Below are 57671 nucleotides of genomic sequence, written 5' to 3'. Positions count from 1 at the left end.
CTCCGATCTGTCTCAGGATCTTCTCTTCTCCACAGATCAGTTCGATCTCCATCTCCTGGATGATCGCCTGGTTCACGCCTTCGATGGTCTCCTCGCTGAAGCCCGGGATGGTGGACTTGTTGGCACCCACGATGATCTCCCCCAGGTCAGCAGACAGCATACAGCGGGTCTCTCCTTCCCGCAGCTCTACTTCCAAGCGCATGAAATCCATGGTCATCAAAGGGATCAGCGCATGCTCCTCCACAATCGGGCCAATCATCTCCCAGATATCATCTCCCTTCAGGAGGGCCATGTCCGGCGTGCTCCCATCGGCCGGCATGGGGATGTTCTTCTCCCCTCTGCGGTGCATCCCATGCTCACTGCCGCCACCCCACTTGACAGTGGCTACCTGCTGATCACCTTCCTTGCGCACACGGAAGGCGATGTGTTGCTTGGTCAACGCGTGCTCCCTGGTATCGTAATACACTGCGTGCATGGGGATCTTTCGCACCTCACGCCCCTCTGCGCGCGTGACTACCGCCTGTTCCCGAAAGATCTCCGGCACCTTCCTCCGGTCATCGATCAGGTATTTCAGTTCAACTTCCATGCTCTACTCCCTTCCGTCACTGTCGCCCGAACGTTCCCGGTGCTTCTGTATGGCCTCAAGATCCTTGAACATCACCTCGTTCAGAAGTTCTCTGCGCGCCGGGATCTCTTCCTTTCCGGAAACAGCCGTCAGCTGCAGGACCCAGACACGGCTGCTCAGTCCCCGCTGACTCAATTCCGCGCCGATGATCCGTTTCATCCCTTCCAGGATAGGGTTCAGTCGCTCCTCGTCGCCGAACACGTAGACACGGGCCACTGCGCCGCTTCGGATCCGCTTGACCTCTACGGCATTGCCCAGGTGGTAATTGCCGCTGACCGCCTCCAGGATCACATCAGCGATGCTCTTCTCCATCTGTCTGGTCTCTTCTCTTCGGACGATCATCCAGAAAGACACAGTAGCCGCCGTGGCCAGTGCGATCTGGAGCGTCTCGCCCAGGACCCCTTCGGTGGCCATATACATGATCCAACCCAGCGGGAAACAGGCCCATTTCAGTATTCTGAGAACCTTGTATGCGTTGTTCACTCTTGCTCCTTTCCTCTATGCTTTCCCTCCGCTGCGGGGGCGATCCTGTCCAGCTCCCGTGCGGCGTGCGTCAGACAATCCACCAGATACTGGTTTTCCTCCCGGCTGCGAACCCCCACTCTATAGAAATAACCTGACAGAGCAGAAAGTCCGGGGATCCCGGTGACCTCCTTCAGACGGATCCCAAATCCATCCAGATAGAGCCTCAGATCCCATGGACTTCGCAGCATCAGGAACGAAGCCCGGGAAGGATATACACGCAGCCCTGCCGCCAGCAGACCAGCGGTGATCCGCTCCCTCTCCATGGCGATATAGACCCGCGTGCTGTCGGAGATCTCCGTGCTTCCAAGCGCGGCGATTCCCGCGCAGAAGGCAGGTACCGAAAGACTGCGGTCTCCCGTTCTATCCCGCAGGCAAAAAGCATCCTCTGTGTTTCCACAGATGGCATAGCCCAGCCTGATCCCTGCCATAGCATAAGAAGCACTGAATGACTTGAGAACGAATACATCGTTCATCCCGACCGCCGAAGGGAGCAGCGAGAACTTCTCCTGGTCCATGACCATGTCCATAAGACACTCATCGAGCACCACTCGGGTCCCGGTCTTCTGACAGGTGTAGAGAAGATCCGCCAGCAACTCTCTGGTCATCAAAGTCCCGGTCGGATCCGACGGATTGGCCAGAAAAATCATGTCATACGAATGCTCCCATATCATGCTCCGCAGAGAGTCGTCCGGTTGGAACCCGCCAGATTCCGAAAGCACATACTCTGTTACTTCACACCCATATTGTTTCAGCGCCTTCTCATAGAGCGTCCATGTGGGTACGACCACCAGCGCACGCCGGGGACGAAAAGCGAAGATGATCCTGTACACCATGCTCGCCGTCCCCCCACTTACACAGATGTGCTCCGCAGGAATATGGAGAGACCGGGAGAGTGCCTCTCCCAGTCTTTCTTCCAAATCCTCCGGGAGCATATCGCTGTGATCCGCAGCCTCCCGAATCGCGCATCGAACCTCCGGGGGCATTCCCTCTGGGCTCACGCCTGTGAAATCGTAAATCTTTCCTGCTCCCATGATTCCAGTCTACTTGATCTCGTGGATCCAGCCTTCCGGAGCTTCCACGGTTCCCATCTGAATCCCTGTGAGCGTCTCGTAGAGCTTGCGGATGGTGGGCCCCATCTCCTCCATGCCTGTCGGGAACTCGATCACACCACCGTCGTAGGTGATCTTCCCCACCGGGGAGATCACGGCAGCGGTCCCGCACAGACCACACTCTGCAAACTCGGAGACCTCTTCGAAAGGTACGGTCCTGTGTTCCACTTCCATGCCCAGATACTTCTCAGCGACCACCATCAGCGAACGCCGGGTAACGGAAGGCAGGATGGTATCAGACTTTGGTGTAACGAACTTGCCATCCTTGGTGATGAATATGATGTTGGCTCCGCTGGCCTCCTCTACGTTGGTCCTGGTGGCAGGATCCAGATAGAGGTTGTCCGCATAGCCAGCTGCATGGGCATCCTGTCCTTCGCGAATACTCATGGCGTAGTTCAGGCCGGCCTTGATGTCACCGGTACCTCTCGGAGCAGTTCTGTCACGCTCGGAGATACGGATGTTGATGGGCTTGGCCCCTTCCTTGAAATACGGTCCTACCGGCATAGCGATCAGGCGGAACTCGTACTCCGGTGCAGGAGCGACACCGATCTGCGGGCCACTTCCATATATAAACGGACGGAGGTAGAGTGTCGCACCGGACCCAAAGGGAGGCACATACTCCTTGTTGGCTGCGACCACCTTGTCCACAGCGTCCATAAACATCTCCACCGGCACCTCCGGAATCACCAGACGGCGGGCGGAATCGATGAGTCTCTGAGCGTTCAACTCCGGGCGAAAGGTGACGATCCTGCCGTCCTCGGTGGTGTATGCTTTCAGACCTTCGAATACGGTCTGCGCGTACTGCAACACGCCGGCACACTCGGTAATGTGAACGACAGGATCTGTGATCAGTTGTCCCTCGCTCCACTTTCCATCCTTGTAGGTTGCAACGTAACGATAGTCTGTCGGTGTGTATCCAAATCCCAAACTACCCCAATCGATATCTTTTGCCATATCAGCTTCTCCTTTCCTGTAATAGTTATGTTATAACACAAAAAACGTAATTTGTATATGGTTTTCTCCCACAATCCTAAGGCCACAGAGGACGATCCCCCTTGGCGGCTTTGTGCACGTTCACGAAGGCGATGATATCCACGACGATGATATACCCCAGGAAGATCATCGACCACATCTCGCTGTTCATAGTCGCGGCGAAATCGTAAAACCCGTGCATTACCATAGGGCTCAGGATGCTCAGACGGTTGTAGTACTTGGCGCGGCGACGGTCACCGATGCGGGCGTAGTGCCCGGCCGTCCCGTAGTAATACCCCATCGAGATCCCGAAGATGCAGTGCGCCGGGATGGCTGTGATGGCTCTCCCCGCCGCCACCTCAAGACCATATGAGAACACGTATCCGATATTCTCTGCCGCGGCAAACCCCAGTGCGGCGGCCACGCAGTAGACGATTCCATCAAACCTGTAGTCAAAGGCGGGGTTGGTCCAGGTGGGTTTCCTGGCTGCCCAGTGCTTGAGGCCCTCCTCGGTCAGCGCAACGATCAGGAAGTTCTCGATGATCAGATACGCCAGGGATTTTGGACCAAGGGCACCCGCCACCAGTCCGCCAAGGAAAGATTCGATTGCTCCTGCGAGTATCGTGACCAGCGCGCCATAAACGAACACCCTGATCACCAGTCCGGCAGGTTCTTTCTCGATCCTGTCCAGTTTGTAGATCCTAATCATCAGGATCAGCGGCGGAATGATCGCCGCCAGTATCATAATTGTCATAGTTACCTCTTTGAAAACAGACTGTCACCCTCCCCGGGCAACAGCCTGTAGTGTCTGTTATTTCAGATCAGCGCGGAGCAGGTTGATCCTGTTCTGGCTGTCGATCTCGTACACCTTGACCTTGACCTTGTCGCCGATGTTCATAACATCCTCGACCTTGTTGACGCGGCCCTTGGCCATCTTGGAGATGTGCAGCAAGCCTTCCTTACCTGGCAGGATCTCGATAAACGCACCGAAATTCATGATCCTCATGACGGTACCCTCGTAGACCTCGCCAACCTCGGCGTCCTTGGTCAGCAGTTCGATCTCCTTTCTGGCGGCATCGGCACTCTCCATATCGCTGGAGTAGATGGTGACCAGCCCCAGATCGTCCTCGGAGATGTCGATCTTGACTCCTGTCTCCTCCACGATGCGGTTGATGGTCTTGCCTCCCGGCCCGATGACGATGCGGATCTTGTCCGGATCGATGCGCATGGAGATACAGCGCGGAGCCCACTTGGACAGCTCTGCACGCGGCTCTGCGATCTCTTCCTTCATGATGTCCATGATGTGCATACGGCCCTCACGTGCCTGCTTCAGCGCCTGCTCCAGGATCTCTCTGGAGAGGCCGTGGACCTTGATGTCCATCTGCATAGCGGTGACGCCCTTCTCGGTACCTGTTACCTTGAAGTCCATGTCTCCCATGAAATCTTCCATGCCCTGGATGTCACTGAGGATGGCCATCTTGCTGGAGCCGTCCTCCTCAACACGCTCGATCAGCCCCATGGCGATTCCGGCAACCGGTGCCTTGATGGGAACACCGGCATCCATCAGCGCCAGGCAGGAACCGCATGTGGAAGCCATGGAAGTGGATCCATTGGAGGACAGGATGTCCGAGACCACACGGATGGCGTACGGGAATTCCTCCTTGCTTGGGAGCACCGGGAGCAGTGCTCTCTCCGCCAGTGCTCCGTGGCCGATCTCACGACGTCCGGGGCTGCGGGGCGGCTTGGGCTCTCCGGTAGAATATCCCGGGAAGTTGTAGTGATGCATATAGCGTTTCTCGGTCTGCTCGGTCAGTCCGTCGATCCTCTGCACCTCGCTCAGCGGAGCCAGGGTGCAGGCGGACAAAGCCTGTGTCTGTCCTCTCTTGAAAAGGCCTGTACCGTGCACACGCGGGAGCACGCCGCACTCTGCCCATACCGGGCGGATCTCATCCAGCTTACGATCATCCACACGGACGCCCTCATCCAGCACCATGGCACGCATAACTTCCTTGGTGATGGTGAACAGCAGAGAGGAAATATCCTTCTCGCTCTCCGGGAAAATCTCTGCAAAATGCTCCTGAGTCTCTACCTCTACGGCATCCATGTTGTCCAGACGTTCCATCTTGTCGACGGTGTGGATGGCTTCTCTCATCTTGTCGGTAGCGAACGCTCTGACGGCCTCCTCGATCTCTGCGGGAACGGTCTGCAGTTCCACGTCCATCTTGGGCTTGCCTACCTCAGCGATCACGTCGTCAATGAAGGCGACCAGTTTCTTGATCTCCTCATGGGCGAAGAAGATGGCGTCCAGCATCACGTCCTCCGGAACCTCCTCTGCACCAGCCTCTACCATCATGATAGCTTCCTTGGTGCCGGCCACAGTCAGGTTGATGTCGGAAACCTCTCTCTGTTCCAGTGTCGGGTTGATGACAAAATGGTCATCTACTCTGCCGACACGGACGGAACCGGTGGGTCCATCCCAAGGGATGTCGGAGATCGCCAGCGCCACGGAGGAACCAATCATCGCCATGATGTCAGTCTCGCAGTCCGGATCCACGGACATGACGGTGGCTACCACGCTTACGTCGTTATAGAAGCCCTTCGGGAACAACGGACGAAGCGGTCTGTCCATCAGTCTGCAGCTGAGGATAGCCTTCTCGGACGGTCTTCCCTCTCTTCTGATGAAGCCGCCGGGAATCTTGCCGGCAGCGTACATTCTCTCTTCATAGTCACAGGTCAGGGGGAAGAACTCAGCTCCTTCCTTCGGCTGCTTGGACGCGCACACAGTCACGTTCACCACAGAATCTCCGTATTTCACCCATACCTGTCCGTTTGCCTGTTCACAGACGCGGCCGATCTCCAGCTCCAGAAGCCTTCCACCCAGCGCGGTCTTGAACGTCCTGTAATCAGTATACCTTGCCATTACTAATAAACAACTCCTTCCTGTTTATTAACCTCTTAAAAATACGACATGTATCACATGTTCTAAAAAAATTGACGGGATGGATAGTCCCGTCAAAATCTTCCGTAGATTACTTTCTCAGGCCTAAACGAGCGATGAGGCTTCTGTATCTTTCGATGTCGTTCTTCTTCAGATAGCCCAGCAGGTTTCTTCTCTTACCTACCATCTTCAGCAGACCTCTTCTGGAATGGTGATCATGCTTGTGCTCTTTCAGATGCTCGTTCAACTCGTTGATCCGTGCTGTCAGGATGGCGACCTGTACTTCCGGGGAACCGGTGTCGCCTGCCTTGGTAGCATACTCTTCGATGATTGCCTGTTTCTTGTCCTTAGTGATCATGATAAAATCTCCTTTACTTTCAAATACGCTCCCACTGAGTCATCGCCGGAGTAGCCAATAACCAAGTGAGAGTAAATTACCGACTTCTTATTCTAACACACACCGTATGTGGGCGCAAGAGAAAAATCAGTTGTTTTCGGTTTTTTTCAGGGCTTCGATGATCTCGTCCAGATCCTCTCTGCACCCCCCGCATTTATCTCCCACCGGCATCTCCTGACACAATGTCTTCAGGTCACGGATCCCGGTCTCTTTCAGAAAGTCCTCCACATCCCCTCTGGTGATGTGATAGCAAAGACAGACCTCATATTCTCTGGAATTCTTATCCATGTCCCACCTCCCGCATGTACGTCTCATTATACCACGAAAACGCGATCCTAACCGCAACTTTTTCCAATAACCACAAAATAGTACTTGCAAAACTACGATTCCGTGTTATAATAGAAAAGTCGTCGGGGTGTGGCGCAGTTGGTAGCGCGCTGTGTTCGGGACGCAGAAGCCGTGAGTTCGAGTCTCACCACTCCGACCAGGGAAGGTCGCTTGCATAGGCAGGCGGCCTTTTTCGTTTGGTCCTCCCGGCAATGCCTCCTATAGCACGCCTTCCTCCTCGCACCGGGCAAGCCATTCCTGTCTAAATACATACTGGTCCACCAGCACTGGTTCCGAAAACCCCCAATCCTCATAGATATTCGGATACTCGCACACAAAACCGACTTTCCTCGCCGCCTTCGCCGAGGATGTGTTCGCCTGCATGATGTGGGCGGTAATGGTCTTAAGTCCGATTTCCTTCACCAGATAGTCCCGAAGCAATCGGGCAACCCGGGTGGCGATCCCCTGCCCCCAGACATTTTCGCGGAGACGACATCCGATGGATGCCTTTGTCTCTCCGGGTTCGTAATGGTAGATCTCTGCGATCCCCACCAAGGGCGTCTTCTCCTCCTGCAGACAGACCGCCAGGAGAATCGCTTTTCCCGGCACAAAGCATTCCTCGTCCACCCGGGCGATAACCTCTTCCGCATCCGTGTAGTTTCTCTCATAAAGATATTTGGGGAGATAAGGGTAGACAGTTTCTTCCTCCATAAAACTCTGCAGTGCTTCTGCATCCTCCGCCCTCAGTTTCCTTAGCAGCACTCTGTCGCTCTCCAGCACCGGATATTCTGCAAATAGTTCTTTCATTCTTAAATCCTTCTTGAGAATCGTGGATGTTGCGCAGGGTTAGGTCGAATCGTCGAACAGGCAAATATCAGTGCGATCAATATATCCAACCCCTTCTTTTCTGGACCAGTTGTTTTTCAAGGTCTTACGGACATAAAATAAGGCCTTATCCGTAGCATCTTTGAACTTATGTGAATCCGACTTCACTTTCACGCCGAAGACCGGCGGCCTGTGTGACCAGCGAAACATCCCCCGTGCCTGCAGAAGGTATTATGAACGGATCGGGATCGAACCCCAAGGGCTTCCATACCTGTCGTCATACCTTCGGCACCACTCTCTGTCGTAAAATCGGGCAAAAAAATTCCAACGATCGCTTTCAGCTACCGTTGGAATTTCAATGATTCTTGGTTGCGGAGGGGGGACTTGAACCCCCGACCTCCGGGTTATGAGCCCGACGAGCTACCAACTGCTCTACCCCGCGATAATGTGGACTGTTGTCCTGTGCGATAGCGATGGTGCCGGCGACCGGGGTCGAACCGGTACGGGTATCGCTACCCACTGGATTTTAAGTCCAGGGCGTCTGCCAATTCCGCCACGCCGGCAGAATAAAAATTGGCTCCGAGGGTGGGGCTCGAACCCACAGCCTACCGGTTAACAGCCGGTTGCTCCACCATTGAGCTACCTCGGATCGTCTGTCTTAGCCGACAACATTAAGAATTATATAGCAGAACCATGATTTTGTCAACATCATTTTTCAAAATTTCTTATTTAATTTTTAACACATTTCCTTGAGATCTTCTGCGATTCACATTCCGAAGGAATTGGTTTCCGTTAATTATCGATCCGATGTATTTTGACGGAATTCAATGTGAGAAATCGGACGCTCAAAGCAATGAATACGTCTGGTGTACTACGTAATTTGCCAATGGATGGATCCATAGATGGTACAAGATGTCCGTTTTTCCTTGCAATGCCCGCGTGTTGTGCATTCCTGAGGAATATATTTACCAAAACATGGTAAATGGTAGCTTTCCAGTTCCGTCATTATTTCAAAACATGCTAAGTGACGGAAAGGTGTTTGAGGGAATCCTTCAGATCAATGACCGCACGGGTTTCCAAGGATTCCCGATGGAGAGCAGTACGGAGCGCCTCCCTGTGCCCCAAGAGTCCACAGCTCTGGCGGCAGAAGGCAGCCCCACCCTGTCTCCAAAGAAACAGGGCCGCGACATTGCGGCCCCACGGTAACCCTTTGGAATGATTTCTACCCTTCGATAGCGATGTACTTCGGCTCCTCCACCGCCGGCTTCTCTGGTTCCTTCGGCACGCTGATCATCAGCACGCCGTTGTCGAATCTGGCCTTGATGTCCTCCTGACGGATGTCTTCGCCAACATAGAAGCTTCTGGTGCAGGTTCCCTGGAACCGCTCTCTCCGCAGATAGGTGCCATCCTCAGCCTTCTCATCGTTGTTGGTTGCGGTGGTCGCCTCGATGGTGAGGTTCCCCTCCTTCAGCTGGATCTTGACCTGGTCCTTGTCAAAGCCCGGAAGATCCATATGCAGTTCAAAATGGTCGCCCTTGTCCTTCACATCGCACTTCATCAGTGTGTTCTCGATCCGGTTGCCTCTGTAAGCTGGGAAATCCATGAAGTCATCATCAAAGAAACTGTTTCTGAATACGCTTGGGAATAACATTGTAACTACCTCCTTGTAGAATCCTCGCCCGGCCCTCTGAGCCGGTGCTTATTATGTTGGCCGGCGCATTGCACAAAGCCCTGCTGACCGGTCGTTTTCTCTTTACAAGTATGTTATAGCACTTTTTGTTAGCACTGTCAATAGGTGAGTGCTAAATATTTTTAAAAAACTTAGCGCCAGCGTCTTCATGCGCCGGCGCGTCATATTTTGTGCCTCAGAATCCAAGTTTCTCCGCCAGTTCTCGAAGGGAGTCTTCTCTGGCGCGAGAGTCCATCTTCACCAGATCGTAGATCAGAGGATCGCGAATCAGATGACTCCAGGCCGTGTAGGTTGCCTGGACGAACCGCTCAGTCAGAGGTATCTCCTCCTCGATCAGCGGACAGGCGTAGGGAAGCTCCATGTCATTGTAGACCAGGGTCAGTTCGTCATCCTCGCCCAGGTGTGGCACCAGTGGAAACGTCCGACACTGGATAGGCCTCTTCTCCCGTGGGCAGTGCGGCGGCTCCTTACATCGAACAAAATGAACCACTCCCTTCCAGGATTCCGGAAACTCGTAGTCCTCCGCCCGCTCATCTGTCCAGGTCAGCCAGTCGTCATGACGGCTGTGGAGCTTGTCTTCTCCCGGCAGAAGGTAAATGCCCATCTCCTCTTCTCCCTCGGTGACGCAACAGGCGCAGCCACAAAGCATTCCACAATCGCCCTCAATAGGACTCACCCTGTCCAGCAAGCGGTAGATCGCCTGGTATTCCCGTTTTCTGATGGTGGATTTCAGCATAGTCTCCCCTCCTTGCAGATACTATGATACCATATCTCACCATCCTCTGCACCCAAAAACTACCTAAAGAGAATTGTACAATAGCCCCCTCTCTCCGTAAACCCCTTCTGGAAAACAATACAAAGAATCGGATAATTGTTCCCCCGGAAGAAACTACTCCCAGTGACTGGCCTCCCCAGTGAGTTCATCTGCGTGCTCATGGAGCAGCTTATGTGACTCATCCGTCAACATCAGATGAGGAAACTCATCCGGGGATTCTGCCAGGAGCCCCTCTTCGATCAGTTCCTGGATCAAAGCGTCCAACTCCTCCGTGCTCCGTCCATGCATGCTGCTGTAGGAGGAGATCAGGTTCAGCCTCTTGTTATACACTCGTACGCTGTGTGCTCCCTGCAGGATCTCGATCACCAGCCCCTTGCTGACTCTTTCTTTGCAACGCGCCACACAAAACAGTATTTTCTTCTTGTCTAAACTATTCATTCTCTGCCTCTTTCATGTCCTTTGCCTGTAACGAAACCTTGATCTCACCGCCGCGGATCACCTGCTGGCCTACTTCCCGAAAACCCATGGCCTCATGGAATCCAAGGCTTTGGGCGTTGTAGGGAATGATGTCCACCTCCAGTGTCACCACCGGCACGCCGGTCTCCACCGCCCGCCGGAACACATCCTCATAGAGCATACTCCCGATGCCCAGTCTGCGATATCCCTCTGCGATGACGATACGGTCCACGTACAGAAACTCATCATATTCCCTGGAAAACCAGATATAGTTCTCGCTGTCATACTCCGGACAGCCCTCCCGGAGCGCGATGAGGAAAGCGGCGGGAGCACCATCCACCTCTACCACCCGGAGCATATCGCTGACCTCCATGAAATAACGAAGTCTTGCCTCGTCCATGGGTGACAGCACCTCCACATTGGTCTCGTTCACTTCCAGCACGAAAGGAACGTCCCTCTCCTCTATATCTCGAATGAGGATCTTTCTTTCTTCCATATTCTCCTCCCATTCAGTCGCTACAGAGATTATACAGTCAAATCCGTTTGATGGCAAGGTGAATGTGTGCCAAAACACTCCCTTGCCACCTTCTGCTTGTCGTGATATACTGAAGTTCCGTGAGTTCGAAACCATCCTCACGTAAATCAAAACTAAGGAGACAAGTATAATGAACAAAAAAAAACTACATCTAATGACGCAGGCAGCGCTGATCGCTGCCGTCTACGTGGTGCTGACCATGGTGTTTGCCCCCTTCTCCTTCAGCGAGATCCAGGTGCGCATTGCCGAGGCACTGACGATCCTCCCGCTGTTCACACCAGCGGCGATCCCAGGGCTTTTCATCGGCTGCCTGCTGGGGAACATCCTGGGCGGAGCCGCCCTTCCTGACATCATCTTCGGAAGTCTGGCTACCCTGATCGGTGCCTACGGCACATGGATGCTCAGAAATGCCAAACCTTTTCTGGCGCCCCTTCCACCGATCCTGTCCAATGTGGCCATCATTCCATTCGTTCTCCGCTTTGCCTATGGCATCAACCTGCCCATCCCCTTTATGATGCTCACGGTGGGGATCGGTGAGGTTCTGTCATGCGGTGTACTTGGACTGCTCCTGTACTACGCGCTTCAGAAATACAAGAACATCATCTTCCGGCAGGACAGCCTCTGATACGGAAAGACCAAAACGCCCGGTGACTGGAATCCGATCCAGTCCCGGGCGTTTATTGATCACAGTTGTTTCTTCAGCGTGAGGATGTTCTGACCGTCTCTATACTCGTAGTCGATCGAATCCATGAGTTTCTTCGTCATGAAGATCCCCAGTCCTCCAATCTGCCGCTTCTCCGCAGATTCAGTAATATCCGGATCTTCTTTCGCAAGGGGGTCATAAGGAACCCCATGATCCAGGAAGGTGATCACCACCCCCACCGGGTCATCGCATGACTCCACTCGCACCGTTGCCATACCCCCTCCGGGAGCGTAGGCATAGCTGGCGATGTTGACAAAGATCTCCTCCACCGCCACATCGATGCTCATCTTGTCTTTTGGGGCGCATCCGTACTCCTTCAGGAACCTGTCCACAAACACCAGCACCTTACACAGATTTTCCACCCTCGCCTCAATTGTCAATTCTTTGCTACGCATTACTCTTTCCTCTATATTCCAGGCAAAGCATCGTCAGATCATCGAATTGTTCTTCCTCTCCAACATACTGATCCACAGCGCTTTTCATGGCTGCGATCACCATTTCCGGCGTCTCTTGCGGATTCTGATTCAGCACTTCCAGCATTTTGTCCGTCCCGAACATTTCTCCATCTCCGATGGTCGCTTCCGCCAGCCCATCTGTGTAGACGAAAAGCTTTGTGCCGGGTTCCAGCATGAGCTCATAATCCTTGTAACGGATCCCATCCATAGCCCCCACGACCAGACCGTGCTTGTCGTGTACCAGTTCGAACGCCTCTCCCGGACGTTTCAGCACAGGATACTCGTGACCTGCGTTGGCAGCCTGTAGTTTCCCGGTGGATAACTCCAGCACGCCCAGCCATACAGAGACGAACATCTCCATAGGATTGTTCGAACAAATGGCCTTGTTGGAAAGACTTAGGATCTCCGAGGGAGACATCCCCGGTCTGCTATTGTTCTCCAGGATAATCTTGGATTCCATCATAAAGAGCGCCGCAGGCACACCTTTTCCGGATACATCCGCGATGAGGAGCGCCAGATGATCCTCGTCGATCAGGAAGAAATCATAGAAGTCGCCCCCCACCTCTCGAGCGGGATCCATGCTGGCAAACAGATCGATTTCCTCTCTCTCCGGAAATGGCGGGAATATGTGCGGCAACATAGCAGCCTGGATACCCTTTGCCAGCCGCAGTTCGGTGGCGATGCGCTCTTTTTCTGCTGTGATACGGCGGTTCCGCGCCAGCAGTGGCTGCAGGACATAGAACCAGGTCGCTGCCAGACAGAGTATGGCCAACAGAAGTTGATACATCATGGCGGACACTGTCCCTCCGAAAGTCTCGCCCATCACCTGCTCCATCAACGCGGAAAGGTCATAGGTCAGACCGATGAGCAGGACGTGATCGCCTACTTTCGTCAGTCGCGAATAGTAATCCACATAGGATCTCTCCATGGCAAAATATGTCCCGGTCTCTGCCGCCATCTTCATGGCTTTTTGTTGGACCTCTGCCACCTCAACATCCACACCCATGGTATACACCTGACCGAAGTCTGTACCTCGTGGAACGCCCTTCTCACCTGCACTGAACAGGAAGAACTGCCGGTCATAGGGCGCCTGTTCAAAACACCCGTACAGGAATTCCATCTGATAGGTCTTCTTGATCTGATCCAGATGGGTGATGAGCCAGGAGTAAGTGATCTCCGCATAAAGTTTCTGATCCTTTGGGGGAAGCTTTTCCAGTTCCTCGGCAGTCGCATACCGAAGCTGCAGAGCTGGCTGATCGGCTGCCAGTTTCCTGCATTTCTTCTCCGTACGGGTGCCTTTCCCGAAGTCCACATCATATTCCACATCCATGTCTCCGGCATGCTCATACCAATACTCGATCAGCCAGTCATGGGCTGGGTATTCCATCACGGCCTCTTTGACTTCTTCGGCGATCTTACCGGCCCTCTCCCGGGCGTCCCTCTCCACCTTCTCGTCAGAAGAACGGTACTGGGAGACAAAGGCGACAAGTCCCGTTACCATCATAGCGATCGTAAAGATGGTCACCACCCGAAGAAAGGCGCTGTGTCTGCTCTTGATCTCGTTATTCATGCTTACTGCTCGATGGTCAGAATCTCGGAAAACCCTGTGACTTCAAAGATCTCCATGATTGTCTCGTTGACGTGGAGGATCTTCATGCTCCCCTGTTTCGCCATTTTCTTCTGTGCGGACAGAAGAACCCGGAGTCCTGCGGATGAGATGTACTGCAATTCCGTGAAATCAAACACGAGCTCAGTCACACCATCCAGTGCCTCTTTCACTACCTCATCCAGTTCCGGCGAGGTGACCGTGTCCAGTCTTCCCTCCAGCGCCAGTGTCAGTGTACTGTCCTTCTGTGTCTTGTTGATGTTCAGCATGTTTTCCTCCTTAATGCTCTATTGGGGCTTCTATCTGTTCACTTGTCTTCACCATTTTTCCGGCGTCATCATAGTAGTCGAACACGAACTGGATGGAATCGCCGGCCTTCAGCTCCTGCAGGCCCTTCGGCTGCAGGTTATCCCCCCCCATCTTCCCTCTCGATCATCTTTGAAGTTAGTTTAACACTTCTATAATTGTCAGTCAATAATCCTTTATTTAGCACAAAATACGTCTATTACTCATGTGTATTCATTCATCTCTTATGTTCCGCAATCCTCTCTCCTCCAGGAATCGATCGATCTCTGCCCGCAGGGCTCTGGTCGCCGGTGAGGGCTGTACGATCTTCGGTGTTATGATACCCACCGTCCTCCGGAAAGGAGGCTCCAGAGGATATACGTCCACCTCATAGTCGCCCCGCTCTGTTGTAAGCTTCGGCAAAAAGAAGATCCCCAGTCCCTTCTCCACAAAGGACAGCACCGGCGCATCATCCGTAAACGAAAAGTGTGCGTTCATCCGGATCCCGTTCTCGTGAAAATATCGCTCCTGATCCGCACGATATCCGCGGGTAGTGGTAATCACCGGTAGCGACTCCAGTTCCTCTGCCGTAAAAAACCGACCATTTCTGGGGGCCACTCCTTTGGGCGTGATGCAGGAGAAGGTGTCCAAGTGTACCGGTGTTTCCATCACATCCCGACTCCCCCTCAGCGACACAAAGCCTATATCCGCCTGCCCTGTGATGACCCAGTCGTAGATCTCGTCATAGTCCCCCTGGAGGACCCGGATGTCGATCCCCGGGTACTGTTCCCGGAACTCCAAAATGATATCCGGAAGCCAGGCACCGCAGAAGCTGCTGAACCCGGCAATGGTTACAGATCCTCTGGCAAGCCCTGCGATCTCCGCCGCCTCCTCTCGCATCAACCGCTCACTCCGCAGGATCTCCTCCACCCGCACCAGCATTTCCTTCCCCGCTTCTGTAATGACCACGCCCTTCTTGTTTCTGGTGAAGAGAGGGAATCCAAACTCATGTTCCAATCCGGCGATGGAGTGACTGATGGCAGAGGGCGTGAGCAGAAGCGCTTCTGCCGCCCGGACAAAGCTCTTCTGTCTGGCCACCTCGTGAAATATCTCATATGCGTAATTCGCCATACTATCCCCTTTATACATGAATATTATTCACTATGCTCGTTAAAATAATGAATTTTACTTATTATACTTCCTGTGCTAAAGTTTAGTCAAGAGATAAGAAAAACACAGAAAACCATCAAGGAGGTTCATCATGAGAAATACAAAGAAAGACATCCGTTTCACCGCAAAGGATATGGCCGTGGATTTCAGTTCCCTGCTTCGCTTCTTCGGAAAGCTGGGAAGCGATCCCTTCACCGCCAAAGATCTGGCAGTAGACTACCGTTCCCTGGCTCACCTTTTCCAGAAGCCGGCATCGGGCAGGACCCAGGCCTTCCGCAAACAGGTCAATCACGCATAACGCGTCTGACACATAATAAAACTACTTCAGGCAGTTCCCTCACGAGGGAGCTGTTTGTTTTGTGCTACAGGCCTGATTATGGTATAATCCATACATAGATAAACCAAGGAGGGACCTCATGAAATTACTACATCTGGCAGACCTTCATCTGGGCAGATCTCTGGGTGACTACAGCCTCTTCCAGGACCAGAAGTATATCCTCGACCAGATCCTCGCCATCGCAGTACGTGAGGCGGTGGATGGTGTGCTCATCGCCGGCGATGTGTACGACAAGTCCATCCCCAGTGAAGCAGCCACCAGGTTGCTGGATGGGTTCCTGCGCATTCTGGCCGAGAGTGGGATATGCACCTACATGATCAGCGGCAATCACGACTCCGATGATCGGCTTCAGTACGGCAGCACCCTCTTCGCCTCCAGCCGGATCTACATCTCCGCCGTGTTCGACGGCCATATGATCAGACATACACTGGAAGATGGACAGACCGCTGCGAACATCTACCTTCTGCCCTTCATCAAGGCCTCCCAGGTGAGACATTACTACCCGGAGGTCAGAATCGAGACCTACGAGGATGCCGTACGCACCGTTCTTGAAAACGCAGACATCAAGGATGACCAGATCAACATTATGGTCGCCCACCAATTTGTTACGGGAAGCAGTGATGATCCTGCCCTGGGCGGCTCAGAAGGCGCGGGGGCCAAGAGTGTTGGCACGGTCGAGAAGATCGGATATGACTGTTTCCATCGGTTCGATTATGTCGCACTGGGCCACATCCACTCCCCCCAACAGGTGGGCAGGCCAGAGATTCGCTACGCAGGCTCTCCTCTGAAATACTCGCTGAGCGAAGCGGAGAACCACAAGTCTGTTCCCCTCATCACCATCGAAGGGAAAGGCAACATCACCATAGACCTGCTGCCGCTATCCCCCCTGCGGGATCTTCGCCACGTAAGAGGCAAATTGGCCGACCTTCTACAGGGTACTGAAGGCTCCGAGGATTTCCTCTATGCGACGCTCACCGATGAGGATTTTGTGGATGAGGCCATGACCATCTTCCGGCAGGTATACCCTAACACGGTCAAGATCGACTACGACAACACCCGTACCCGTGAAGTGGAACAGGTAGATATCTCACAGATCGCCGGCAACCGATCCTTCGACGAGCTGATCGGGGACTTTTACCGGCAGATCTACCAGTGCGACATTAGCGAGGAAGAGATGGCCATCATGCGTATGGCCGCCAGAGAGGCAGGTGTGATCGATGCGACCGACTAAACTGGTGATTAGCGCCTTCGGCCCCTATGCAGGGGAGACCGAGGCAATCTGTTTTGATGATTTCTCCCAGAAGGGCCTTTTCCTGATCTCCGGAGACACTGGCGCCGGGAAGACCACCCTGTTCGATGCCATCTGTTTCGCTCTGTATGGCACCACCAGCGGATCCTACCGGGATCTCCGCAACCTCCGAAGTGAATATGCAGACCCGGAGACCGAGAGTTTTGTAGACTTCTCCTTCACCCATCAGGGTCGTTCCTATCGCGTAAGGCGAACCCCCTCCTACCAACGTCGTAAACTGCGGGGCGAAGGTCTGGTGACCGAAAAGGAGAAAGCCATTCTCTATCAGGACGAGGAAGCCCCCATCGAGGGACAGACCCAGGTCAACAACCGGATTCGGGAACTGCTGGGCATCGATGATAAGCAGTTCAAGCAGATCGCCATGATCGCCCAGGGAGAATTCTGGAACCTGCTGAATGCCAGAACCGATCAGCGTACCGAGATCCTTCGGACCATATTCCGCACCGATGGTTACAAATCCATGGAATATAAGCTGAAGGATAAGATGAACGCCAGCCTCGCCCGTAAGACCCGGATCGAGGAGAGCATCCTCCAGTATTTCCGGGATGTGTACGCCGACGAGGCAAACCCTCTGTCCCCTGCCCTTGCGGATTTGCAGAAGCAGGCCTCAGAGACCCACAGCACATGGAACCTTACAGAGATACTGACACTCCTCGACTCTGTGCGTGCCTCGGATGAGGTGCGTCTTGCGGACATCAGGACCTCTCTCCGGAAGGCTGAGAAAGCACTGAGCCAGAGCCGGGAATCTCTTGCTACAGCAGAGACGAACAACCACCTCCTGGACAGGTTGGAGCATCTCCGAGAAGAGCATCAGACGCTCAACTCCCAGAAGGCCGAGATCCATACGCTGGAGGCAGTCCTTACCAGACAGAAAGTGGCTACCCATGAACTGCACCCGGCGGACGAGGCTTATCTGCGAAAGCAGGACGAAGCAGCCTCTACGACAGGCCAGCTCAAGTCAAAGGAGGAGGCAAGACAGGCCGCCCTCGACCGAGCTGAAAAGGCCGCTCAGACACTGACCCAGTCACTGACCAGAGAGCCGGATGCCGAAAACCTGCAGAGAACGATCCAGAAAATCGAAGAAGACGCGGACAGGTACAGAGAACGTGCCCGTCTGACAGAGACCCTTCAGCAACTGGAACAGGATCTGACGTCTATGGAGGAGGAAGCGACGCAGCTGGCGCAGGAAGGTCGCCTCCTTAAGGAGCGTATCGACAAGCTGAAGACCATGCGAGAGGAATGGAAGACCCGGCCACAGGAGCTGGCGCGGGCAGAGGCGGAAGGAAAGGTATTTCAGGATACCTTCGCGGGCATTCTGCGGATCCTGGACGAACAGGTTCCCCAGTGGGAGGCACGGCAGGAAGACCTGCACCGCAAGCAGGAACAGTATCTGAAAGTCGCCGGGCAATTCCGACAGGCTCAGGGTGCGCGCATAGAAGCAGAACAGATCCTGGAATACAACCGGGCCGGGCTTCTGGCTCAACACCTGCAGGAAGGACAGCCATGCCCTGTCTGCGGTTCCCGGACGCATCCTGCTCCAGCGTCACTTCCTGTAACCGCCATGACCGAGGAAGACTGCGCCCGTCTACAGGAAGCCGAACAGACACTCCAGGAGGAGAACACCCGCGCCAATGCGGAAGCCGAAAAGGCGAAGACCGCCCTGGAACTTTCCTCGACACAGCTTCGCAATGCGCTCCTGGACGCCCTGGCCACGCCGCCTCTATCCATTGAAACAGAGGGACTGTCCCTGGATGACCTTCTCCTTGACGCGGCGGGGGCATGTACGACATTGGAAGAAATGATCTCACATAACGAGGCCCTTCGAAAATCCCTTCGAAGAGACTGCTCTGCTCTGGAACACACGGAAGTTGATCTGGCCAGGGCTGAGAACGAGGACAGCCAGGCGCTTACCTCGCATCAGGAGGATCTCCAGACCAGAAAGAGCCGGGCCACCAGAGCCCAAACCGAGACAGCTGCCAAACTGGAGACGTTGCAGGCTTTGCCCTTCGAGGACTGGCATGCAGCCGAGTCTGCCAAGGAGACTGCCACTGCAGCTGTCCGGGAGATCCGTACAGCCATCCGTACTGCAGAGAGAGAACAAAAGGCTGCAGAGAACGCATTGACTGCCCTGGTGGCGGAATGCACCACTCTGGAGAAGGCCCTGAAGACGCAGCAGGAGGCGGCCGACGATCTTAAATCTGCCCTGGACACCAGGCTTGCTGCCAGTATCTTCTCCTCCGCAGAGGAGATGAGGGAATACGTCGTCGCAGAAGAGTCCATATCTGAATCGGAACGGAAGATCCAAGCTTTCCAGCAGGCTTTGACCACCAACGAGTCACAGCTTGCGCAGGCAGAGGTCGATGCCGCAGGACGGACCATGGTGGATGTTGGGGAGCTGCAGGCTTTGTGCGAGGAGCAGGAGACGCATGTAGACACGGTCCGCACCGCCATGAACGAGCTCGATGCGCGGATGCACAGCAACCAGGAGAAACGCCAGAACATGGAAGCACAGCAGGCATCGCTTGACGCTGCCCGGAAGGAGTACAGCCTCTGCAAGCGTCTCTACGAACTGGTTCGGGGCACCACCGGCAAAGGAAAGATCACTCTGGAGCAGTACATACAGGCGGCCGGGTTCGATGGGATCATCCAGGCGGCCAATCGTCGGCTTCGGCCCATGAGTGACGGTCAATTTGAGTTATATCGGCAGGAAGATGCCCCTGGCAAACGGAGCAACACCTTCCTTGATCTGATGGTACAGGACAATTACACCGGCCATCGCCGACCAGTGGGAAACCTGTCAGGCGGGGAGAGCTTCAAGGCCTCCCTGAGTCTGGCACTGGGCTTATCTGATACGGTCTCCTCCAACCTGGGAGGTATCCAGATGGACGCGCTTTTTATCGACGAAGGGTTTGGTACATTGGACCGTCACTCCATCGATAACGCCATGGAGATCCTGCTCCAGTTATCCGGCACCAGTAAACTGGTTGGGGTCATCAGTCACAGGGAAGAACTGATCGAGAACATTCCCCAGCAGATCCGTGTCCGAAAGACCCGAGAAGGCAGTTCTCTGGAGATCGACACCGGGGTTTAGTCCACATTGACATCAGGAGAAAGCAACTATGTTAACCTATTCCTCTGACTACACAAACATTCTCCCCTACATCGTCCTGTGCATTCTTGCGGCCAGAATGGTATGCTGGTGGATCATATTTCGGAAGATGCACATCCGCCCCTGGCTGTGCCTGGTTCCAATCATCGGCGACTACCAGATCTTCCGACGCTGCTGGAGGGGATGGCCCTACGTTGTCCTGACCAGTCTGACGATCGTTCTGTCCATCATCGTTCCGTTGACGGGCTATATGGATATGAACCTGCCCTTCCCCGGCTACATCAAGACCAGGCTCCTGTCCCTGGCGCTGATCTGTTACCTGCTTCTGCAGATCCTGAAGTACAAGCATCTGGCCTTCGCCTTCGGTCACGACATCCTGTTCCTGATGGGGCTGTTGTTCCTGAATCCCATCTTTCTGGGGATCCTGGCCCTTCCCGGCAGCAGGTTCAGCATATACCGCGCCAAACTCCGGGGCGAAGCGCTGAAAAGACACAATCTGGCCTACCGCACCAAGGCCGAAGGGATCTTGAGTCTGGTCTGCGCCCTCCTTCTTCTGGGGGCCGCTGCAGCGCACGTGGCCGATTTTGTCCTGACGGAACACCAGCCGGCCTATTTCATCCTGAAAAACAACGAGAAACTCTATGCCGCCACCGCAGGCAAAGTATCCGGCAGGGGTCCGGTCATCTCACCCCGCTTTCAGGACGGCAATCTCAACAAAGAGGGGGTGCGTAACCTCTACTTCCCGCACAAAGCCGGATTCACCGAGACTACCGTCTACCTGTATATGATCGGCTCTGACCTGGAAGAAGCCAAGGGCTCTGCTTCCGTCAATCTGGCCCAGATCAAGGATGCCACTGCCGCCAGCGACAACCTGAGGTTTATCGTCCAGGCTGGAGGATCCGGACGCTGGTTCACCAAGGGCATCAAAAACCTGAAAGCAGGTCGGTACATGATCCAGGGCGGCAAGGTGACCTTGCTGGAAGATCTGGGACGAAACGTATGTATGTCCAAACCCGAGGCCTTGCGCTCCTTCTTGCAGTGGGCCAACAGGCATTATCCATCCCAGCGCCGCATGTTGTTTTTCTGGGATCACGGCGGCGCCCTCGCTGGATACGGGATGGATCAGTTGAATCCACGGGTAGGCAGGGATATGCTGTCCATGAAAGAGATCCGGGACAGTCTGAAAGCCTCGGGTGTCCGCTACGATCTAATCGGGTTTGACGCATGTCTGATGCAGTCCCTGGAGGTAGGGCTTTGTCTGGAGCCTTATGCCGACTACCTGCTGGCCTCGGAGGAAGGCGAACCCAGCACAGGCATGTACTATACTGCCGCCTTCCAAGCCCTGGCCAAGAACCCGGGCATGAGCACCGTGGAGTTCGGCTCCATGATGTGCGCCTCCTTCGACCAGTCGCTGGTGCTGTACAAGGGAACGGAGCAGGCGGGCAGTACCCTGTCACTGGTGGACCTCCGATTCCTTCCGGTTGTACGGGACACCTTCTTCGGTTACCTGAAGGAGTTACAGCGCTCTTTCCGGCATGACAAGGACAGTTTCCTTTCGATGTCTACCACCCGCTCCAAAACATACGAGTTCCTCATGGACGACCAGATCGACCTCATCGACTATCTGAAACAAAGCGACCTGCCCTCCTCACGGAAATCCCAGATGATCGATCGGATCAAGGATGCGGTGGTGGTCCGGAACAAGGCAAGTGCCAACCATATCAATGGCCTATCGGTGTATATGCCTTTTGAAAACCTTCCAGGCTACGGTACGGCTCGCAAAGCGCTAAGGGAACTGGGCATGAAAAGAGAGGCGAAGATCTACGATGACTTCGCCAGCATCCTGGCCAGCCAGAAGACCACCAAAAGAGGCAAGGTTACCACTCAATTAAAAGTCCGTCACGAGGACTGGTTCAACAAAGATTTCGCCAACTACGATCTTTCTTTGTACAGGCAGAACATCCCTTTGAAGAAATACACGGGGAAACCACTCCGCTACGAGAATCACGTCATCGACCTGTCGGAAAAAGACTGGGCGTTAATCACTAACTACGAGCTCGGTATGCATCTGAAGGTGGGTACTCGCTACGCTGATCTGGGCAGCGACAACATCTACGACCGTGATGAAAACGGCCATTACATGGTCGGCAACGACAAGAAGTGGGTGGCCATCAACGATGTGCTGGTGGCGCTTCACCCCGGGCCTCCCATCGAGGTGGACGAGAACACCATCGTCTATACTGGCACGGTAGACGCCACACTGAACTATAACACCCCTATCACCATTTACCTGCAATGGGTAAACGAGGGGGACAACGAAGGCGATGGCGAGGTGTTGGGCTACCTGCCGGCGGACGCTGACACAGACAACTTCGACAAGGAAGGCATGCCCCGGGGCTACAGGAAATTCAAGCCCAACAATGTTCTGACCTTCCTGTACGACTGGTACGACAAGGACGGCAATTACCTGAAGACCGCCATGGGGCACCGCCCCATCCTTCTGGGTGTCCGTGGCCTCACGGTTACCCAGAAGGACATCTCCACAGAGGAATACGAATATTTCGGCATCCTCTATGATGTAATGAATCGTACAATGGAAACCAGACATCTGACCCATAAGGCAGAGAAATAACAGGAACACCATAATGACAGAGGGAAGCGATCACTTGATCGCTTCCCTCTGATTATCTTCTGTTAACTCATCGTGCACTTGTGCTAAACCTTGCGGCGTTTCCGTACGATGATGATAGCGGCGATGGCGGCAACGATGATAACGCCGACGATCCATGCGACGGGACTGGTACCGGATCCGGCCTCATCCGGAGCCTTGGCACCGTCAGCCAGATAAACGCGAGTCGCCTTATCGGTCCCCTCGGTGTACTCGACCTTCACCTTCTGTCCGATGGCATCATCTGCCGGAGAAATCTCGAACTTGGCGTCCTTGATCTTATACTTGTTACCGTTGTCCAGCTTGATGGTCTTCTCGTCCAAATCCTCGCAGACACCCTTGTCTGTGAGAGTCTTAGGCTCCGCCTCTTCTTCAGGCTCAGCCTGCGCCTCCTCGGTGGGCTTTTCCTCTTCTGCAGCAGGCTTTTCCTCCTCAGCAGGCGGTTCTTCTTCCGCAGCAGGTTTCTCCTCCTCGGTGGTCTGATCCCCTTCCTCAACGGCGGATTTCTTGGACTCTTCAGCCACAGCCTCCTCGGCTTTTCCGGTTGAGCTATCGGTCTTGACCTTCTGCTCTTCCTGGGCCTTCTCTTCTGTCACAGCCTCTTCTATCTTCTTGTCCTTCTTGGCCTTGGGTTTCTTGGTGGACAGGGTCTTGGTCTTGACAAAAGCATCCTTGTCCTTGTAGACTACACGGCTCCAACCGTTCTCCAGGACACCGGTCCTCTTGAGCTTGGTTCCCTTCTTGACCTTTCCCAGCTTCTTGGCGTCTTTGCTGGCATCATCCATGATCTTGACTTTCTTGGTGGTCCAGACCTTCTCGTCTACCGCCTTGACCTTGACGGTGTCGACGATTCTCTTCTTCTCAGGTGCCTTGGTGACCTTCAGCGTTTTCATGTAAGCGTGAGTCGTATCGGTATTCTCCAACAGTCCCGTGTACTTGAGCTCTACGGTCGCGCCAACAGCTGCTTTGGCAGCCTCTTCTCTCGCATCCGAAACATCGAAGAGATAGTCCTTGTTGTCGCTGGTAATCATGATCGATCCGCTAGCCTGGCTAATCTCCTTGACCTTACCTTCCAGTTTCGACTCTGTTCCCTTCTCGTTTGTGACCTTGCTTACCTCGCAATCCTCCGTATGACCATCAGAGATCTTGCCGGTGTACTCCACTGTAGCTGTATCCCCGCTCTCGATGCTGTCCTCTGTGTCGATCTCGGCGTTCTCGATATTGAAAGTCAGACTCTCCTTCGCCTGGGTATAGATCGACAATTCCCCGTCGGTGAGATCTTCCACGATGCCGGACACTTCACTGGTCTGTGGGGTCGGTTCATCTGCCGGTGCCGGTTCAGAATCGTTGTTCCCTCCTCCACATGCGGTGAAGAGGAACACCATCATCACAGACAACAGCATGGCTGCTAATTTCTTCATCTCAATTCCTCCTATCACTACCTGATTATACAATCATATCCGAACTTTTTCATACATTATACATCATTATCATATAATATTGAAGCATTTTTCTGACAATTTCAAACTGAAATTACTCAACAGGTCGGTAATCGGCTCTGTCTGCCCTACACACGGATAGTTGTAGAATACAGGAACAAAAAGACTCACAGGAGGTATTTTGCATGTCTATTTGTTAGTAGGGCGTTAGTAGGAGTGTGCTACACTGAACTACTATCAGGGAAATCCCCCATTGTTGTTATTATCCAAGGAGGTATTATATGGAAAAGAAACGTAAGTTATCCGTCCCTCATGTATACATCCTCTTGCTGGCTGTCATTGCCATCTGTGCAATCCTCAGTTATGTGATGCCGGCAAGTGTGTATGACATGAAAGAAGTCGATGGGAGAGAGATCATTCAGGCCGAGACATGGCACCAGGTGGACAAGACACCGGTCACGCTGATGCAGTTCCTGACCTCGGTACCGAGGGGTATGCAGGAAGCAGCGCAGATCATCTTCTTCATCTTTATCGTAGGCGGTTCCTTCGCAGTGCTGCAGGAGACGAGAGCGATCGAAGCAGGAATGGGCCGGCTGGTCCGGCGGCTACGGGGTTGGAACATCATCATCCTGCCCATCGTCATGTTCCTGTTCTCCCTCTGCGGTTCCGTGTTCGGAATGGCTGAGGAAACGATTCCGTTCATCCCCATCTTTGTGTCTCTGTGCATCGCCATGGGCTATGACTCCCTTACCGGTACAGCCATCGTACTGTGCGGCGCCGGTGCGGGATTCGCCGGGGCTTTTATCAACCCCTTCACCATCCAGGTAGCACAGGGTATTGCAGAGCTGCCGCTGCTGTCAGGCATGGGCTTCCGTATCGCCATTTACGTGTGTATGGTACTGCTGACCATGACATTCGTCGTACGCTATGCCAGTAAGATCAAGAAGGACCCCACCCGTTCTCTGATGTACGAGGCAGATCAGCAGAGAGAAGACAAGATCGAGATGGACCAGCTGAAAGAATTCGGCGGTAAGGATGCAGCGATCCTGATCGTGTTCCTGTGCTCCATCATTCTGCTGATCGTAGGTGTCATCAAGTTCGGATGGTACATGAACGAGATTGCAGCCCTGTTCTTCGGAATGTCGATGATCGTCGCTCTGATCGACCGCATGGGTTTCAACAAGTATGCAGAAAACCTGGGTGTCGGGATGGCAGGTATCGCCTCTGGAGCACTGGTGGTCGGATTCGCCAGAGGCATTCTGGTGGTATTGAACGATGCCAACAACCTGCACACGATCCTGCACGCAAGTGCGGAGCTGCTGGGGAACCTGCCTGCCATGGCCTCGGCTGTGGGTATGTATATCTTCCAGTGCCTGCTGAACTTCCTGGTGCCTTCAGGCTCCGGACAGGCAGCCGTCTCCATGCCGATCATGGCCCCGTTGGGCGACCTTGTCGGCGTTCACCGTCAGGTAGCCGCCATCGCGTTCCAGTTGGGAGATGGAATCTCCAACATTTTCACGCCGACCTCCGGCTACTTCATGGCAGGTCTGGCCCTGGCCAAGATTCCATGGTCCAAGTGGGCCAAGTGGATCCTGCCGCTGATCGGACTGCAGTATCTGCTCGGGCTGATCTTCGTCGTCATTGCACAGGCGATCGGTCTTGGGCCATTCTAATTATTCAGTGCGTCCGGGCCGCAAGTGCCCGGACATTTTTTGTTTACGCGGGGAGGTGAAACCAAATGCTAGACTATCTTCTAATCAACGGAAAGTATCCGGACTATGCACAAAACACGCTTACACAGGCTTCCATCGGGATCCGTGACGGGGTGATCGAATACATCGGCAAGGGCGAGCCTGCCGCACGGCAGGTGATCGATGTTCAGGACCGCGTGGTCTCCCCCGGCTTCATCGACATACACATGCACGAGGAGGATTTTGCAGGAGAAGGTCCGACCTACGTCATTGCAGAGCGAATGCTCCGTATGGGCGTAACTCTGGCGGTAGGTGGCAACTGCGGTCACCAGAAGCAGCCCCTGACGGCTTTCCGGGAAATGATCCGTCATCTCGACGGGTCTCCCATTCACTACATGATGCTGGCCGGATACAATCAGTGCCGTTACAGACTGGGGATCCCCCGGCATGAAGAGGCCAGTTCCAATGACCGTGTCAGAATCCGCGACATACTTCGCCGAGAATTAGCGGAGGGTGCCATTGGCGTGTCCTTCGGGATCGAGTATGATCCCGGGATCACCACGGAGGAATTCCTACAGGGAGCACAGGCCGCAGAGTCACCGGAGCATTTGGTGGCAGCTCATTACCGCGCTGACGGAGATGGCATCTACGCTGCGATCCGAGAGATGATCGCCGTGCAGTCGGAGATCCCCGGAAAATTCCAGATCTCTCACCTTTCCAGTGGCGCTGCCATGGGGCAGATGGACAAAGCCTTGCAGATGATCCATCAAGCGATGGATCAGGATCCACGGCTGGATTATGATACCTATCCCTACGATGCCTTCTCCACCTCAATCGGCTCAGAGGTGTTTGCCGATGACGACTGCTTCCGGAAGTGGGGGCGCGACTATGACAGTATTCTGCTCACTGGCGAACCCTTCCTCTATCAGCGATGCACAAAACAGATCTTTGAGGACGCCCGAAAGAAATACCCGAATATGCTAGCTGTCGCGTTTGTGATGCGGGAGGAAGAAATACGACAGGCTGTAGCGGATGAACGCGGAATGATCGCCAGTGACGGGATCCTGCTGCGGGGAGAAGGCCATCCCCGTGCCGCAGGCACCTTCCCCAGAGTGCTGGGAAAGTATGTTCGAGAAGAACGCGCTCTGTCCCTTTGCCAGGCACTGAGGAAGATGACGCTGGCACCGGCCGAGAGGCTCGGCCTCTGCCGAAAAGGACGGATTGAGGTCGGCGCAGACGCGGATCTGGTGGTGTTCGATCCAGCGACGATCCTGGATGGAGCCACCTTTGAAGAGAGCGAAAAACCACCCATCGGAATTGATTTTGTGATTGTCGATGGCGGCATCGCCATGAAGGACAATACCATCGTAGACGGACGAAGAGGCTGTTTCATCAGCCACCAGGAAAGGAATTGACATGGAATATGCAGAAATGAAAGAAAGTATTGAAGAAGTGATCGAAGGCTGTCACGGAGAGTTTGCCAAGATGAGCGATGATCTGTTTGATCACCCGGAGTTATCGGGAGAGGAGTACGCCTCCTCAGAGCGGATCGTCACCAAGCTCGTTGAGAATGGCTTTGTGGCAGAATACCCTTTCGACGGGATCGAGACCGCCTTCCGGGCCATCTGTGGCAACAACGACCACCAGTATAAGGTGGCAATCATGGCAGAATACGACGCGCTTCCCGAGATCGGACACGCCTGCGGCCATTGCCTGAGCGCAGCCATCAGTTGTCTTGCAGGCGTGGCACTGAGTGATCTTCAGGAGGCACTGGACACGGACATCCACGTCATCGGTACCCCGGCGGAGGAGATCGACGGCGCCAAATGTAAGATGGTCCAGGACGGTGTATTCGATGACTATGATATGGCGATCATGGTGCATCTATACAATCAGAACCTGGTGCGCGCCAGACTTCTGGCGCTGCGCAGCGACATGTATACCTTCCACGGAAAGGCCGCTCACGCATCCGCTGCTCCCTGGGAGGGAATCAACGCCCTGAACGCGGTGCAGCTTGCCTTTCACGGCGTGGATATGCTCCGTCAGCATGTGAAACCGGATGTGCGTATCCACGGTGTGATCCATGAGGGCGGCAAAATGCCCGGTGTGGTACCAGAGCGGGCAGCGGCGGAATTCTATGTGCGAGCTCTACAGAGAGATTATATGGAGGAAGTCAACAAAAAGGTAGAGAACTGCATCAAGGGTGCCTGCCTGGCGACAGGGACCACCTATGACGTACACCCCACGGCGGAGACGTACGCAGATCTGCGGCCGAATCAAACAGGCGAAGATGCCCTGCGCGAGGTGTTCGGCGAGCTGGACATCCCTGACAACGGTGACTACGAAGCCGTGTTCGGATCTGCGGATGCGGGGAATGTAAGCTATGTCTGCCCCACCTTCCACCCCTGTCTGCAGCTGACACCCCAGGAGGTGGTCATCCACACAAGGGAATTCGCAAAAGCAGTCCGCTCCGATCATGCCCACGATGTGATGCGCCAGGGAGCAGCTCTCATCGCGCTCACCATCGCCAAGATCTTCAGCGATGAGGAACGCGTGCAGCAGATGAAACGAGATTTTGAAAATGCCTGAACCTGACTCCGCCGAGGGTCTTCCGCCAGGGGAGACCCTTTTCTTCATACATTCACTCCTATAATAATGCGAAAATCCCTGATTTTTGTATCCCGGACAACGGCTATCAGTATTTCAGTTACTCCCGTCTCAGAATTCACAACTCCGGATACAAAAAACAGTTTATTCAGACAATCTCGTATCCTTACCGAACTATTTCTTTGTAAATGCAACAAAAAAGACCAACTAATTGATTTGGGCAACCGTATCCCCTTCCTTGCTCGTTATACATATACACATCCGTATTAGGGTATTTCCTCTGTATCTTTCTTTGGCCTCTTTATTATGCTATACTTACCCCAGGAGGAGATCGCCATGTGTACACGCTACTATATCGAACCGGAGAACGCAGATCTGCTGCCGTACGTCGACCTGGCGGGCAGGACGTTCATCGCCCGCCATTTCCTGGAACTCGGCGATACGATGAAACGCGAAGGAGAGATCCGGCCCTCTGATGTCGCTCCGGTGATCGCCACCGGGAGGAGCCGGCGGAAAGGAGTATTCCCCATGAAGTGGGGCTATACCATGGCGGGAGCATCAGGCGTCAGACCATCCCTGCTCCTGAACGCACGCTCTGAGACGGCAGCCGAGAAGAAAACCTTCGCAGAAGGCTGGAAGATGCATCGCTGCATCATCCCTGCCTCCTGGTATTTTGAGTGGGCCCATTACACAGACGCAGACGGGAAGGCGCGGACTGGTGACAAGTTCATGATCCAACCGGAGGGTGCACAAACAACATGGCTTTGTGGCCTGTACCGCATGGAACGCGGCCTGCCGCATTTTGTGGTGCTCACCCGCGAGCCCTCGGGCAGTGTCGCCCATATCCACGACCGCATGCCCCTCATGCTCCCGGAGCATATCGTTGATGCCTGGATCGATCCTTCCACCGATCCTGACACCCTGCTTCCCTACGCCCTTACAAACATGATGCTCGAGAGCGCCTGATCGCATCGAATCGGTCCAGTACTTCCAGCATTTCCTTCGGCAGACGTCTCCGACACTCTGCCTGCATCTCTTCCGGCACACCAAAGAAAGCCTCCGCCATACTCCCTGCGATGCAGGTCAGGGTGTCACAGTCTCCGCCAAGAGAGACCGCTGTCCGGATCACATCTTCAAAATCCGCCCCTTCCAGGAAGGCGGTGATGGCCTCCGGGACCGTTTCCTGGCAACTCTCCACATGGTGGTACCATGGCCTGATCTCGTCGCAGGACCTAGAGAGATCATACCCGAACTCCCTGCGGACGTACTCACGGATCTCGTCCTTGTCGCTGCCGGTTCTGGCAAGGTAGATGACGCTTGCCGTCGCCTCTGCCCCCTTGATTCCCTCCGGATGGTTATGGGTGACTTCGGCGGTCAGAGCAGCCATCCTTCTGGTCTCTTCCAGGCCGTCATACAGCCATCCGACACTGGAAACCCGCATTGCAGATCCGTTCCCCCAGCTGTTATATGGCTGTGGATCGCTCTGGGACAGCCAATGAATGAACCTTGCCCCATAGCCTGCATCGGGATATCGGTTGCCCCATCTCTTCATGGACTCCACCACCGCCTCCCGGACGGTCTGGTCCCCTGCCTCCGGGACGAGTCCATCCAATGCCTCCGCCACCGCAATGGTCATTACTGTGTCATCGGTAAACTGCACCCGGTCATTGAACATCTCAAAATCCTTGCGCTTATCACCTCTGTCAAACTCATACGGTGCTCCAATCATATCTCCTAAGATCGCTCCATACATACGGTTCACTCTCCTTTCGTGTTTTCATACTCCTCTCGCAGGAGGGAGTAGATTATCTGATCTAGATAGCCGCGCTCTGCCTTGTAGTTCTGCCGGAGCACGCCATCTCTGTGCATGCCCAACGACTCGTACAGATGGATCCCTGCGGGATTGTCTGGATACACGTCCAGCCAAAGCCGGTTGGTCTGCGTCTCTTCAAACGCGTACTCGATCAATGCCTCCATGGCTTCTCTTCCATAGCCTTTTCCCTTCTCTGTGATCGCGATCCTCCTGATCTCAAACACATCGGACTTGTGGTCGAGCCTGATCAGGGCGTACCCTTTGATCTCCTGGGAGACATGCGGGTAGCCATCCGTGGCGGGATCCCAGTCCGTTTTCGTCTGGCTGTCTCTGAAGAGTAGCAACAAATGGCCTGGATCCCTGATCTCCTCCTGATGCTCTTCCGGTGTCCCCACCCATAGGAAGTCTCTGTTCTCCGGGTGACTTTCGATCTCGATAATCCTGTCCACATCCCGATCGGTGGCCTCAAAGATTTCTAGCCTTTCGGTATGTTTCAGACCCCTCCTGAAATCTATGTAGCATCGGTATGTTTCAGACCCCTCCTGAAATCTATGTAGCACACGATCATATCGAATTTGATCCTTCTTCTGCGGGATAGCGGCCACAGGCACTTCATCTGCTCTGTCACCGGAAGTTCCTCAAGTTCTTCTCCGGCCTGCCGCGCGCCGTCCACTGTACCGATCACTGGAAGCCGCCTGCCCTCCGGGGTGAAGATGATGCTGTCCTCATACCCGTATACGATGCCATCACGGACAACTCCAAAGACCGCCTCATTGAAGCGCCGCACCAGATCCAGCGTATGTGTTCTGGTGCACTGGAAGATCGCCTCGTTCAATTCCTTCAGATACCGGACCTTTCCGCCCGCATCCTCTACATCCTTACGAACATACTGGAAGATCCCCCGAAACGAGTTGTTTAGCTGACTATGGACACCGGCGATGACAGCATTGTCATACGTATCGTCTCCCAAATCGATCTGGTACGAGTCGTTGTTACTGTAGATGCGTTCCAGCTCCTCCTGCAAGGCCTGCAGTTCTTCCCCTGCAATATCCTCCAGGCTGTCTCCTGCCTGCGCCTGCAGCTTCTCCATCACCCGGAGCAAATGCTTTGTGTAGGCAAGGTAGTCCTCATCTGTGATACCCACAAAATCTGCCTGCACGAACCGCAGGTGCGCAGACGGCTCCAGTTCGTACCGCCGAAAAGCCTCTTCTGCTGTTTCTGGTCTGTAATCGCACAAAGCCATGCTCCCGCAGTGCTCCCGAAGTATCCCGAGATCCAGGTCGTTGCACTTCCCCGCTCCCAGGATCAACAGCGATGCCCCCTTGCGGGTATTCTGCACGACGAAGTCCGTCAACTGGGCGCGGTACTCCTCCCAATCATGAAACTCATCGTCCTTCGACGACCGCTGCCGGAAGCGGTCATACAACTCTGTTGCTCTGTGTTCTATATCTCTGTTCATATTCACTTTCCTCCCTTTGCTCAGTAATATAGTATCACAGATCGGCCGTCTGTGATATACTTTCCTCAGGAGGACACACCATGAGAGCCGCACTTTATCAAATGCATATTGTATGGAACGATGAGGACAGGAATTACGCTAAGGTCCGCCATCAGCTTGCAAGAGCAGCCAGCGATGGGGTGGATGTTTTTCTGATGCCGGAAACGTGTTATGACGGGTTTTTCGCCGGAAACTCGCTGGAGGACTGCCGGATCGTGCAGGAGAATCTCCGATTGGCAGAGCATTACGGCCTCGCCATCGGATTCGGATGGGTCAGGCGGGACGCATTGCCAGTGCCCCCCTCTGAAAGAAGAAAATATGAGAACCACTACACCATTGTCGGAAAGGACGGAAATATCCTGAGCGACTATACCAAGATCCATCTGTTCCAGGGAGCCAGGAAGGGGCAGGCATTTCGCCCCGGGGACCACATGGCGCTTTGCCAGATCTGCGGAATCCCGACAGGTACGTTCATCTGCTATGATCTCTGGTTCCCTGAACTCATCAGCAAACTGTCGGAGCAGGCGCACCTGGTCCTGCTGCCCGCAAACTGGGAGGAAACGGAATACCAGTACAGCCACTGGAAGACGTTGCTCCAGGCACGCGCCATGGAGAACCAGCAATACATCCTGGCAGTGAACTGTGTAGGACGAAATGGGAGATTTCATTATGGGGGATGCAGCGCGGCGGTAAATCCCCTAGGAGAATTCCTTCCGGTCGCTGCCGGCGATCGGGAGATTCTGATGACAGACAGAGAAGGCCTTCTAATCTATGACATTGAAGACGATGTCGAGAAATACCGACATTCATTTCCAGTAGCAGCAAACCGCCTGCCCGCGTTGTATCCGGACCTGCCTGTTCGGCCGCTGTAGCGTCGGAGGCCTGCCGGCTCACTCCTGGACCGCGTGCTCATTCGGTCTGATCATCAGGCTATCTGCCACTTTGCTTGTTTTGGATGTTTTCAATGTCGTATAACCTATGATCGAGAATACCACCGCCCCGATCAGATTGACCAACAGATCTTTCATGGTATCCAGGATGCCGATGTCCAGATAGCCTCCTTGGATCGTGTATGTCTTCCCGGAGGAAGTCCGGATCAGTGTGCTGGTTATGTCATCCACATGGATCACCTTGCCCCCATTCTTCGGGTCCAATGTGACCGAGTTGATGTTCTGCACCACAAAGTCCTTCTGCATATCCATATCAAAGAACAGATCCATACCGCACTCAAAGAACTCCCATATCACACCAATGGTCATGGAAAAGCAGAATGCGACCAAGGTCAGATAGAAGGGAGACAGATTGAAGCTTTTGCTTCCTCTGTTCAACAGATAGATCAGAGAGAACCCGACTGCAGCAAAGAGAAATCCATTCAGCGTATGCAAGATGGTATCCCAACCCGGTATTTTCACATAGTAATGATCTACTTCGCCCAGTATCTCTGCAGCGAAGATAAACCCAAACAGGATGCCCTGGAATAGCGGAGGAATCGTCAGATCCATCAGATCCTCGATCAATGCCGGAAGCAGGAACAGCAGTAGCACGAGAATACAGGTCGCTGCGCTTTCATAGTTATGGGCCACAAGGCTACGGATCAGGGTCAGCACAACCATGATTCGAAGTATGATATAGAACGCAAATGTTTTCTTGTTGCTGCGGTAACTGTTCTTCAGCTTTCTCAAATATCTTCCGAGTTTCATGTGCCTATTCCTCCGGTCTCTTTGCTTGATTATTACAGTATCGTTTTGACCTTGTCCACCATGCGGTCAAGATCTGACCTCTGATCCAGTTTCGAGGAGAGCTCGGTCGCCTGTTTCACATGATCGGTAATGATCCCATCTGCCTTGGTGCAAAGGAAGTGCTTCTGAGCGCCTTTTTCATTGACGGTCCAGACGAGCGCCTTCTTCCCTTCCTTGTGGATGGCACTGATGGCATCGGCTGTCGCCGATTCCTCTTCCAGTCCGATATAATCACAGTTAAGCTGTGCGGTCTCCCCGTAAGAGGCGAAGGTCAGGAACCCAGTCTGGATCTCCGGATAGGTCGACTCGATATAGTTGATCAGGTCATACTTCAGTGAGATCAGCACGCACTCCTCTTCCATTTGGAACTGCTTCACCAGTTTCACGGTATCTTCGGCCATCTTCTTGTCTGCCGTCTTCCCCTTCAGTTCTATAAACAGCACGAGCCTTCCCTTGCTGGTGATCAACATCTCCGGAAGGGTCGCTACAGGCTCTCCATCGATGGTCAGTTTCTTGGCTTCCTTCAGCGTCATGTCCTCCGGTTTTCTCTCATCTCCCGCGACACGCTTAAACGTACCGTCGTGGTTCACCACATAGTGTCCATCTTTGGTTCTCTGGATGTCGATCTCGCTCCCGTAAGCGCCGTTGTTCCAGGCCGACTCCAGACCTGCCAGAGTATTCTCACTGGCCTCGCTGCCGCCTCCGCGGTGCGCGATGACATTCACACTCGTCCTCTGCGGGAACAGCTGATCAAAGTATCCGAACATGAGCAGTACCGCAGCCGCAATCGCAATCAGGGTACCGATCGTCACCTTGCGGGATTTGAACAGTTCTGCTTTTTCGACCTCATGGTACGGATACTCTTCCCCCTGTTTATAGGAATAAAACAACTGTGTCATCTTCATAAGATACAGTGGAATGCCCAACAGCCCTGTCAGCATCGAAATGATCGCCCCCGCCGAAACGAAGAAGATCGTCAGGATCCGGCTGATCACACCCGCCGGAAGCAGCGTGATCAGTTTCAGAGGCAAGAACAGGAATAGGATGGCGACCCCTGCAAGCAGTGCGGTGATCGTCACAAAACAAAGCACGTTTTGTTTCAGATAATCCTTCCAGTTATCTCGAATGAGTCTTCTGGACTGATCGCTTGCGGAGCCAGCAGACAACCCATCGATTACGATTCCGTGAAGCAGAAACAGATTCGCAATCCCGATAAACAGAAAGAGGAGTGCCACTACTCCTGCCAGAGCAGAATAGAGAACCGAATCTTTGATAAAGGCCGATATAAAATTAGGAATATAAAACCCCCGTGTCGCGGAGACCGAGAGGCCGATCCCCAGAATCGGCGCGATCAATGCGATGTACAACACCACCAGAATTCCTTGTAGGCTGATCAGCTTTCGGATCGATACGAATCCTTCCTTGATGCTGCGTGTAACAGATACTTCTTTTCCGATAACCAGATCGCCACAGAGCGCGATCGTGGCATTCAGGTCAATGGCCACATAGATAAACAGTGATACGATTCCAACCACCAAAATAAGGAGTCCTTGCCATGTGCCGAAAAGGAACTGGTAATCGCCTGAGGTCACCGCAACTCTTCCACTGCTTTCAAGTAGCGCCTGCGAAATCTGCCCTAACAGATAGAGCAGGATGCCGAGCAGCACTTTGGAAACGATCTCATAATTAAACAGATCAGGCATTGCCTGAATGTATGGTTTCAGTTTATTCGCAAACACAATATCACTTCCCATAGTTCGAAAAAGGCGCTCCGCAATGTCAGAGCGCCTGATCCTGTCACTGTTACTGTTTTTCGAAAATCATGTCAACGCCGATTACGGTGGCTTTGATCTTGTCACCATCATCTGTGAATTTCAGTTTGAGATCACCCTTTGTCTTAAATCCATTGCTAGTAGGCTCCCATGTGAAGTCGCTTGTTTCTTCTTCGCCTTCTGATGTTCCAGTCATAGTCCCCGTTCCATCTCCGTTGAGCGTCATGAAGATCTCCTCCCCTTCCTCGGGGGATTCAGACTCATCCATCAGTTCAAAGCTCACAGACTTCCAGGTACCGACATATTTGCTGTCAGAAAGATCCTGGTCAGAGCTTCCCCCTCCGCCGCAGGCAGTGAGGGTAAGTGCGGATACTACCATGATTGCAGCAACTGCTAATGTCATCAGTTTCTTCATTCTCACTTCCTCCTTAAAAAAATGTGCGATTTGGATGTGACCACCTCTCTACACTATATACTACCACAAATAAGATGTTAATAATATATTATTCATCCAAAAAATTTAATATATATATCATGTCGGCGCCCTTCCGTCGTCTGCCAATCACTGGATCTCCATTTCCGGAATTTCCGGCACTGTTGAAATATCTCCGGGCAGCCCTCCGCTTTGGGCTTCTACCTTGATCTGCTTGTTCCCGTCCACAGAAATCTGATAGGTCAGACTGGTATCGGCTTTGTCCTTCTCCCACGACCGTTCGTAGTAAAAGCTGACCTTGGCCTTTCCCTCTTTCTTCGGTGTCAGAGTGAACACTTCGGTTCCTCCGACGCCATCCAGCTCCTCGTCGGCTTTGTCCTGTACATACTCGGAGGAAATGTCAAAGATCTCCGGCTCCTGCTCCACTCTCCATTCGTAGCCAGTCGTCGGATTTGCGTCCAGTGACAGTGTTGCTGTCTGCGGTTGCTTGCTCATGCACCCTGTCAGAGCCATCATCACGAATACCGCTCCTGCGATGATCATTGCCGTTCGTTTTCTCATCATATCACCTACCTGTTCTAACATTATTTGGCTTTGCCAGTCTGTTCGTTGTTGAATCACATGAAAAACGCATCCACGTCCTCAATCGTTTCCAGAATATCTGCTTCTTTTACACCTGCCGCGCGCGCCAGATCTGCTGACCCTCTGAGAGATGTTCGAAAATCCGTCGAGAAAGCCTCCTGTATCAACACATTGAACTGATCTGCCTGTGCGGTAAGTTCTTCCTGAAATGCGACGAATTGCCTCTCCAGTTTCCCATCCAGACGTCGCTGACACCGGAGATATTTCTCCAACAAAGCCTGTTCCTGCCTATACATCTTAAGACGGCTATATTGTAGTGCAAACAACAGTCCAGCCTCTGCGAAATCAGTGATTCCACGCTTGTCAACGATAGCCAGATAAGCGCAGACGATCTTCATCGACGCTTCCAGACAGATCCAGAGGCATTCCTCCACATAGGCAGGCTCTGTGACCAGACCTTCTTTGAACTGCTCAGTCTTGGTTTCCAATTCTTCCGCAAGCGCCCCAATCGCCTCGGCCCGGTCACTTCGTCCAAGTTCTTCAATCTCAGAAGCGACCGCAGTTATGTACTTTCCATATACCCGGAATGTGAAGATCGTATACTCCTCATCCTCCATCATGTTTATATTGTAGCACCTCATAACGTATAATTAAAGCAAAACATGTCGTTCGCAACTGTTAACTTGCAGGCATCGTCCGTTCATACAGTCGACTCCTGGATATAATAGTGGCGTAGCCATTACCATATTCCTAAACCACCACTATCATTTCACGCACACTTCCGTTTCATAGTGGTTACTTTCGTATATGATCATGGCGTGGCCACTACCATATTTCCAAACCGCCTCTACGGTCTCCGTCTCAGACAGAAAAGCAAAAAAACAGAACCGATCACCTGAACGGTAACCGGTCTGGCCTGGTCATTTCACCAAACAGACCCCGCCAATGGCGAGGTCTGCTAGGAGTTGTTATTGAGAAAGAATGTTGAAAAGAAAGTTGTTGTCGTTTGTTATCCTTCTGACACTATTATCATAACAGAGAAATGTGATGGTTTTGCGAACAAAACATATCGTTTTTGTGTTATCCCTTGTTGAATAGCTTCTCCAGATCGCTCTGATGTTCTTCCAGTACCTTCAACAGGTACTTGTTCCAGTGGCGAGCATCCTTGGTACTGCTGCCGAAAACGTAGTCCTCCTGACCATAGTCGATGGTGTCGAATCCCGGCGTAGACTTATTGGCGCCGGCGGTCCGGTAACTCACCGCATCCGCCAAAGTGAAGGACACATTGGAGAGATCCCCATAGTTGACCCACTTGCTGATGTCTGTACCGGTGGCCTCTGTGGCGGTGCCGTTGCTGGTGGTCTTGGAAGCGGCTTCCTTTTCCACGGTGGCCGCGCCCTCCACATACTTTGCATACATCTGATCCACATAGAGGCTCAGGGAATCCCCAAAGATCTCGTTGGGCACATGACCTCCATCCCACTGCCACTCGATCTCAGCATCGGTGCCGGCGTTCAGCCAGGCGATCTGTAGGTTCAGGGAGTTGAACATGGACATATCTCCCTCGGACGCTCCCATGACGATCCTGGTCCAGGCCGGCGCCTCCGTGCTCTCGGCACCGATATAGTTCAGCGGATTATACAGCGAAACGATATTGTTGCCATACTTGTCCCCACTCTCAATCTCCTGAATGTCGGACTGGTATTCCTGCAACATGTCGCTGTAGCTGCTGTAATTTCCGGAGTCCTTGCTGCTCCCGGAGGCCTGGGTGGTACCGGCGTCCGGTGTACCCGCTCTGCCACCGTTCTGTCCCCCCTGCAGTGCTCCCGTAGGCGGCTGTCCGTCAGGTTTCCCCTGGAGACCTCCCTGCTGCCCCATGGGGCCCTTCATTTGATTGCTGTCCGCCTCTGACTTGGTGTAGCGGCCTTCGATGAAAGCTTTGGCTTTGTCCTCAGAAGACATCTTCGACACGGCTTTGTCGGACAAAGCCTTCCCGTCCTCGTCAAACCAGGTCCACCCTTCGGCGTAGTCCAGATCGTCCAGATATTTCTGGAGGTTCGACTGGAACTCCGCCAGGTACAGATCCAGGTAGGTACCGCCGTACCCGTTGGTATCCTTGTATTTGGATGCATCATACTCGATGGTGAGCTGGATGGTGTCCTCCTTGTCCCCGTCGTTGTTCAGGTCGAATCCCACCTCCGCCTCCTTCACCGACAGCTTCTGGGAGTTGATGTAGTCCATATACTCCTGAGACAGGTACTGAGCCAGCTGCTTCTGGAAGGATGTGTTGAAGTTGTAGTCGGTATCCATGTAATACTCGAAGGCCATGGCCATGTCCGCCTCCTCCAGGGAGGAAATGGCGCTGTAGGCGACGCAGCCCCAGGCTCCGTCAGACAGATCGTAGTCCTTTCCGTCGATGGTGACGGTGGTGGAATAGCCATCCTCAGTCCTGTAGACGCCCACAGCGCCGGCTTCGATCTGGTAATTGTAGTAGTCCTGATTGTTGGAGGTGGCGGCGAACATGGTGGCATGGGCGCCGCCACCCGATCCGCCCGTGGACACAAAGTGATCCACACTGCCCGGCAGGTTCCCCAGAAGGATGTTGTACTTGACGTAGCGGGCTGCTGCCTTCTGGTCCACCAGACAGCTGGGAGCATCCCCGTAATAGACTGTATTCCCGGCGCCATCAGTGGTGCTGTTCTGCTTGCCCCGGTTACCGCAGGCCACATTGATGTAGCCCTCCTTGGCATAGGTGGTCTGGGCAAGCTGGTTTTCCTGGGCGCTGTAGCCCTCCGCGCCGGTATTCAGAATCACCGGCGCAGTAGAAGCCGTATACTTCTGTCCGTTGCTGCTATTGATGGTCGCCTCTCCGTCAATGACCAGGGATCCCTTCACCGCACTCTGATAGGTCTTGGCGGTGGTATCCGCCTTTCCGTCCTTATCCGTGTCGACGCCCTTGACGTAAACGCCAGGCACGCAGACAGACACCCCCTGCTCGTCCGCATTCTCCGGGTTGGTCACCGCCGTCACGATGGACAGCACCCAGGCATCTGCCTCTGTGTCATATGCCCATTCCTGGTTTTCGTTGTTGGCCAGATTCAGAGTCTTTTCGATGTTCGCCTTCTCCTCTTCGCTGGTCACCGCTGTTGAGGAGTTCTCCGTGCTCCCGGCACATCCTGCCAGCAGTAGAGCCCCGGCAAAAAGCGTAGCCAGAATCCCTATCCACTTACCTCTCATGCGAACACCCCCTTTAGCCAGTTGGAGATCCTATCCAGAATACTTTCTCCGTCGGAGGTGCTTCCGAGATCCGCCCCGCTGCTACCGCTATTGTCCCCGTAGGCGGTGGTAGTCTTGTAGTACTGATCGAAGTCCGTCCGATCGATGGTATCCGTGCTTACCTTATTGGTATCACTGGTCTTCACTTTGGTGGTGTACTTGCTGACGGTAAGGGTGACACCGCTGTCTCCCTCCACAAGGGTCTTTCCATCCTGCACGATGCTCACAGTCTTCCCCTCCTGATCCACCACCTTGGCTCCCTTGGCCGCATTCAGGGTACCGACAGTGGTATCTTCCGTAAGGGTCCATGTGGAATCCGCATCTACGTTCACGGTGAGGTTCTTCGCCGTGCTCCCCTTCGCCAGAGCGCCGTCCCATGTGCTACCGGAGAGGAGATACAGCGATACGCTGCTGGCTTTGTCCACCTGAACATCACCGCTGAGGGACTCGCCTATACCGGTGAAGGTCAGCTTGCCGCCGTTACTGCCGCTCTGCCCCCAGTTGTTATCGTTGGTCACCGAGGAGATCAGATTTACCTTCTGGCTGTCAAAGTCCAGGGTGGTGCCGGAGAGGACCACGTTGGCCTCGGTATTGGTGACGTAGAACATGGCACCATCCGTAATGCTGGTCTTCAGGGTGGAATCCACCGCCTGGAAGAAAGCTGCCTCATCCGTGCTGGTATCCGCATCTCCGGAGGTGGACTGGTACAGGATCACCCCGTTCTTGATAGGGTCGCTGCCGCTCTTGTTATCGTTGGTACTGTCCAAAGTGGAACGACTGATGAGGATCCGGTTCTTCCCCTCCATGCCGGCGATCTGGCTGCCACTGGCTGTGCCGGTGACGTTGTCCACCTGGATATTCCCCGTGGAGTAGAGAAGTGGCGAGCCGGAGCCCTTGGTGCTCAAGGTACTGTTGGTGACAGAGAGGTTGCCGCCACCCCGATCGGTGGCCAGGGTCGCGCTGTGGTCGCCTTCTGTGGAGATGGTCATATTGTTCGCAATGATCGTCCCACCATAGGTGGCATCCAACCCCCTGGCACTGTTGCTGTCCCTGGTGGTGATGGCCACGTTGTTGGCAAACACGGAAGCGTTATCGGTAGCAAAGATCCCATTGCTGCCTTCGCTGGTGCTGGTGATCCCGGAACTATCGATGTAGACCTGGCTCTTCTCCCCCACTGCCAGCACGGAAGCGTTGGTGCCGTAAAAGTTGGTGTTATCAGCGTTCTGGCTATCGCCGGATTTGTTCAGAGTGGAACCGCTGATGGTCAGGGTACCGCCATTCTCTGCCAGCGCCACATTCTTGTCCGCTTCCGTCGACGAGATCGTCTCATTCTCAATGGTCACCGCTTTGCCGTCGGCTGTCTTGCTGGCGGACAAATCTCCATTGTAGTCGTACGACTGGGTATCTGCTCCGCTGCCCGAACCCGAAGGCGGCTGTCCCTGGGGCGCTCCCGAAGGCGGATCCCCTGCCGGAGGGGCGCCGTTGGGCGGCTGGCCGTTCTGCTGCCCCGAGGGTGGCTGGGCCGGCTGCTCCGTCTGTGTGTTTGCGCTGCCGGCCTTGTCATCCGCATAGATATCTGCGACAGTTGCGATCGGAGCCATCAACCCGATCAGTGCTGCCATGGTTACAGTTGCGATCTTCCTGATGCTCAACTTCTTCAGATGATTGACGATCGCGGCACTCTTTGCCTTCCAATATAACATAAAAGTCCTCCCATCCTGTCTTGACTCTAACTTGCCTGGTTTCCACAAGTATAGCAACTCATCGTCAACAGAATTGGAAGGACTCTTGTTATTATTTGGTTTATTATGTGATGATCGTGCGAAGTATCCATCCGTGTATGGGGACAACACCCTCTTTAAAATACTATTGAACTGTTATTTTACCTTCTTGATTTTCTTCTTACTCCATGCACCATAGTAGGTTTTCCCGCCCATCTTTTTAATAACGCGGGCTTTGACCACATACTTCTTGTGCCTCTTCAGTTTCTTTAGCGTGATCTTGGCTTTGGTCGTTGTCTTGTATTTCCATTTCTTGTCGGACTTGAGCTTGAAAGCGATCTGGTAGTGGGTGCCGCCCCTGGCAGAAGGCTTTGTGCGCAGCTTCACCTTAAGCGCTTTCTTCTTCGCCTTCACGGACTTGATCGCCGCCTTCTTCAGGTCAGGCGCTGGTGTAGCGGGCACGGACTTCGCCTCTGGCCTGCGCGCCTTGTAGGTCAGACCGTAGCCTCTCGGATACTTCACCTGGTCTGTATAGACCTTGTTTGCTTTGTCAAGCGCCGGCACGTTCACCGGCAGCTTGCCGGACGCGCCAAACACTCCGAAGGCGACCTCTACACCGGCAACGATGTTGGGACCGCAGGCAGGGCCGTATGCGGTGAGATCCCCACGCATCAGCTTTCCGTTGATCTTGATGTCGGAGCCCTTCCATCCGTAGACCGCCATGACGGCATCAGCATCCGGGTAGATCTGCACATCGTAAGGCTTGTCCACGGAGAGAACGATGCTTTTCTTGCCATGCTCCTTGCAGTATCTGGTATAGGCCATTGGGCCGGCAGAAGTCCAGTGTTCGCCAGTCAACCGCGTTGCTCTGGACACCTCGGAGTTCATGAGCACCACGTCCGCCCAATCCAAAGCCTCCTTCAGGTCCCCTTCGATCTCATAATCACCTTCGCTGTAACAATAGATCTCCACCTCCGTAGCCTTCGGCACCAGACCAGCCTTCTTGACGCGGTTGAATCCCATTACCATCTGGGCGAGCTCGTTCTCGTAGGGCGCCATCATCAGGACCCTGGTGTCTTTGGTTGCAGTAGCAGGAAGCGTACTCTTTCGGTTCTGGATGACGGTCACTGCCTTGGCAGAGATCTCCCTCTCCAGCTTGCGGTTCTGTTCACTTCCAACCGTATCATTGGCACGTGTCTGGGTGTATTGGGAGGCGTCGTAGTTAAGAATTCCCTTCTTCTGTTTCAGGGTCAGTACTCTGGTAACGGCCTCGTCCAGGCGCGCTTCCGAAAGTTCGTCCTCTGCGACCGCATTTTCCACATAACCAAGGATCTCTCCCATAGCACTGGTCCATTGTGTCTTATCTGTGATTCCGGTCAGCGGCATACATACCAGATCCGCGCCGGCTTTCAGCGCCTCCGTGGTGGCCTGTCCCATGGAAAATCTCTTGGAGATCCCTTCCATGTTCATGGCATCGGTCACCACGACACCCTGGAATCCCATGTCATTTCTAAGCAGGTCGGTCAGGATCTTGTGGGACAAAGTCGCCGGTCTACGCTCCTCTTTTCCGGTTTTTTCGGACAGAACGGTCGTGTCGTCCAATCCCGGATATAGAATGTGGGCGGACATGATCATGTCGATCCCCTTATCGATGGCGATGGTGTAGGGCTTCAGCTCGTTGTTCTTCAGCTGATCCAAAGATTTCTTCACCTCCGGAAGTCCCGTATGAGAATCGGTGTCTGTATCGCCGTGTCCCGGGAAGTGCTTAGCACAGCCGATGGTGTCGTACGCATTCAGACCCTTGATGTACTGCGCGCCATACTCTCCGACCATGTTCGCATCGTCACTGAAGGAGCGAAGCCCGATCACCGGATTGTTGGCGTTGTTGTTCACATCGATCACCGGAGCCAGAGTGGTGTTGATCCCCACGCTTTCCAGTTCCCGACCGATGATCTCGCCGGCCAGCCTGGCGTTATTGGAGTCTCCCGTGGCAGCCAGGGCCATATTACCGGGCAGTGCCGTCCCGCTTCCCAAACGGTACACGATACCGCCCTCCTGATCTGTTGCGATCAGCAGGGGCAGGCCTCCCTTGGCGGTGGCCGCATCCTGCATTTCCTTCGTCAAAGCAACTGTATCTCCTGTTTTCTGGATGTTCTCCGCAAACAAGATCACCGCGCCAAACTGGTACTCCTCCAGGATGGTCTTCACCTCAGGCGCCAGCCTGGTCATGTTTTGTGCTTCACCCTCTGCATCGTTCCACTTCCGAAAATCCATCATCAGACACTGGGCGATCTTCTGCCGCAGGGTCATATTTTGAACGATCGTCTGAATCGGATCTTCCTTCGGCACCTCTGTTGCGCAGCTGTTCACGGTCGGCACACATATCAGCATGGTGAGGATCGTTGCCAGGACTAAAATCCGCTTCCTAAGATTATGTTTCACTTATTTCTCCCCCTTCACCCTTTCATTTTCACACAGAAAACACAGCTTGTCAATGCGCGAGTGTCTTGCGTCCCTATGGCTCGCAGCTTCCGCAGGGTTCGTACCCTTCTTTGATAAGATCCGCCCGGGCAGCCTTCACTTCCTTCCTGTTCTTCTCTGCCATGGTTTTGGCGGAATTGCAGGAAGGGTAATGGAACTTCCCGGTATTGGTGTTGATCACATACAACCGCTTGTCGTTGGAATGGATTCCCTCTTCTCCGAGAACTTCCCCTGTCTTGTAGTCGATCTCCGCGCCCAGGGCTTTGTTGTAGACCTCCACATGATAACGCACTCCGGCGCCATCGTCCTCCACGGACAAAGCCTCCATCTCCACGGATCGTGCTACCATCTCCTTCCCCCGGAATTTTGGAGTGACCCGATACAGCACGTGATTGCCTGTCCTTCGGATATAATCGGCCACCTCATTCTCAAAGGGCAGCATCCCGGTGACGTTGAAATAGTGAGTTCCGGTGATCAGATTTCGTTTCTCCGCGTTTAGGCCGCTGAGCTGATACCCGATCAGATGGCATCGTTCCCACCCCTCCCCGGAACGCCATCCAGTGGGGTGTACCATGGAGATATCCTCCCTCTCCTGTCCTGCACCGGGCATGGTCTCTCGGGACAGGCTGGCGGTGCAGGCTGTACACCTTCCTCTCTTGTCCAGAGGTCCCAGTGTAATATAGGAGTTTCTGGCCTGCTTCTGTTGGGCAGCATCAAAGGCCGGCTGGTTGTCCTCCACTACGTCATAAGCCTCCGAAGTCGCCGGCGCCTGCGTCGAAGAAACACCTTGTTCCGGCACCTCTGCTGACAGGTTCGGCAGACTTCCCTGCAGGCCGAACGCCCCCGCCGCGATCCCCACCGCCAGTACCAGTACTGCGGTGGCCAGTTTCTTAATGTCTTTCATCCTTCCCCTTTATTTCCTTAAGATACGTCTTCTACGCTTTGGACCACGCTTTTGGCCGCGCTTTGGAGCCGCGCGATTCCTTCATTAATTTACAATAATGCCTACTATTTCGGATTCAAAGCTATCCAAATCCCCTCGGGAATGTTTAAACTTCCTTAGAAATGGCACATGGGCTATTTGCGAAGGAAAAAATTGGAATATGTTGGAATTCCCCTTCCTTCACACAAAGCCTTCCACCGAATACTCCACATTGATCTGCAACTACTAACAACCTTGCAACTCCGCACCACATTCCAGCTTGCCCCTATATGCCCTTTCCTGAGCGTGCCATCCCCAAAGTCTGCCGCAGGGCCTCTTCCTTCGGTACCCCTGCCAGCCGCAGCTTGTGGGCGTAGGCCAACAGGGCTCCCATGCCAGGCCCGGGACGCACCCCTGCCGCTTCCAGATCACGCCCGGTCACGTAGGGCCGGGCCATATACTCTCGGTAGAGGTCCAGACGCTCCAGCAGGAACGCCAGGGCCGTATCGTCCGCCGGCGGGCACATCCCCTTGCTATCTGCCACCGCCAGGTAGATCAGCGCCGCCGGATCCACCGCCCGGTCGAACAACCGATTGGTGGCCTTCACCGAGGAATGGGCGTGGGCCATTCCGTTTGGTTTCATATGTAGTTCCACCAGATTCAACACATACCGGATCCGCGCCTTCTCGCCGGTGATCCGCTCCAGAAACGCGCGCACCAGTGGCAGCCCCTCGGTTTCGTGGCCGTAGGAATGGATGCGATCGCCCTCTTCCTGATAGCAGATCGCCTTCCCCATATCGTGGCACAGTGCCGCCAGCATAAATCCCGTTGGATCCTCTGTCTCTTCCCGGTACCGCGCCGCCTGGTCCAGCACCATCATGGTGTGGTTCCAAACATCTCCCTCCTGGTGGAAACGCGGGTCCTGCCGCACGCCAATCAGCGCCGCCAGTTCCGGAAACCAAAGGTCCAGCTGCTCCATGCGCCTTAGCTGACGAAAGAAGATCGACGGTTCCTCGGCCCTGCACAGCGCCTTCTCCACCTCCCCCAGAATGCGTTCCTTGGGAAGCGTCTTCAGGTCCATCCCGGCACAAAGCCTTCGCGTCTCCTCTGCGATCTCATACCGAAACCGCGCCGCAAACTGCGCCCCGCGGAGCACCCTCAATGGATCCTCCCCGAAGGACCGTTCGTCCACATGGCGAAGCACCCCTGCCTCCAGATCCGCTTCTCCCCCGAAGGGGTCCTGCAGCTCTCCGGTAAGCACATCCAGCATCATGGCATTGATGGTGAAATCCCGCCGCCTGGCCGCTTCCCTCAGCCCAAGATCCGGATCTACAAACACATCGAAGTCCCGGTGCCCTCGGCCCCTGGCCTTCTCTCGTCTTGGCATGGCGATGTCGATGTCGTGTCCCCGAAGCATGTAGATCCCGAAAGATTCGCCCACCGCGATCCGTTCACCGACCTGGTCCAGAATCCCTTCCAATTCTGCTGGCTTCAGGCCATGGACCTCCACGTCCAGATCCTTCACCGACTCCCCGCGCAAAGCATCCCGTACGCATCCGCCCACGTAGAAACACCGGCCTCCGGCTTCCGCCACCAGCGCAGCGATCCTCTCTATAGTCTGGTTTTCATGACTTTCGATCTTCATAGGTATACATTCTCTTTCCGGTCTCTGTGATCCCGTTCCAGCATCCTCACGTGAGACAGGAACTGCGGGTCATCGAAATACCTGGCCCCCACCGGACACTTACGGACACAGGCCTGACACTTGATGCAGATCCCAGGTACACTGAAGGGGTCGCCCCGGTCGATGCTCCCCATGGGACACACCGCCGCACAAAGCATGCACCGGTTGCACTTCCCCGGATCTGCCTTGGACTTGACTTTCAGGAATTTTGCCGGAGTACCGTCTTCCTGCCTGGGAGTGTAATACGAGCCGACTTCCTCCTCCAGAAGGGCGGTCAGGGCGGTGCCCGGCGCCTGGGACGCACTGCCTTCCAGAATCCGTCCTGCGGCCCGGCCGCCGAAGGTAGCCAGATCATCCAGGTCGGCAGCATCAGGCCGACCTTCCGCAAGCTGATCCGTGAAGGCGTGACGGCAGACTGCCGCCGCGCCCGCCACCACCGTAAACCCATTCTTCTTCATGAGCTGTGCCAGTTCCTTCAGGGACTCGTCGTAACTGCGGTTCCCGAAGGTGACCACCGGAAGACAAAGGGGCCCGGGGTCTTGTGTTCCTCCAAGGATATGGGCGCGCAGATCCGGCATGACCTTGTTGGGTAGACGCCCGGCATAGGTAGGCGAACCGATGACCACCAGATCCCCGGGGCCAAACTGCAGGTCCGCCGTACGCGCCTGGGGCGGTGTCAGGTCGATGTACTGCGGACTGATGCTCCCGAAGGTCGTCGCCGCACCGGCGGACACTGCCCGCACCACCTGCTCCGTGCTCCCTGTGGGACTGAAATAGATTCCATAGATACGTTCGATCTTCATCGCTTCACATCCTTTCCTACCGTCGGTTCTTGTCTCCCCATTCGCACATCTGATCCAGGATAGGCATGAGAGAGGCGCCTCGCGCAGACAGTCTGTACTCCACCTTTGGCGGGATCTGGGGGTACTCCTTGCGTAGGATCAGGCCGTCCGCCTCCAACTGCTTCAGGGTGGAACTGAGTGTCTTGAAGGTGATCGTCCCGATGTATTTCTTCATCTCGTTAAATCGGACCACCCCAAACTCCATCAGGGTGTAGAGGATGATCATCTTGTACTTCCCCTGTATCAGAGACATGGTGTAGTTGAACCCGGTGTCTCCCAACTGGCAATCGGATATGCACTTCGCTTCCATAACACTTCCCTCCAGGATAGTATATATCCAAAATGTGCGTACTTGCTTTTCTTTCACATGTTTTCTATAATTATAACGGTGAGACAATATCATGTCAACGAGCACTGACGAAAGGAAGGAATCATATGGAAAAGAAAATCATAATACTCAACGGCAGTCCCCGGAGCAACGGCAACACTGCCGCTCTGACCGCTGCCTTCCGGCGCGGCGCCGAAGAAGCAGGGCACCAGGTGCAGGAGTTTTTCCTGCCGAAGATGAAGATCAACGGTTGCCTGGGGTGCTGGTGCGGTGGAAAGGATCCCGAACACCCGTGCACTCAGAGAGACGATATGGAGAAGATCTACCCTTCCTATAAGGAGGCTGACATCGTGGTGCTTGCCTCTCCGCTCTACTACTGGTCCATCTCCGGATTCCTGAAAAACGCGTTTGACCGCCTGTTCGCCATCGCAGAATGTGATCCAGGCTATCGCAATCCGGTGAAGGACAGCGTGCTGATCATGGCGGCCGAAGGAGCCGGGTTTGAAGAGAGCGAGTTCTGGTATGACCACCTGGAACAGCATATCGGCTGGAAGAGTCTGGGCAAGGTTCTCTGCGGCCACGTGACCCAGCCCGGTGACACGGAAGGAAAACCGGAAATCGACGAGGCTTACCACCTGGGCAGTTCCCTGTAGGCCAATCCCATAGAACCAAATCAAAACCGCTGCCACAGCGCACATGCGCCGGGCAGCGGTTTTTCTTCTCAGGCGATCACGCCATGCTTCTCGTAATCGGTGATCCTCTCGATCTTGTTCCCCTCTCCCAGGAAGACCACGGAAGGCTTGTGCTCCCGGGCCTCCTCCGGGGTCATCTGACAGTAGGCCATGAGGATGATTTTGTCCCCAACGCAGGCGCAGCGAGCGGCTGCACCGTTGAGACAGATGATGCCGCTGCCCCGCTCCCCCGCGATGGTATAGGTGGCAAAGCGCTCGCCGTTATCCACGTTGACGATCTCCACTCGCTGGTACTCCTGGATGCCAGCCTTCTCCAGGAGCTCCGTGTCCACGGTGATGCTACCCACGTAGTTCAGTTCCGCCTGGGTGACGGTAGCTCTGTGGATTTTGCCTTTCAACATCTCGATCTGCATGGATCCCTCCTTACTCTGCGAAGGTGATCTTGGGATCACCCACGGTGAAGTTGTCGATGAGTCTGGTGCTCCCGATGCGTACAGCCATGGCCACCAGATCTCCTTCCTGGAAGGTGTCGATGGGCTGCATGTTCTCGCCGTTCACCACTTCCACGTACTCCACGTTTGCCATAGGCTCGGTAGCCAGTTTGTCTTTCATGGCCCCCAGAAGCGCTGCGCTGTTACGCTCGCCACCTTCGCACAGATCCTGTCCCAGACGAATGGATCTGGAGAGGATCAGCGCCGCCTTGCGTTCCTCCGCAGACAGGTAGGTGTTCCGGGAACTCTTGGCCAGACCATCCGGTTCCCTGACGATGGGGCAGCCGATAACTTCCACATCAAAGTTCAGGTCTCTGACCATTCTGCGGATGATTGCCAGCTGTTGGGCATCCTTCTGACCAAAGAAGATCTTGTCTGGGTTCACCGTGTTCAGAAGCTTGGTGATGACGGTGCACACGCCTCGGAAGTGGATTGGCCGGGAAGCACCACAGAGAGTGGTGGACAGCACCTGCATATCCACGAAGGTGCTGAAATCCTCTGCATACATCTCTCTGTCCTCCGGATGGAATACCAGATCTACGCCATGCTCTTCCAGCAACTGGCAGTCTCTTTCAAAATCTCTCGGATAGGTAGCCAGATCCTCGGTAGGCCCGAACTGGATCGGGTTCACGAACACCGATGCCACGGTGCGGTCACAACAGGAGACCGACTTGTCCATCAGTGATGCGTGTCCCTCGTGAAGGTAGCCCATGGTGGGACAAAGCCCTACGGTCAGCCCTTCCTTCTTCCATTCCTTTACCTGTGCGCGCAGATCTGCAATCGTTGTTACTGTTTTCATCGTTCTGTCTCCTTAATATAATCTCTCTAAAAGTTCCTCGTTATTCATCTTGAAGGAATGGGCTTCGTCCGGGAAAGACTTCGCCTTCACCTCGCTGTCATAGGAACGGAAGGCCTTTACCATCTCGTCCCCGATGTTGCCGAAATGCTTCACGAACTTCGGTTTGAAGTCGTGGAACATGCCCAACATATCCTGATACACCAGGATCTGTCCGTCGCATCCCACACCTGCACCAATGCCGATGGTGGGGATCTCCAGCTTGTCGGAGATCAGCTTGGCCAGGGGTGCCGGTACGCATTCCAGCGTCACCGCGAAGGCTCCTGCCTCTTGTACCGCCAGGGCGTCCTCCAGCAGTGCTTTCGCCGCTTCCTCGGTCTTGCCCTGCACCCGGTTTCCGCCCAGTGCGTTGATGGACTGGGGCGTAAGACCGATGTGGGCGTTCACCGGAATGCCCGCCTGAGTGATGGCCTTGATCTGAGGACAGACCGCTCGGCCTCCCTCCAGCTTCACTGCATTGCAGTGCGCTTCCTTCATCAGACGTCCAGCGTTGGTCAGTGCCTGTTCTGCAGAGATCTGGTAACTCATGAAAGGCATATCCACCACCACCAGCGTTTCCTTGCAGGCGCGGGCTACCGCGCCGCCGTAGGTGATCATGTCCTCCATGGTCACAGAGATGGTATCCTCGTAGCCCAACATAACGTTCCCCAGGGAATCCCCCACCAGGATGCCGTTGACGGTGCCATCCATCAGCTTGGCGGTAGAGTAGTCGTAGCATGTGAGCATGGAGATCTTCTCTCCCTTGTCTTTCATTTCCTTAAAAGTCAAAACAGTGTTTTTCATCAATGGTTACCTCCACGATTGCGGGTTTCTTCGCCCGCCTTGGACAATAGTTCTTTGATGGTCTCGTATGAGCGGTCTGGATGCTTCTGTTCGGCCAGTGCCACAAGGCTTTGTGACAGGGCCGTGTATAGCTTCCTCTCGTTTTCTCTCAGCACGGCCAGGTGCTTTCGGACCGTTCCATCGTCTCCCCTTTCCACCGGGCCCGTCAGACTCGCGGCCGGCCCCTCCCGGAGCACGTGTTCCACGTTCCCGCGGATCAGTGACTCCATGGCAGCCAACGCCTCCTGCGTATCCTCCACTGCCCCACTCTGCACAAAGACATTTGCCGCTTCTGCCAGCAGACCGGTGACCAGATTGCTGGCCATGACGGCTGCCGCGTGATACAGAGTCTTGGCGGCGGGATCGATGCTCTTTACCGTGAGGCCCATGTTTGTCAACATGCTCCGCAGCTCTTCCAGATGGTCCTGCTGTCCCTCGATGGTAAAAAAAACATCCGGTAGTTCCTGGTAAGCGTGGTACTTGTCGCTTACCGCGAACAGCGGATGAACGGAATACTCGTATGCACCTGTGCTGTCAATGCCTGGAAAAGCCGCCTCGGATGAGAGCGCTCCACTGCAATGACATATGTACTTTCCCCGGATCGGATAACGGCGGATCTCCTCGTAGACCGAGGTGATGCTGCTGTCAGGAACGGTCAGGAACAACACGTCACTGTCCTGTACTAGCTCCGCCAGAGTGGCGTAAGCTGCCGTTTCAGTAAACTGTGCTGCCTCTTCGGCAGATTCGGTGTTGCGACTGTAGTAGCCTGCAACCTGTTTGCCTTGCTCCCTAAAGAATTTACCCAGTGTAAATCCTACTTTCCCTGCTCCAACAAATCCTGTTTTCAATCGATCACCTCTTTCATAAAAAGGTGACGTGTTTTCCAAGTTCCAGGATCCGGTTCGTCATACGGTACAGTTCCCAAATGAGGGATACCGTCCATCGAGGAAAGTATATAGTATACGGAGCGATTTGTAAAGAGGGATTTTTCTTAAAATAACTTAATGATTACTTCCCGGAAGCAGTTCTTCCATCAATCCTCCGGCGTCCAGGATGTCTGTACCGGATCGATCTGCAGGAATCCATCTGTCTTGGCCGCGATCTGATACTTGTCCTCGTACACGATCTCTCCCGGAGTGTTGGTATACACCACATAGTAAGGATGATCGTACTTCTCCAGCAGCCACATCGCCGGACGTATCATCCTCATCATCTCCTGGGCGTTCTCCGTCTTGAACCAGCAGACCACCGGCTCCTGTCGCTTGCACGGTTCCGGCCAGGGCAGATACTCCGCAAACCAGTCGTCGATCTCCTGAAAAAGCTCTGCGTCCTCTTCCTCCATGATATCCTGTTGAATCATCTGCCAGCACATGCTGAAAACCCCTTTAGCAAACATAGTGTTCTCCGCCAGTTCCTTACCCTGGACTCGCACATACCTGAAAGGAATCTTCTTACTCATGCCTTACCTCCTACATGCATCGCCGATACCGCGCCGCAAACACCAACCAGAAGATCTGCGGCACTTCGGCCAGCGCCATCCACGATGGACCCATCGCCAACATGACGATGGTCCTGATCATCCCTGCAACGCACAAAGCCTCTCCGGCCACCAGTGTACCCCACCCGGGTTTCCTTCTCTCTGAAGCCAGGACCTCTTGCCGGTTCCGTGCGCCTGCCGGCGCTGGCCGGCTGCTGCGCACCAGGGTGACAAACCCCAGCAATCCAGGCATGATCTGTGTTAGAACTGTCCACAGGATATTCAAAAGGGATTCCCTCTGGGCTTCTTTCTGCTCCTGAATGAGCAATGCGATCTGCTCCTTGGTGTACGTGGTTCCGGTATAGGATTCCAACACCGCCACATTGCTCCTTGATTCATCGATCAGCAGGATCACCAGCGCGATCAGGAAGAAACCTGCCAGTACACCGACTACCCCGGCCACCAGCAGTTTCTGTCCCCTGGCCTTCTGCAGGGGGGACAACTCCGGTTTAGCGGCCGGCGCGGGCTCATTCAGGCAGTCCGCGATCATACGGTCTCGCGCCGCCCTGCTCATGGGGTTCGGGCGGCGCGCACCTGATGCGCCGGCAGGGTCTGTGTCGCCGGCGCTACCTTCAGCCGCGGCGCGCGCTGGGGCGTCCGCCTGTTCTGCCCGTTCGAACGCGCGCCGCATCTCAGCCCGCTGGCTTGAGATATAGGACTCGATCCGGTCCTTTTCCAGCTGGGAAAACTTCCGCCGTCCCACGGTACAGATCCCATAGGCAAACAATTCCATGAAACGCAGGCACCTTTCTGTCAGACTCTCTGTCTCTTCCCCAAACGTGTTTCCGGCATCGATGTCCTGCTTTGTCAGCGCACTGATGACAGACAGCTTACTGTCCGGATCCATGGGGGGAAAGTCGCGAACGCGTTTCTTTGTCACCTCCATGCCCGTGATCTGTGCTATGTACGACATCTTGTCTGCCGGCTTCAGCTCATCGATGGTGAGCGCCCAGCAGGCGAACCGATACATATCCAGATGAAACATCCGCTCCATGGGACTGCCGGCCAACACACCGGCCAGCGCCTCATATTCGGATCTTATGTATTTGTCACCTTCTTTGGTCAGGGCCATGTACAAAAACACTCCTTCTTTCTATATTGAGTTCTATGTCTTCCCTACTGCCCTGCCATATGTCTGGCCACATAGACCCCGCTGGCGGAAGCATGGGAGAGAGAATGCGTCACTCCGCTTCCGTCTCCGATCACGAACAGGCCAGGATAACAGGTCTCCAGATTCTCATCCAGAGAGACTTCCATATTGTAGAACTTTACTTCCACTCCGTAGAGAAGCGTGTCCGGATTGGCGGTACCGGGGGCTATCTTATCCAGTTGCAGGACCATTTCGACGATCCCGTCCAGGATCCGCTTGGGAAGCACCAGACTCAAATCCCCGGGAGTTGCCGAAAGAGTCGGTGTCACCAGGCCTTCCTTCAGGCGCTTCTCATTGGTACGGCGCCCGCGGATCAGATCTCCAAACCGCTGGACGATGACGCCGCCACCCAGCATATTCGACAAGCGGGCGATGCTTTCGCCGTAACCATTGCTGTCCTTGAAGGGCTCCGAAAAGTGCTTGGATACCAATAGCGCAAAATTGGTGTTCTCTGTCTTGAGGTCATCGCCCTCGTAACTATGGCCGTTCACTGTTACGATTCCATTGGTGTTTTCGCTGACCACGATGCCATTGGGATTCATACAGAATGTACGGACCTGATCCTCAAACTGCGCGGTACGGTATACGATCTTGCTCTCATAGAGGTCATCGGTAAGGTCACTGAAGATTGGCGCCGGCAGTTCTACCCGCACCCCCAGATCCACTCTGTTAGAACGGGTGGGGATATCCATTTCCTTGCACACCTTCTCCATCCACTTGCTGCCGCTTCGTCCAACGGACACGATGCAGCGGTCTGCCTGATAAGAACCGTCCGCTGTTTCCACCTCGTACCCGCCCTGGGACAGGTGACGCAGATGTTCCACAGGTGTATCGAAAAAGAAGGACACCTTCTCCTGCAGTTCCTTGTACAAATTCCCAAGCACCACGTAGTTGATGTCCGTGCCCAGGTGTCGGACAGAAGCATCCAGTAGTTTCATGTTATGCTGCATGCAGATTTTCTTGAAGGCACTGCCCGCCGTGGAATAAAGCTTTGTGCCCTGACCGCCATGAGACAGGTTGATCTCGTCCACGTAGTGCATGAGATCCAGCGCCTTCTGCTTGCCGATGTATCTGTGGAGATCACCGCCAAAATCATTGGTGATGTTGTACTTGCCGTCAGAGAATGCCCCCGCGCCACCGAATCCACTCATGATGGAACAACTCTTACAGCCGATGCAAGCCTTGACCTTGTCGCCATCGATAGGGCAATGGCGTCTGGCCAGCTCGTGCCCTTCCTCGAACACCGCGATGGACAACTCCGGGGCTAGATGGATCAGCTCATAGGCTGCAAAGATCCCGCCCGGACCTGCTCCCACAATGATTATGTCATACTTCGTCATACCAGTCACCTCCGTATTTCTTTGTGATCAGCAGGACTTCCGGTGGATCGCTGGGCTGGTTTGGAAATCCCAGATATACAGTGTGGTACTGCCGGGGGTCCAGCGCCGCTGCCCACTCCATCACCGCCTCTTTCTCCCGGGCGCCCTCTGGATGCCCGCTGTACATCACTACCGACACCAGACCGTCTACCCGAATTGTTTCCAGCGCCTTTTCCAACCCAATCACCGTCTCTTCTGCGGTGGTGGTGATGGACTTGTCGCCACCGGGAAGGTATCCAAGATTGAACATCACTACCGCAGCGGTGCCCGGTTCCACGTACTCGTCCATGTGCACAAAGCTTTCCTGGATGAGGGTGACGTTCCGTTCTGCCCCCTCTCCCAGAAGCTGCCTGGTCCTTCGGATGGCCTCCTCCTGGATATCGAAGGCGAATACGCTGCCGCCTGCATCCTGCATCATACCGCCGGTGAAACCTACCAGAAAGGCAGTGTCCTGCCCGGTGCCACAGGTGGCATCCACCGCCAGGTCTCCCGGCTGCAAATACTCCAATATGATCTTCCGAGCCAGATAGGTCGGACTTGTGATCGCGTTATCTCTCATGCATTACTCCTTCCTTGCTTTCTCTACCAATGGCATGATCACTGCAGCGCCCAGCACACAGGTAACCGTACAGATCCAAAGAAGCGCTCCTGCTCCCAGCGTATCCAACACCCAGCCGCCGGTGGCACTTGCTACTACACCGCTGACGGTGATGACCATGACGTACAGGGACTGGCCCCGCACCGCCTCTCGCGCATCCATGATCTCGCCAATATACCGCACGATGGTGGGAAGGAATAGCGGAAAACCGATGGGATGCACGACCAGTGTCAGCAGCAACATCGTCGGTGTGCCCGCCAGCTGCATGGTCACCGCCCGAAGCACAAAGCCGATGGTGGCCAGCTTCAGCAGAAAAGATGTACTGAAACGTTTGGTCAGCCAGGTGAATCCGAACAGTGGGATGACCTCCAGCACAGTCATGATGGAGTAATAGGTTCCCATCTCCGTGCTCCCACCGCCAACGTTCTTGAACAGCTGCAGCATGAAGAAGTTGATGATCTGATGATCATAGTAGATCAGAAAGATTCCGAAGGTAAGCACCAGAAATACCCGGTGCCGTCTGACAAACGCTCCCAGTGTGATAGGGGTATCCTGGATCGCATCTTCTTCCCCCTCCCCGTCTTCCCCTTGTGAGTGTGCTCCCGACCGGGCAGCGTTGTACAGGCGGTTCAGATAGAAGAGCCCTGCTAACAGCAGCACGGTCGCGACAGCTCCCGCCATGGGCAGAGACAGTTCTGTGAATCGAACGACCATCCAACTGAGGATTGCCGACATGATCGCATAGAACAGAGACCCCATTGCCCGGCAAATCCCGTAGTCCACCGTGATGCAACGGTAGGACAGTGTGGCGTTCATGGAGTTCAGCAATGGCTGCATGGCCGCGTGGACCGCAAACATCAGCAGGTACGTACAGAACACCATCAGACTGCGTCCATGGAAAACCAGCAGGATCCCCATGGCGATTACCAGCAGGATCGTCATCACTGAGGATATATCAAACACATTGACCCTCTCCGACTGATCGGCCATATTCGCCACCAAAGGTTGAATGGCTACCGATACCAGATTCCCGATGGCGATGAGGATTCCGATCTCTGTGTTGCTGTATCCGTTGGCCAGCAGAAACACTGAACTAAAACTTGCAATCATGCAGTAAGCCATCCAGTATGTAGCGAAAATTTCCGCGTATCCGAAATTTGCTTTCAGGTTATTCATAGTAGTCGCATACTCCCGTCCAAAACTCCCTTCCATTCTACCACAACTGTGAACTTTTCGGTGAATATTTTTGCACTTTCAAAAATACAATATTTAGACAAACTTTTCCGTTTGCGACACAAGATATGGTGTATAATATCATATAGAACAATTGAATGATATAGAAGGGGGTATACCGTTATGACATTGCATAAGCCGCACAACATAAGCGAACAGGAAGCGAACAACTACGTTGATTACCTGCAGGAGAAGTATCATAGAACACTGAACGACCTGACCATCGAGGTGGACGAGCAGGATCCAGAGTACGTTGGCCTGACTTATACCTTTAGCCACGTTCCTTTCGAGCGGATCCGCCGCATCACAGGCTACCTGGTAGGTACTATGGATAACTGGAACGACGCCAAGACAGCCGAGGAGGCTGACCGCGTAAAACACGGGTTGGGAGACCTAACCCCATTTGCGTGAGCAAATGGATGGTAGGTCCCCTGTCAGGGTTGCCCAGGAAGCCGAGTCGGAGACGATGGCTGACTGGCTGCAACCTACGGCTGGGAGACCTAACCCCATTTGCGTGAGCAAATGGATGGCTAAAAACAAAATCTCATCGTCCGAATCGGGCGATGAGATTTTTCTATGCGATAAGACTAGTCGGTTAAGGAGTCTTTTCCCTTGAAAGTGCGATCTACATTCTGTTTGGAACTCCGAGAGGTTGAAAAGTTCCATGCAGATCAGCCATTTCCTCGTTTTGCATGGAACTCCAGCCACAAAAAGTTCCATGCAGATCAGCCATTTCCTCGTTTTGCATGGAACTTCAGCCACAAAAAGTTCCATGCAGATCGCCCATTCCCCTGTTTTGCATGGAACTTCAGCCACAAAAAGTTCCATGCAGATCAGCCATTTCCTCGTTTTGCATGGAACTTCAGCCACGAAAAGTTCCATGCAGATCGCCCATTCCCCTGTTTTGCATGGAACTTCAGCCACGAAAAGTTCCATGCAGATCAGCCATTTCCTCGTTTTGCATGGAACTTCAGCCACGAAAAGTTCCATGCAGATCGCCCATTCCCCTGTTTTGCATGGAACTTCCACACCACCCGCAACCAGGTAACTAGTTTCAACTGATTGCGTACAGTCAACATATGCCTCAAAAACAGGCATTGACGAGGCAGCCTAAGCCCTCTTATTGATATCGCCTACTCTTTCCCACTTCAGGCTGTATTGTTCTTCCGCGATACTCCACTGATACATCTCGATGAAATAGACCACGATCATGAATACTGCTGCGATGATACCAATAGGATAGGCTTTGGATGCACCCATACCGAACCC

The 57671-nt window shown here is 54.2% G+C and carries 57 protein-coding genes, 4 tRNA genes and 1 pseudogene (2 of these 62 running past the window's edge); 15 read left to right on the top strand and 47 right to left on the bottom strand.

The window, feature by feature from the left end; genetic code table 11:
• The 8 genes from P156_RS0101090 to P156_RS0101055 form a co-directional block, all read right to left on the bottom strand.
• Window positions 1-586 carry the 5' portion of a CYTH domain-containing protein gene (locus P156_RS0101090; RefSeq protein WP_027868569.1) on the bottom strand. 77 nt of this gene lie to the left of the window's left edge, so the window shows 586 of its 663 coding nt (coding positions 1-586); the start codon lies at window positions 584-586; its stop codon lies off the left edge, out of view.
• A 3-nt stretch (window positions 587-589) separates the two neighbouring features.
• On the bottom strand, window positions 590-1108 hold the full coding sequence (locus P156_RS0101085) for a hypothetical protein (RefSeq protein WP_027868568.1): 519 nt from the start codon (window positions 1106-1108) through the stop codon (window positions 590-592).
• The gene (locus tag P156_RS0101080; protein ID WP_027868567.1) at window positions 1105-2181 is read right to left on the bottom strand and encodes a histidinol-phosphate transaminase; all 1077 of its coding nucleotides are present in this window, start codon (window positions 2179-2181) and stop codon (window positions 1105-1107) included. The genes P156_RS0101085 and P156_RS0101080 overlap by 4 nt, the downstream gene beginning before the upstream one ends.
• Before the next feature lie 9 nt (window positions 2182-2190).
• Window positions 2191-3213, bottom strand: coding sequence for a branched-chain amino acid aminotransferase (locus P156_RS0101075; RefSeq protein ID WP_027868566.1), 1023 nt, complete (start codon window positions 3211-3213; stop codon window positions 2191-2193).
• Between the two features lie 76 nt (window positions 3214-3289).
• Window positions 3290-3985: a PrsW family intramembrane metalloprotease gene (locus P156_RS11050; protein ID WP_051600477.1), complete on the bottom strand. Its 696-nt coding sequence runs from the start codon at window positions 3983-3985 to the stop codon at window positions 3290-3292.
• A 57-nt stretch (window positions 3986-4042) separates the two neighbouring features.
• The gene (locus P156_RS0101065) at window positions 4043-6151 is read right to left on the bottom strand and encodes a polyribonucleotide nucleotidyltransferase (RefSeq protein WP_034802008.1); all 2109 of its coding nucleotides are present in this window, start codon (window positions 6149-6151) and stop codon (window positions 4043-4045) included.
• Between the two features lie 109 nt (window positions 6152-6260).
• Window positions 6261-6527, bottom strand: coding sequence for a 30S ribosomal protein S15 (rpsO, locus tag P156_RS0101060; RefSeq protein WP_034802005.1), 267 nt, complete (start codon window positions 6525-6527; stop codon window positions 6261-6263).
• A gap of 126 nt (window positions 6528-6653) precedes the next feature.
• Window positions 6654-6854 (bottom strand): bacterioferritin-associated ferredoxin, encoded by a 201-nt coding sequence (locus P156_RS0101055; RefSeq protein WP_027868563.1) that lies wholly within the window; start codon window positions 6852-6854, stop codon window positions 6654-6656.
• Window positions 6855-6977: 123 nt separating this feature from the next.
• Between P156_RS0101055 and P156_RS0101050 the strand changes: the two genes are divergently transcribed.
• Window positions 6978-7053: transfer RNA gene (locus tag P156_RS0101050), tRNA-Pro, on the top strand.
• 59 nt (window positions 7054-7112) lie between these two features.
• On the opposite strand, the gene P156_RS0101045 is transcribed toward P156_RS0101050, so the two are convergent.
• The 4 genes from P156_RS0101045 to P156_RS0101025 form a co-directional block, all read right to left on the bottom strand.
• Window positions 7113-7700: a GNAT family N-acetyltransferase gene (locus P156_RS0101045; RefSeq protein WP_027868562.1), complete on the bottom strand. Its 588-nt coding sequence runs from the start codon at window positions 7698-7700 to the stop codon at window positions 7113-7115.
• A gap of 384 nt (window positions 7701-8084) precedes the next feature.
• Window positions 8085-8160, bottom strand: a tRNA-Met gene (locus tag P156_RS0101035).
• A 32-nt stretch (window positions 8161-8192) separates the two neighbouring features.
• Window positions 8193-8281, bottom strand: a tRNA-Leu gene (locus P156_RS0101030).
• Between the two features lie 11 nt (window positions 8282-8292).
• Window positions 8293-8367 (bottom strand) — tRNA-Asn (locus tag P156_RS0101025).
• Between the two features lie 368 nt (window positions 8368-8735).
• Here P156_RS0101025 and P156_RS0101020 point away from each other — a divergent pair.
• On the top strand, window positions 8736-8924 hold the full coding sequence (locus tag P156_RS0101020; protein ID WP_185752105.1) for a hypothetical protein: 189 nt from the start codon (window positions 8736-8738) through the stop codon (window positions 8922-8924).
• Between the two features lie 16 nt (window positions 8925-8940).
• On the opposite strand, the gene P156_RS0101015 is transcribed toward P156_RS0101020, so the two are convergent.
• From P156_RS0101015 to P156_RS0101000, 4 genes are all read right to left on the bottom strand, one after another.
• On the bottom strand, window positions 8941-9369 hold the full coding sequence (locus P156_RS0101015; protein ID WP_027868559.1) for an Hsp20/alpha crystallin family protein: 429 nt from the start codon (window positions 9367-9369) through the stop codon (window positions 8941-8943).
• Between the two features lie 214 nt (window positions 9370-9583).
• Window positions 9584-10144, bottom strand: coding sequence for a hypothetical protein (locus P156_RS0101010; RefSeq protein ID WP_034802002.1), 561 nt, complete (start codon window positions 10142-10144; stop codon window positions 9584-9586).
• A 153-nt stretch (window positions 10145-10297) separates the two neighbouring features.
• Window positions 10298-10621, bottom strand: coding sequence for an RQC domain-containing protein (locus tag P156_RS0101005; protein WP_027868557.1), 324 nt, complete (start codon window positions 10619-10621; stop codon window positions 10298-10300).
• On the bottom strand, window positions 10614-11135 hold the full coding sequence (locus P156_RS0101000; protein ID WP_034801999.1) for a GNAT family N-acetyltransferase: 522 nt from the start codon (window positions 11133-11135) through the stop codon (window positions 10614-10616). Before P156_RS0101000 ends, P156_RS0101005 begins: the two co-directional genes overlap by 8 nt.
• A 169-nt stretch (window positions 11136-11304) precedes the next feature.
• Between P156_RS0101000 and P156_RS0100995 the strand changes: the two genes are divergently transcribed.
• Window positions 11305-11799, top strand: coding sequence for a QueT transporter family protein (locus P156_RS0100995; protein ID WP_027868555.1), 495 nt, complete (start codon window positions 11305-11307; stop codon window positions 11797-11799).
• Between the two features lie 59 nt (window positions 11800-11858).
• Here P156_RS0100995 and P156_RS0100990 read toward each other — a convergent pair whose 3' ends face one another.
• The 5 genes from P156_RS0100990 to P156_RS0100970 all read right to left on the bottom strand — a co-directional run bounded on the left by P156_RS0100990 (window position 11859) and on the right by P156_RS0100970 (window position 15354).
• Window positions 11859-12272 (bottom strand): ATP-binding protein, encoded by a 414-nt coding sequence (locus tag P156_RS0100990; RefSeq protein ID WP_027868554.1) that lies wholly within the window; start codon window positions 12270-12272, stop codon window positions 11859-11861.
• The gene (locus P156_RS12600) at window positions 12265-13902 is read right to left on the bottom strand and encodes a PP2C family protein-serine/threonine phosphatase (RefSeq protein ID WP_051600476.1); all 1638 of its coding nucleotides are present in this window, start codon (window positions 13900-13902) and stop codon (window positions 12265-12267) included. Before P156_RS12600 ends, P156_RS0100990 begins: the two co-directional genes overlap by 8 nt.
• A gap of 2 nt (window positions 13903-13904) precedes the next feature.
• Complete coding sequence (locus tag P156_RS0100980) at window positions 13905-14207, bottom strand: STAS domain-containing protein (RefSeq protein WP_185752104.1); 303 nt, start codon at window positions 14205-14207, stop codon at window positions 13905-13907.
• 10 nt (window positions 14208-14217) lie between these two features.
• Complete coding sequence (locus tag P156_RS13250) at window positions 14218-14358, bottom strand: hypothetical protein (protein WP_185752103.1); 141 nt, start codon at window positions 14356-14358, stop codon at window positions 14218-14220.
• A gap of 99 nt (window positions 14359-14457) precedes the next feature.
• Window positions 14458-15354 carry a LysR family transcriptional regulator gene (locus P156_RS0100970; protein ID WP_027868551.1) on the bottom strand — a complete coding sequence of 299 codons (897 nt, stop codon included), beginning with the start codon at window positions 15352-15354 and terminating at the stop codon, window positions 14458-14460.
• A gap of 130 nt (window positions 15355-15484) precedes the next feature.
• On the opposite strand from P156_RS0100970, the gene P156_RS0100965 reads away from it, so the two are divergent.
• From P156_RS0100965 to P156_RS0100950, 4 genes are all read left to right on the top strand, one after another.
• Complete coding sequence (locus P156_RS0100965; RefSeq protein WP_027868550.1) at window positions 15485-15691, top strand: hypothetical protein; 207 nt, start codon at window positions 15485-15487, stop codon at window positions 15689-15691.
• A 118-nt stretch (window positions 15692-15809) separates the two neighbouring features.
• Window positions 15810-16961, top strand: coding sequence for an exonuclease SbcCD subunit D (locus P156_RS0100960; RefSeq protein WP_027868549.1), 1152 nt, complete (start codon window positions 15810-15812; stop codon window positions 16959-16961).
• Window positions 16948-20130, top strand: coding sequence for an AAA family ATPase (locus P156_RS0100955; RefSeq protein ID WP_027868548.1), 3183 nt, complete (start codon window positions 16948-16950; stop codon window positions 20128-20130). The genes P156_RS0100960 and P156_RS0100955 overlap by 14 nt, the downstream gene beginning before the upstream one ends.
• 28 nt (window positions 20131-20158) lie before the next feature.
• A complete protein-coding gene (locus tag P156_RS0100950) occupies window positions 20159-22780 on the top strand; it encodes a clostripain-related cysteine peptidase (protein ID WP_027868547.1) in 2622 nt (873 codons plus the stop codon).
• Window positions 22781-22863: 83 nt separating this feature from the next.
• On the opposite strand, the gene P156_RS0100945 is transcribed toward P156_RS0100950, so the two are convergent.
• Window positions 22864-24237, bottom strand: coding sequence for an SH3 domain-containing protein (locus tag P156_RS0100945; protein WP_027868546.1), 1374 nt, complete (start codon window positions 24235-24237; stop codon window positions 22864-22866).
• A 299-nt stretch (window positions 24238-24536) separates the two neighbouring features.
• On the opposite strand from P156_RS0100945, the gene P156_RS0100940 reads away from it, so the two are divergent.
• From P156_RS0100940 to P156_RS12595, 4 genes are all read left to right on the top strand, one after another.
• Window positions 24537-25928 (top strand): YfcC family protein, encoded by a 1392-nt coding sequence (locus P156_RS0100940; protein ID WP_027868545.1) that lies wholly within the window; start codon window positions 24537-24539, stop codon window positions 25926-25928.
• Between the two features lie 65 nt (window positions 25929-25993).
• On the top strand, window positions 25994-27361 hold the full coding sequence (locus P156_RS0100935; protein ID WP_027868544.1) for an amidohydrolase family protein: 1368 nt from the start codon (window positions 25994-25996) through the stop codon (window positions 27359-27361).
• A 1-nt stretch (window position 27362) separates the two neighbouring features.
• A complete protein-coding gene (locus tag P156_RS0100930) occupies window positions 27363-28535 on the top strand; it encodes a M20 family metallopeptidase (RefSeq protein ID WP_034801996.1) in 1173 nt (390 codons plus the stop codon).
• A 354-nt stretch (window positions 28536-28889) separates the two neighbouring features.
• Complete coding sequence (locus P156_RS12595; RefSeq protein ID WP_051600474.1) at window positions 28890-29519, top strand: SOS response-associated peptidase; 630 nt, start codon at window positions 28890-28892, stop codon at window positions 29517-29519.
• Here the strand turns inward: P156_RS12595 and P156_RS0100920 are convergent.
• The 3 genes from P156_RS0100920 to P156_RS0100910 are packed head-to-tail and all read right to left on the bottom strand — an operon-like array spanning window position 29491 to window position 31825.
• Complete coding sequence (locus tag P156_RS0100920) at window positions 29491-30306, bottom strand: ADP-ribosylglycohydrolase family protein (protein WP_034801993.1); 816 nt, start codon at window positions 30304-30306, stop codon at window positions 29491-29493. The two genes, P156_RS12595 and P156_RS0100920, sit on opposite strands and share 29 nt — an antisense overlap.
• A gap of 5 nt (window positions 30307-30311) precedes the next feature.
• Window positions 30312-30926, bottom strand: coding sequence for a GNAT family N-acetyltransferase (locus P156_RS11040; protein ID WP_255344205.1), 615 nt, complete (start codon window positions 30924-30926; stop codon window positions 30312-30314).
• A complete protein-coding gene (locus tag P156_RS0100910) occupies window positions 30878-31825 on the bottom strand; it encodes a hypothetical protein (protein WP_027868541.1) in 948 nt (315 codons plus the stop codon). The genes P156_RS11040 and P156_RS0100910 overlap by 49 nt, the downstream gene beginning before the upstream one ends.
• Before the next feature lie 80 nt (window positions 31826-31905).
• Here P156_RS0100910 and P156_RS0100905 point away from each other — a divergent pair, with 80 nt between their 5' ends.
• Window positions 31906-32736 carry a nitrilase-related carbon-nitrogen hydrolase gene (locus P156_RS0100905; protein WP_027868540.1) on the top strand — a complete coding sequence of 277 codons (831 nt, stop codon included), beginning with the start codon at window positions 31906-31908 and terminating at the stop codon, window positions 32734-32736.
• Between the two features lie 18 nt (window positions 32737-32754).
• On the opposite strand, the gene P156_RS0100900 is transcribed toward P156_RS0100905, so the two are convergent.
• From P156_RS0100900 to P156_RS0100845, 12 genes are all read right to left on the bottom strand, one after another.
• Window positions 32755-33564 carry a hypothetical protein gene (locus P156_RS0100900; protein ID WP_034801990.1) on the bottom strand — a complete coding sequence of 270 codons (810 nt, stop codon included), beginning with the start codon at window positions 33562-33564 and terminating at the stop codon, window positions 32755-32757.
• A gap of 32 nt (window positions 33565-33596) precedes the next feature.
• On the bottom strand, window positions 33597-35342 hold the full coding sequence (locus P156_RS0100895) for a glycerophosphodiester phosphodiesterase family protein (RefSeq protein WP_185752102.1): 1746 nt from the start codon (window positions 35340-35342) through the stop codon (window positions 33597-33599).
• Between the two features lie 64 nt (window positions 35343-35406).
• Complete coding sequence (locus tag P156_RS0100890; protein ID WP_027868537.1) at window positions 35407-35790, bottom strand: hypothetical protein; 384 nt, start codon at window positions 35788-35790, stop codon at window positions 35407-35409.
• Window positions 35791-35937: 147 nt separating this feature from the next.
• Window positions 35938-36372, bottom strand: coding sequence for a protease inhibitor I42 family protein (locus P156_RS0100885; protein WP_185752101.1), 435 nt, complete (start codon window positions 36370-36372; stop codon window positions 35938-35940).
• Between the two features lie 53 nt (window positions 36373-36425).
• Entirely contained in the window at window positions 36426-37031 is a 606-nt protein-coding gene (locus tag P156_RS0100880; RefSeq protein ID WP_185752100.1) for a hypothetical protein, read from the bottom strand.
• A gap of 439 nt (window positions 37032-37470) precedes the next feature.
• Window positions 37471-39627 (bottom strand): hypothetical protein, encoded by a 2157-nt coding sequence (locus P156_RS12590; RefSeq protein ID WP_051600468.1) that lies wholly within the window; start codon window positions 39625-39627, stop codon window positions 37471-37473.
• On the bottom strand, window positions 39624-41369 hold the full coding sequence (locus tag P156_RS11030) for an adhesin (RefSeq protein ID WP_185752099.1): 1746 nt from the start codon (window positions 41367-41369) through the stop codon (window positions 39624-39626). Before P156_RS11030 ends, P156_RS12590 begins: the two co-directional genes overlap by 4 nt.
• A 174-nt stretch (window positions 41370-41543) precedes the next feature.
• Window positions 41544-43829 (bottom strand): glycoside hydrolase family 3 protein, encoded by a 2286-nt coding sequence (locus tag P156_RS11025; protein WP_185752098.1) that lies wholly within the window; start codon window positions 43827-43829, stop codon window positions 41544-41546.
• A gap of 73 nt (window positions 43830-43902) precedes the next feature.
• Complete coding sequence (locus P156_RS0100860) at window positions 43903-44772, bottom strand: DNA/RNA non-specific endonuclease (protein ID WP_027868534.1); 870 nt, start codon at window positions 44770-44772, stop codon at window positions 43903-43905.
• Between the two features lie 304 nt (window positions 44773-45076).
• Entirely contained in the window at window positions 45077-46435 is a 1359-nt protein-coding gene (locus tag P156_RS0100855) for a CCA tRNA nucleotidyltransferase (protein WP_051600465.1), read from the bottom strand.
• Window positions 46432-47277: a 4Fe-4S binding protein gene (locus P156_RS0100850; RefSeq protein ID WP_027868532.1), complete on the bottom strand. Its 846-nt coding sequence runs from the start codon at window positions 47275-47277 to the stop codon at window positions 46432-46434. Before P156_RS0100850 ends, P156_RS0100855 begins: the two co-directional genes overlap by 4 nt.
• 16 nt (window positions 47278-47293) lie before the next feature.
• Complete coding sequence (locus tag P156_RS0100845; RefSeq protein WP_027868531.1) at window positions 47294-47626, bottom strand: helix-turn-helix domain-containing protein; 333 nt, start codon at window positions 47624-47626, stop codon at window positions 47294-47296.
• Between the two features lie 125 nt (window positions 47627-47751).
• On the opposite strand from P156_RS0100845, the gene P156_RS0100840 reads away from it, so the two are divergent.
• Window positions 47752-48297 (top strand): flavodoxin family protein, encoded by a 546-nt coding sequence (locus tag P156_RS0100840; protein WP_027868530.1) that lies wholly within the window; start codon window positions 47752-47754, stop codon window positions 48295-48297.
• A 68-nt stretch (window positions 48298-48365) separates the two neighbouring features.
• Here the strand turns inward: P156_RS0100840 and panD are convergent, their stop codons facing one another.
• From panD to P156_RS0100795, 9 genes and pseudogenes are all read right to left on the bottom strand, one after another.
• Window positions 48366-48749, bottom strand: coding sequence for an aspartate 1-decarboxylase (gene panD / locus P156_RS0100835; RefSeq protein WP_027868529.1), 384 nt, complete (start codon window positions 48747-48749; stop codon window positions 48366-48368).
• Window positions 48750-48759: 10 nt separating this feature from the next.
• Window positions 48760-49626 carry a pantoate--beta-alanine ligase gene (gene panC, locus P156_RS0100830; RefSeq protein ID WP_027868528.1) on the bottom strand — a complete coding sequence of 289 codons (867 nt, stop codon included), beginning with the start codon at window positions 49624-49626 and terminating at the stop codon, window positions 48760-48762.
• Window positions 49627-49638: 12 nt separating this feature from the next.
• Window positions 49639-50466 (bottom strand): 3-methyl-2-oxobutanoate hydroxymethyltransferase, encoded by an 828-nt coding sequence (gene panB, locus P156_RS0100825; protein ID WP_027868527.1) that lies wholly within the window; start codon window positions 50464-50466, stop codon window positions 49639-49641.
• Window positions 50466-51395, bottom strand: a pseudogene (locus P156_RS13695) (Rossmann-like and DUF2520 domain-containing protein); the annotation flags it as partial. The gene panB and the pseudogene P156_RS13695, both read right to left, overlap by 1 nt.
• Window positions 51396-51538: 143 nt before the next feature.
• Window positions 51539-51964 (bottom strand): hypothetical protein, encoded by a 426-nt coding sequence (locus P156_RS0100815; RefSeq protein ID WP_027868525.1) that lies wholly within the window; start codon window positions 51962-51964, stop codon window positions 51539-51541.
• A gap of 10 nt (window positions 51965-51974) precedes the next feature.
• Window positions 51975-53114, bottom strand: coding sequence for a hypothetical protein (locus tag P156_RS0100810; RefSeq protein ID WP_027868524.1), 1140 nt, complete (start codon window positions 53112-53114; stop codon window positions 51975-51977).
• 44 nt (window positions 53115-53158) lie between these two features.
• Window positions 53159-54532, bottom strand: coding sequence for an NAD(P)/FAD-dependent oxidoreductase (locus P156_RS0100805; protein ID WP_027868523.1), 1374 nt, complete (start codon window positions 54530-54532; stop codon window positions 53159-53161).
• Window positions 54519-55130 (bottom strand): class I SAM-dependent methyltransferase, encoded by a 612-nt coding sequence (locus P156_RS0100800; RefSeq protein ID WP_027868522.1) that lies wholly within the window; start codon window positions 55128-55130, stop codon window positions 54519-54521. Before P156_RS0100800 ends, P156_RS0100805 begins: the two co-directional genes overlap by 14 nt.
• A 3-nt stretch (window positions 55131-55133) precedes the next feature.
• Complete coding sequence (locus P156_RS0100795; RefSeq protein WP_027868521.1) at window positions 55134-56345, bottom strand: MFS transporter; 1212 nt, start codon at window positions 56343-56345, stop codon at window positions 55134-55136.
• Window positions 56346-56525: 180 nt separating this feature from the next.
• Between P156_RS0100795 and nrdD the strand changes: the two genes are divergently transcribed.
• Both nrdD and P156_RS13245 read left to right on the top strand, forming a co-directional pair.
• Complete coding sequence (gene nrdD, locus P156_RS0100790; protein WP_027868520.1) at window positions 56526-56813, top strand: anaerobic ribonucleoside-triphosphate reductase; 288 nt, start codon at window positions 56526-56528, stop codon at window positions 56811-56813.
• A 225-nt stretch (window positions 56814-57038) separates the two neighbouring features.
• Window positions 57039-57464, top strand: coding sequence for a hypothetical protein (locus tag P156_RS13245; protein WP_185752097.1), 426 nt, complete (start codon window positions 57039-57041; stop codon window positions 57462-57464).
• Window positions 57465-57512: 48 nt separating this feature from the next.
• Here P156_RS13245 and P156_RS11020 read toward each other — a convergent pair whose 3' ends face one another.
• On the bottom strand, window positions 57513-57671 hold the end of the coding sequence (locus tag P156_RS11020; protein WP_051600464.1) for a carbon starvation protein A. Its footprint extends 1311 nt past the window's final position; 159 of the gene's 1470 nt are visible here — the last part of the coding sequence; its start codon lies beyond the right edge, outside the window — the gene reads right to left on this strand; its stop codon occupies window positions 57513-57515.

Origin of the sequence: Eubacterium sp. AB3007, assembly GCF_000688015.1 — a bacterium.
Classification (GTDB): domain Bacteria; phylum Bacillota; class Clostridia; order Peptostreptococcales; family Anaerovoracaceae; genus Aminicella.
This window is presented reverse-complemented; position numbering and strand designations above follow the sequence as displayed.

Coding starts and splice junctions, on each gene's coding strand:
- P156_RS12600 (WP_051600476.1), bottom strand. CDS start 13,902: ATGAATAACGAGATCAAGAGCAGACACAGCGCCTTTCTTCGGGTGGTG.
- P156_RS0100935 (WP_027868544.1), top strand. CDS start 25,994: ATGCTAGACTATCTTCTAATCAACGGAAAGTATCCGGACTATGCACAA.
- P156_RS0101055 (WP_027868563.1), bottom strand. CDS start 6,854: ATGGATAAGAATTCCAGAGAATATGAGGTCTGTCTTTGCTATCACATC.
- P156_RS11030 (WP_185752099.1), bottom strand. CDS start 41,369: ATGTTATATTGGAAGGCAAAGAGTGCCGCGATCGTCAATCATCTGAAG.
- P156_RS0100970 (WP_027868551.1), bottom strand. CDS start 15,354: ATGGCGAATTACGCATATGAGATATTTCACGAGGTGGCCAGACAGAAG.
- P156_RS0100905 (WP_027868540.1), top strand. CDS start 31,906: ATGAGAGCCGCACTTTATCAAATGCATATTGTATGGAACGATGAGGAC.
- P156_RS0101010 (WP_034802002.1), bottom strand. CDS start 10,144: ATGCTGAAATCCACCATCAGAAAACGGGAATACCAGGCGATCTACCGC.
- P156_RS0101080 (WP_027868567.1), bottom strand. CDS start 2,181: ATGGGAGCAGGAAAGATTTACGATTTCACAGGCGTGAGCCCAGAGGGA.
- P156_RS0100990 (WP_027868554.1), bottom strand. CDS start 12,272: ATGCGTAGCAAAGAATTGACAATTGAGGCGAGGGTGGAAAATCTGTGT.
- P156_RS0100940 (WP_027868545.1), top strand. CDS start 24,537: ATGGAAAAGAAACGTAAGTTATCCGTCCCTCATGTATACATCCTCTTG.
- rpsO (WP_034802005.1), bottom strand. CDS start 6,527: ATGATCACTAAGGACAAGAAACAGGCAATCATCGAAGAGTATGCTACC.
- P156_RS12590 (WP_051600468.1), bottom strand. CDS start 39,627: ATGAGAGGTAAGTGGATAGGGATTCTGGCTACGCTTTTTGCCGGGGCT.
- P156_RS13250 (WP_185752103.1), bottom strand. CDS start 14,358: ATGGGGGGGGATAACCTGCAGCCGAAGGGCCTGCAGGAGCTGAAGGCC.
- P156_RS0100950 (WP_027868547.1), top strand. CDS start 20,159: ATGTTAACCTATTCCTCTGACTACACAAACATTCTCCCCTACATCGTC.
- P156_RS0100910 (WP_027868541.1), bottom strand. CDS start 31,825: ATGAACAGAGATATAGAACACAGAGCAACAGAGTTGTATGACCGCTTC.
- P156_RS0100960 (WP_027868549.1), top strand. CDS start 15,810: ATGAAATTACTACATCTGGCAGACCTTCATCTGGGCAGATCTCTGGGT.
- P156_RS0100980 (WP_185752104.1), bottom strand. CDS start 14,207: ATGCTGAACATCAACAAGACACAGAAGGACAGTACACTGACACTGGCG.
- P156_RS0100855 (WP_051600465.1), bottom strand. CDS start 46,435: ATGAAGATCGAAAGTCATGAAAACCAGACTATAGAGAGGATCGCTGCG.
- P156_RS0101005 (WP_027868557.1), bottom strand. CDS start 10,621: ATGAATAGTTTAGACAAGAAGAAAATACTGTTTTGTGTGGCGCGTTGC.
- P156_RS0100995 (WP_027868555.1), top strand. CDS start 11,305: ATGAACAAAAAAAAACTACATCTAATGACGCAGGCAGCGCTGATCGCT.
- P156_RS0100840 (WP_027868530.1), top strand. CDS start 47,752: ATGGAAAAGAAAATCATAATACTCAACGGCAGTCCCCGGAGCAACGGC.
- P156_RS0100920 (WP_034801993.1), bottom strand. CDS start 30,306: ATGTATGGAGCGATCTTAGGAGATATGATTGGAGCACCGTATGAGTTT.
- P156_RS0100880 (WP_185752100.1), bottom strand. CDS start 37,031: ATGAGGTGCTACAATATAAACATGATGGAGGATGAGGAGTATACGATC.
- P156_RS12595 (WP_051600474.1), top strand. CDS start 28,890: ATGTGTACACGCTACTATATCGAACCGGAGAACGCAGATCTGCTGCCG.
- P156_RS0100860 (WP_027868534.1), bottom strand. CDS start 44,772: ATGAAAGACATTAAGAAACTGGCCACCGCAGTACTGGTACTGGCGGTG.
- P156_RS0100845 (WP_027868531.1), bottom strand. CDS start 47,626: ATGGAAGCGAAGTGCATATCCGATTGCCAGTTGGGAGACACCGGGTTC.
- P156_RS0100805 (WP_027868523.1), bottom strand. CDS start 54,532: ATGACGAAGTATGACATAATCATTGTGGGAGCAGGTCCGGGCGGGATC.
- panB (WP_027868527.1), bottom strand. CDS start 50,466: ATGAAAAACACTGTTTTGACTTTTAAGGAAATGAAAGACAAGGGAGAG.
- panC (WP_027868528.1), bottom strand. CDS start 49,626: ATGAAAACAGTAACAACGATTGCAGATCTGCGCGCACAGGTAAAGGAA.
- panD (WP_027868529.1), bottom strand. CDS start 48,749: ATGCAGATCGAGATGTTGAAAGGCAAAATCCACAGAGCTACCGTCACC.
- P156_RS0100815 (WP_027868525.1), bottom strand. CDS start 51,964: ATGAGTAAGAAGATTCCTTTCAGGTATGTGCGAGTCCAGGGTAAGGAA.
- P156_RS0100965 (WP_027868550.1), top strand. CDS start 15,485: ATGAGAAATACAAAGAAAGACATCCGTTTCACCGCAAAGGATATGGCC.
- P156_RS0101065 (WP_034802008.1), bottom strand. CDS start 6,151: ATGGCAAGGTATACTGATTACAGGACGTTCAAGACCGCGCTGGGTGGA.
- P156_RS0100890 (WP_027868537.1), bottom strand. CDS start 35,790: ATGAAGAAACTGATGACATTAGCAGTTGCTGCAATCATGGTAGTATCC.
- P156_RS0100800 (WP_027868522.1), bottom strand. CDS start 55,130: ATGAGAGATAACGCGATCACAAGTCCGACCTATCTGGCTCGGAAGATC.
- P156_RS0100945 (WP_027868546.1), bottom strand. CDS start 24,237: ATGAAGAAATTAGCAGCCATGCTGTTGTCTGTGATGATGGTGTTCCTC.
- P156_RS0101000 (WP_034801999.1), bottom strand. CDS start 11,135: ATGGAAGAAAGAAAGATCCTCATTCGAGATATAGAGGAGAGGGACGTT.
- P156_RS0100795 (WP_027868521.1), bottom strand. CDS start 56,345: ATGAATAACCTGAAAGCAAATTTCGGATACGCGGAAATTTTCGCTACA.
- P156_RS0100900 (WP_034801990.1), bottom strand. CDS start 33,564: ATGAAACTCGGAAGATATTTGAGAAAGCTGAAGAACAGTTACCGCAGC.
- nrdD (WP_027868520.1), top strand. CDS start 56,526: ATGACATTGCATAAGCCGCACAACATAAGCGAACAGGAAGCGAACAAC.
- P156_RS0101075 (WP_027868566.1), bottom strand. CDS start 3,213: ATGGCAAAAGATATCGATTGGGGTAGTTTGGGATTTGGATACACACCG.
- P156_RS11050 (WP_051600477.1), bottom strand. CDS start 3,985: ATGACAATTATGATACTGGCGGCGATCATTCCGCCGCTGATCCTGATG.
- P156_RS0100850 (WP_027868532.1), bottom strand. CDS start 47,277: ATGAAGATCGAACGTATCTATGGAATCTATTTCAGTCCCACAGGGAGC.
- P156_RS0100810 (WP_027868524.1), bottom strand. CDS start 53,114: ATGGCCCTGACCAAAGAAGGTGACAAATACATAAGATCCGAATATGAG.
- P156_RS0100930 (WP_034801996.1), top strand. CDS start 27,363: ATGGAATATGCAGAAATGAAAGAAAGTATTGAAGAAGTGATCGAAGGC.
- P156_RS0101015 (WP_027868559.1), bottom strand. CDS start 9,369: ATGTTATTCCCAAGCGTATTCAGAAACAGTTTCTTTGATGATGACTTC.
- P156_RS0100885 (WP_185752101.1), bottom strand. CDS start 36,372: ATGATGAGAAAACGAACGGCAATGATCATCGCAGGAGCGGTATTCGTG.
- P156_RS0101045 (WP_027868562.1), bottom strand. CDS start 7,700: ATGAAAGAACTATTTGCAGAATATCCGGTGCTGGAGAGCGACAGAGTG.
- P156_RS0101020 (WP_185752105.1), top strand. CDS start 8,736: ATGCTAAGTGACGGAAAGGTGTTTGAGGGAATCCTTCAGATCAATGAC.
- P156_RS0100955 (WP_027868548.1), top strand. CDS start 16,948: ATGCGACCGACTAAACTGGTGATTAGCGCCTTCGGCCCCTATGCAGGG.